The sequence below is a fragment of the Paenibacillus kribbensis genome (assembly GCF_002240415.1).
GTDB lineage: Bacteria > Bacillota > Bacilli > Paenibacillales > Paenibacillaceae > Paenibacillus > Paenibacillus kribbensis.
Genome location: NZ_CP020028.1, coordinates 2480931 through 2538601, shown reverse-complemented (window position 1 = coordinate 2538601; position 57671 = coordinate 2480931). Strand labels below are relative to the sequence as shown.

Sequence of the window (57671 nt, the reverse complement as noted above, 5' to 3'; positions counted from 1 at the left end):
CTTGCTAAAACTTAATTGGGCACAACAGTGGGCATAAAAAAAGATGACTCCTGATGAAATTCAGAAGTCATCTGACGACGACTAAAAAAAGTTATTATTATAATTTTATATAAATTATAGCTATGAAATGTATCAAATTTCCTCACGAACACTAAGTTGGCCTGTACCCGGTTCATTCAGCACAATTCGCGCTTTGACGGTCGATCCATCTTTACGCTTAAAAGACAACAACTGCGTCTGTCCCTTCGTCAACAGAGACTTGAGCATGGTTTCCGTAATCTGCTTGCCAGCATATTCCTTCCAGACAACAAAGCCGCAGCCCTGCTTGTAGTGGCTGCACCCGTACCCCTTGCGGCCTTCAATAATGCTTCCACCGCAATTAGAGCGTGGGCAGTTGCCCAGAGCTTCCCGTCGGCTCGCTGAAGCGCCTGACGGCACGCTGGAGGAGCCGCGCGCTGATCCTGCGGCTGAAGAAGCTGCCGCGTCCGAGGCACGCTCCAGCGTTGCGCTTCCAGCGCTGCTACCGCGCCCTGCTGGAACGCGCGTCCCTTTGGCAGCGGTGCGTCCACTCGCGCCTGCACCGCTAGTGCTTCCCTTGCCACCCGCACGCTTGCCCCTCGCTTCCTCGCCAAAAGCATTGGCCGGAGCCGGTGGCTGCTGCCTCACCTTGTCAATGATGGACAACGTAAATCTTTTAACATTGTCCATAAACTTCTCCTGGGCTGCCTCCCCCTTGGAAATTTGATGCAGACGGCGTTCCCATTGTCCCGTCATCTCCGGAGAAGCCAACAAATCGACGCCTGCATGACGGATCAGCTCAATGGCCATTTTCCCCTTATCCGTAATGAGAATCTTTTTACCCTTCATTTCAATGTAGCCGACATTCTTCAACCGTTCAATGGTGGCCGCACGTGTCGCAGGCGTACCTAATCCAGCATCCTTCATGACCTCGCGTAATTCCTCATTCTCCATCTGCTTGCCCGCGCTTTCCATCGCTTTCAGCAATGTGCCCTCTGTGTAGCTTTTAGGCGGCTGAGTCGCCTTTTCTTTCATTTCGGCACGAATACAATCCACCTGACGACCTGCGTCGATTTCAAACTTCTTGTCCGTCCACTCATCCGTCTCCTCTTCTTCCTCTTTCTTGGCTGCTTTGCTCTTTTTACCTTTATCCTGGTCAGCCTTGCTCAAAACCACTTTCCATCCTAAGGAAAGAAGCTCCTTGATACTTGTTTTAAATAGATGCTTGTCCACCTGTGTCATCACGGTATGCATTTTATATTCAGCGGGAGGGAAAAAATGGGACAAAAACCTGCGAATAATCAGATCATATATATTTTGCTCCTCCTTGCTAAGCGTTCCCGGTCTTTTTAACGTTGGCAAAATAGCATGGTGATCCTCAACACGAGACGGATTGCAGACCGATTTATTCTGTTTATGGACCAAATTAGGGTTTGCTTGTTGTACCAGCTCAGCATAAGGGCCTGTGCCCAACATACGCAGCGCCTTGTGCATCCCGTCTATATTTTGTTCTGTTACATAATTGGAGTTGGTACGCGGATAAGAAATAACTTTATGCCGCTCATAAAGAGCCTGTGCCACATCCAATGTCTTTTTGGCCGAATAACCGTACTTGGCATTTGCCTCGCGTTGCAGCAGCGTCAAGTCGTACAGTTTAAAAGGATACTCCTTCGTCTGCTTCGTATCATATTTGGTAATGCTACCCGCTTTGCCGCGAACCGCTGCAGCGATCTCCTCAGCTTCTTCGGGTTTGGTCAGTCGATCCCCCTGCCATGTACCTTTGTACTTGATTTGATCTTGCTTAAACTCAGCCCATACATCATAAAAGGTTTGAGACTGAAATGCTTCAATTTCCTTCTCCCGATCATGGATCAATGCCAGCACAGGCGTTTGCACCCGCCCTACCGACAGCAGCGTGTTATGTCGTGTTGTGAAAGCTCTGGAGGCGTTCATACCGATCAGCCAGTCCGCTTCACTTCGTGCCCGCGCAGCCTGAGTCAGAAATTCAAACTCTGAAGCATCTCGCAGCCGTTCAAAACCTGTCGCAATACTTTCTGCTGTCAAATCTGAGATCCATAGCCGCTTGACTGGCTGACGCAGCTTCAGCTGCTGTTGAATCAACGCAAAAATATACTGCCCTTCCCGCCCGGCATCACATGCATTGACAATGGCATTGCAGCGTTTGGCCAGCTCACCAATCATTTTCAGCTGATCCTTTGTTTTGGGATTCGGTACAATTTTGAACTGCTCAGGGATAATGGGCAGGTCCTGAATATTCCATCGTTTGTACTTGGCATCGTATGCATCCGGCTCAGCCAGGCCCAGCAAATGACCGATTGCCCAGGTTACAATGTATTTCTCCCCTTCCAAATAAGTGCGGTTATTTTTAGCACGCGGCTCCATAACAGCAGCAATCGTCCGCCCCATATCCGGTTTTTCAGCAATAATCAACGTTTTCATTCATATTCCATTCCTTCCTGACGGCCTTCTGTTTTCCTTCTACGAATCATACATATAGATGTACAGGAAACACAGGTAGCATGGCCTCATGCAAAAGGAGCTTTCTCCCGGGCGAAAGCTCCTTTGTAAATTCATTTAGTCTAACGCTTCAACAATATACGTGTATTATACCATAGATATCATTGTTCTCTCAGGCTATGATTTTGTGAAGCTTGAAAAGGATATGTAAAAAACCTCCTAAAAGTTGCACAATAAGACGGCATGAGTCATATTCAAGTTAATTTATCTAACATAAAAATTAAATGTTTTCTTTTTATCGTAAAATAATTTCATAATTCAATAAAAAAGCTACACTTTTCTTCGGATTTTATGTTATGATCACTGTAGATAATAAATAAACATTCAGATTATTTAATTTATGCGTCAACTTTAATCACATTATAATGACAGCACAATAGCAGAATAGTAACAACTCTTTACATACCATGAAATCACATTCGACTCAGAAAAATTTCGTAAACTTAAATCACATATTATTCTCTTTTGTGTCCTGCTATCCACTAGCCTGTAAACACAACAAAGCCCCATCCGAAGATGGAGCTTTGACTCGATCCGTAATGATAAAGCTAGGTTTACACCAAAACGGTAGCACCCATGAGGTATTTATCAACCTCGCGCGCGGCTTCCCGACCTTCATTGATAGCCCACACGACAAGACTTTGTCCGCGGCGCATATCACCCGCAGCAAAAACCTTTTCCACATTCGTAACATACTTCCCATAGCGTGCTTTAACATTGGAGCGACGGTCCGTTTCCAAACCGATTTCCTCTACGATCGTTTGTTCAGGTCCATCAAATCCAATCGCAATAAGTGCAATCTGTGCCGGGAATATGCGCTCTGTACCCGGAATCGGCTGATAGATTTTACGCCCTGTTTCATCAACAATACGTTGAATTTGGATAGTATGCAGCTCTTTCAAATTCCCGTTCTCGTCACCTACAAATTTAGTCGTCATGATGGAGAACTCACGCGGATCTTCCCCGAACAACGCCTTTGCTTCCTCCTGTGCATAATCAAGAGAGTACACATTTGGAAATTGTGGCCAAGGGTTGGCAATCGGGTCACGTTCCAAAGGAGCTTTAGCATGCGTACCAAATTGAGTGACGCTCCGACATCCATGACGCAGAGAGGTAGCTACACAATCCGAACCCGTATCACCGCCGCCGATTACAATAACATCCTTATCTTTGGAGGACAAATAGTTTCCATCTTCAAGATTGGAATCCAGATAGCTCTTGATGGTGCCATTCAAATAATCCATCGCATAATGAACACCATTCAAATCGCTGCCTTCAATGTTGAATTCTCTCGGCTTCGTAGATCCACCGCATAGTACAACTGCATCATACTCAGCTATTAACTGCTCAGTAGGGATATCCTTGCCGATTTCCGTATTAGTGATGAATTGGATACCTTCAGCCTCCAGCAAATCTACACGGCGCTGTACAACTTTCTTATCCAGCTTCATGGAAGGGATTCCGTACATCAGCAATCCACCCACACGATCCGCACGCTCATACACAGTCACGCTGTGCCCTGCTTTATTAAGCTGAGCAGCAGCAGCCAATCCTGCCGGACCCGAGCCGACAATAGCCACTCGTTTGCCTGTACGCTTTTCTGGCGGATTAGGGACAACCCAGCCTTCCTCAAAACCTTTTTCGATTATAGCTTCCTCAATTGTCTTAATGGTAACAGACTGTCCGATCAGACCGACTGTACAGGAGCCTTCGCATGGCGCAGGACAGACACGGCCTGTAAATTCCGGGAAATTATTCGTTTTGTGCAGCCGATCTAGCGCTTCCTTCCATAAACCACGATATACGAGATTGTTCCATTCCGGAATAAGATTATGAACCGGGCAGCCTAAAGTTGCTCCCATCATATCCATCCCTGTATGACAATAAGGAGTTCCGCAGTCCATACAACGTGCCCCTTGGGTACGCAGCTCTTCTTCAGACATATGCTTATGGAATTCTTCCCAATCCTTAATACGCTCTGCCGGGTCCCGGTCTGTAGGAAGCTGTCGTGTGTATTCCATAAATCCAGTTGGTGTAGACATGTTACGTTCCCCCATCTCTTCGCTTATGAACCCCGTCCATCCATTCAGAATTTGAGTCAAATTCGAATTTGTCTGTTTGTATCATGAAAGGGTCTGTTCTCGTTGAATTTGATTTATTGTATCACAATACAGCGCAAAAGTAATGAAAACTTATGCAACTTTCTGCATCAACAGCCAAAAGGATTTTTTATATGGTTCATTAATTTTTCAAATCGGTGAGGTCAAATGGTTCCCATTCTTATTTTGTTCTCTCATAAACAACAAAACGGTAGTTGTACGGGTTTCTTTCATCCTTAATACCAGGAATCTCACTGACTATATGCCAGCCATTCCAATCCAGCTCAGGAAAAGTGGTGTCCCCTTCAAAAATCTCCTCAATTCGGGTCACGATCAGTCGACCGGCATGTGGCCAAAACAGTGAATAAATCTCCGCTCCTCCGATGACCATCAGTTCCTGTTCTGTAGCCAATTGGAGTCCCTCTTCGAGAGAATGAACCACTTCCGCCCCTTCTGCCCGGTAGTTCTGATCTCGGGTCAAAACCACGTTTCGTCGGTTTGGCAGGCTTTTTCCTCCAAAGGACTCCCACGTCTTGCGCCCCATCAATACAGTCTTGCCCATCGTTTGCTCCTTGAAAAAGGCCATGTCTCTTGGGAGACGCCAAGGGAGCTGGTTATCACGGCCGATCACACCATTTTGTGCCATAGCCCATATCATCGAAATACTTATGCTGTCCACCTCCTTTACTTTCAAATCCCCTCTAATCAGATGGCGACAGGCGCCTTGATCCTTGGGTGGTATTCGTAATTCTCAAAAACAAAATCCTCGTAAGTATAATCAAAAATGGAATCCGGTTTGCGCATAATTTTCAACTGAGGCAGCGGATAAGGCTCACGTTCCAGTTGGGTATGCACTTGTTGCATATGATTTGAATAAATATGCACATCACCGCCTGACCAAATAAATTCTCCCGGCTCCAAGTTGCATTGCTGTGCAACCATATGCGTTAACAATGCATAACTTGCGATGTTGAACGGCAGCCCAAGAAAGGTATCTACTGAACGCATGGTCAGCATGCAGGAAAGCTTGCCTCCAGCTACGTAGAACTGAAATACAAAATGACATGGCGGCAGCTTCATCGATTCGATTTGAGCCACATTCCAGGCACTGACGATATGCCGGCGTGAATCTGGATTGTTTTTAATCGACTCAATGACATTGGCAATCTGGTCGATATGTTGCCCGTCTGTCGTTTCCCACGAGCGCCATTGCGATCCGTATACGGGGCCCAGATTGCCCTGCTCATCCGCCCATTCATCCCAAATGGTAACTCCGTTTTCCTTGAGATAAGAAATATTGGTATCCCCACGCAAAAACCACAACAGCTCGTGGATAACCGATTTTAAATGTACTCTTTTGGTGGTTACCAGGGGAAAGCCCTTGGCCAGATCAAAGCGAAGCTGTCTTCCGAAAACAGATAGTGTTCCCGTCCCTGTGCGGTCCTCTTTTTTTACTCCATTCTCTAATATATCCTCCAGCAATTCCAAATAGTTGCGCACTTCTTTTCTCTCCTTTAAACATGAATTAAGATCTAGCAGCCCTAGAATCTAATCTTGAAAAAATTCGCTCTACACCACAGCTATATTTAGTTTATCATGTACGATACTTCATTGACCATGTACTGTTTGAATTTTCATGGTAGTTCTGAAAATTCCTAAAACATGGAAAAAAGAGGCGAAGAACGCAGATATTGCGCTCCTTGCCTCTCTTGAAGATATATGAAAATCAAAAACGAGATGATGAAATGGAATTAGCGACGTGGTGCCAATGCGTGGATCGGATGACCCAGCACGACTTCAGCTGCCTCCATAACGATTTCGCCCAATGTAGGGTGAGCGTGAATAGTCAGGGAGATGTCTTCGAGTGTAGCACCCATTTCAATCGCCAGACCCAACTCAGCAATCAGGTTGGAAGCTTCCAGACCTACGATTTGCGTACCCAGTACCAGACCGGTATCTGCGTCAGCTACGATTTTCACAAAGCCTTCAGCAGCGTTCAGGGAAACGGCACGGCCGTTTGCTCCATAAGAGAACTTGCCAACTTTGACATTGTGGCCTTTTTCTTTGGCTTGTGCCTCTGTGTAGCCTACGCTGGAGCATTCTGGATCTGTGAAAACGACAGCCGGCATACATTTGTAGTCTACTACGGACGGCTCGCCTGCGATCGCTTCAGCAGCCACTTTACCTTCATAAGAAGCTTTGTGAGCCAGAGCAAGACCAGCAACGATATCGCCGATGGCAAAGATATGAGGAATGCTGGTGCGTCCTTGATGGTCAACTTTCACCATTCCGCGCTCATCCAGTTCTACACCGATCAGATCCAGACCCAGTTCGCCGTCTGTGTTTGGACGACGTCCAACGGTTACAAGCAGGTAATCAGCAGTTACTTCTTTGCTTTCGCCGTTAACGGAGAATTTCACGGTTACGTCTTTATCTGTTTGTTCCGCACTTTCCGCTTTAGCACCAGTGAAAATTTCAATGCCTGTTTTCTTCATGCTCTTAGCAACGATGGAAGTCATATCTTTGTCAAAGCCAGGAAGAACAGTATCCATACCTTCAATGATGGTAACTTTGGAACCGAATTTGGAGTACATTTGTCCAAGCTCTGCACCAATGTATCCGCCGCCGATCACGATCAGGCTTTTCGGAATTTCAGGCAGGTTCAATGCTTCAGTAGAAGACAGAATGCGTCCGCCAAATGGGAATGGCTTCAGTTCAATTGGACGGGAACCTGTTGCGATAATGGCATTTTTAAAACGGTAGCGTGGTGATTCATGTTCATTGAATACACGTGCTTCGTTTTCGTTGATGAACATGCACTCACCATTGAAAACTTCAACTTTGTTGCCTTTGAGCAAGCCGCTTACGCCGCCTGTCATTTTTTTAACAACACCGTTTTTGAATTCTTGTGTTTTAGCGAAGTCTACTTTTACATTCTCAGCCGTAATACCGAAAGACTCGCCATGTTTAGCTGCTTCGTATTGGTGAGCTGCAGAGATCAAAGCTTTGGATGGAATACATCCACGGTTCAGACAGACACCGCCCAGCTCAGATTTGTCAACGATCAATACGCTTTGTCCCAATTGTGCGGCACGGATGGCAGCTACATAGCCGCCAGGACCCGCACCGATAACCAATGTGTCAATATCCAGAGAAGCGTCTCCTACTACCATTGATTACACCTCCATAACAAGCAACTCAGGGTTAGCGAGCAGCTGTTTGATATAGTTCATGAAGTTTTGAGCAGTTGCACCGTCAATAATACGATGGTCAAAGCTGAGAGAAAGAGCCATTACTGGAGCAGCAACAATTTCACCGTTTTTCACAACTGCTTTTTCGCTGATACGACCAGTTCCCAAAATCGCAACTTCAGGGAAGTTGATGATTGGCGTAAAGAACATACCGCCTGCAGAACCGATGTTAGTGATGGAAATTGTGCTTCCTCTCATTTCGTTGGCAGCCAATTTCCCATCACGACCGCGTACAGCCAGATCACGAATGGAATCAGCGATCATCCAGATACTCTTACGATCAGCATCTTTGATAACAGGAACGATCAAGCCGTTGTCTGTATCTGTAGCGATACCGATGTTGTAGTATTTTTTGTAGACGATTTCGTTCGCTTCTTCGTCGATCGAGGCATTCAGAGCCGGGAATTGACGGGAAGCAGCAACCAGAGCTTTAACGATGAATGGCAGGTATGTTACTTTTGTGCCTTTCTTCTCAGCAATTGGTTTCATACGAGTACGGAAAGCAACCAGTTCGGTTACATCCACTTCGTCCATAATCGTAACGTGTGGAGCCGTGTAAGCCGATTTAACCATGGCATTGGAAATAGCTTTGCGGATACCTTTAAATGGTACACGCTCTTCCTCAGCACGCGGATCTGCTGCTGGTGCGGATGGCGCTGCAGCTTTCGCTTCTTTTTTAGCTGGCTCTTGTGCTTTTGCAGCTTCTTTCACTGCCGGTGCAGCCGCTTGGCCTCCACCATTTTTGAAAGCTTCTACATCTTCTTTAGTGATTTTACCATTTTTGCCGGAGCCACTCACTTGAGCGATGTTTACACCTTGCTCACGAGCAAATTTGCGCACACTAGGTGTAGCCAACACATCTTTGTTCGATGCAGCTGGAGTTGCAGCCGGTTTTGTGGCAGTTCCACCTTGTGTAGCATTCTGTTCTTGCTTAGCAGCAACTGGTGCATCTTCTTGTTCAGGAAGCTCACCCTCTGCAGCAATAACTGCCACGACTTGACCTACCTTGAAGATGTCACCGTCTTTGGCGAATACTTCTTGAACTGTACCATTGACTGGGCAAGGAACTTCAACCACTGCCTTGTCGTTTTGTACTTCCATGATGATATCTTCATCCGTTACTTTATCGCCGGGCTTGATGTGCATCTTGATGATTTCGCCTTCGTGAAGACCTTCACCCAGCTCTGGGAATTTATATTCAAATCTAGCTGCGCCTGCAGCTCCTCCTTGTGCAGGTGCAGCAGCACTTGGCTCAGGGCTAGCAGCAGCTGGTGCTTCCGGTGCATCTTCTTGTTCAGGAAGTTCACCTTCTGCATCAATGACAGCTACAACTTGGCCTACGTTGAAGATGTCACCGTCTTTGGCAAATACTTCTTGAACCGTACCATTGACCGGACATGGAACTTCAACTACAGCCTTGTCGTTCTGTACTTCCATGATGATATCTTCATCAGTTACTTTATCGCCGGGCTTGATGTGCATCTTGATGATTTCGCCTTCATGAAGACCTTCACCCAGCTCCGGAAATTTATATTCAAATTTTGCCACGTTTAAAACCTCCCAAATTTACGGTGTGCTTTAATTAAAATTCCAATACTTTATTAACCGCATCAATGATACGTGTTGGCGTTGGCAACCAAGTATCTTCAATTTGAGCAAAAGGATAAACGGTATCTGGACCAGCTACACGCAGAACTGGTGCTTCCAGATGCAGAATTGCTTTTTCGTTAATTTGTGCAATCACTTCAGCAGCTACGCCGGCGCTCTTTTGCGCTTCCTGAACAACGATAGCACGATTGGTTTTTTGAATAGAAGCAACGATGGTATCAATGTCAATCGGGCTAATCGTACGCAAGTCAATGATTTCCACCTTGATGCCTTTTGTTTTTTCCAGCTCATCAGCAGCTTTAATCGAAGTGTGTACCATCATACCGTAAGTAATGATCGTCACATCGGAGCCTTCACGAACCACGTTGGCTTTGCCCAGCTCAACAACGTAATCATTCTCAGGAACTTCAGCGCGGAACGCATGGTACAAGTTCAAATGCTCCATGAAAAATACTGGATCGTTATCGCGGATAGACGCGATCATAAGACCTTTTGCATCATAAGGATTGGAAGGAACAACAACCTTGATACCAGGTGTTTGAGTCAAAAGACCTTCCAGGGAATCGGTATGCAGCTCGGCTGCCTTAACACCGCCACCAAATGGTGTACGGAATACGATTGGAGAATTATAACGTCCACCGGAACGGTAACGCATACGGGATGCCTGAATTGCCATTTGGTCGAGTGCTTCAAAAATAAAGCCTACGAACTGGATTTCAGCTACAGGGCGGAAGCCTTGGATACCCAGACCGACAGCAAGACCCCCGATTGCGGATTCCGCCAGCGGAGTATCGAATACACGCTCTTCGCCAAACTCTTTTTGCAAACCTTCCGTTGCACGGAAAACGCCGCCTACATGACCTACGTCTTCACCGAAAAGCAGGACGTTAGGGTCGCGTTTCAACTCTACGCGCAGTGCGTCACGAATAGCTTCTTTCATGTTCATTTGTGCCATTGCTTCATTTCCTCCTTAAACATTACAGATCAGTTTCAGTTCAGGTCCAATTGAAAAACAGACCGGATCGGGATACCGCCCGGTCTCTTTCGTACTCAATTATTTAAAATCAGCTTTTTGTTCTTCCAGATGCTTAGGCGTTTTTTCGAACATGCTGTCGATCAGGCCAGGAATGGTCATTTTTTCTGTTTTCTCGGCTTTTTTGATCTCTTCGTTCACTTTCGCTTTAGCTTCTTCTTTTACGCGAGCTGTATCTTCTTCAGTCCACAGACCTTTTTTCTCAAGATATTTCGCAAAGCGGGCAATTGGATCTTTTTCGTTCCATTCGCCTTCTTCTTCTTTGGTACGATATTTCGTTGCATCGTCAGAAAGGGAGTGCGGACGGAAACGGTATGTTACCGCTTCAATCAGTGTAGCACCTTCGCCATTGCGACCACGTTCTGCAGCTTCCTGAACAGCCTTGATTACTGCAAGCACGTCCATACCGTCAATTTTCACGCCTTTAATACCAGCAGCAACTGCTTTGTGAGCGATTGAAAGAGCAGCGGTTTGCTTCGCAAATGGAGTTGTGATGGCGTAACCATTATTTTGCACAAAGAAAATAACTGGCAACTTGTATACACCAGCATAGTTCAGACCTTCGTAGAAGTCACCTTCGGAAGAACCGCCGTCACCTGTATATGTAATGACGACTTGTTTTTGTTTTTTCAGTTTGTAGCCCATTGCAATACCCATAGCGTGCAGAATTTGCGCGCCGATGATGATTTGCGGCATCAATACGTTAACACCGTCCGGTATTTGACCGCCGTGTTGATGACCACGGGAATACAAGAAAGCTTGGTATAAAGGCAGGCCATGCCAAACGAGTTGCGGAATATCGCGGTAGCCTGGAGCAATAAAATCTTCTTTTTGGAGCGCAAATTCACTACCAACCATGGTTGCTTCTTGTCCGGATACCGGAGCGTAGAAGCCGAGACGTCCTTGACGGCCCAAGTTAACAGCACGGTCATCCCAAGTACGTGTAAATACCATACGATACATAATTTCTTTCAATTGATCATCTGTAAGTTTAGGCAATTTATCTTTATTGATAATTTCACCATCCGGAGAAAGCACGGACAGAGCCTCAACTTCCTCTGTGTACACTTCATAAGGAACCTTGCTCATTTTCTTCACCTCAACAAAAAAATTTGAATATCAAGTTCCGCTGTTATAGGATTATTATACACCTGTTATATTGCTGGCGTCAAAGATTTAGTTATTTTTTTTGAGTTCACCGCATTTTTGTGTATGTAACAGGATACCAATATTACTACAACAGATTAGTACATGATTGGAATTTAAATCATCTTTTAAGCATCTTTTAAGCATTTTTTAAGCATCTTTTTTAAGCATCTATTGCAATCAGGGTAATCTTAACTTATTGTGATCCCGAATGCAAAATAATACACCAAGAAAGGTGACGAAAAATGACGGATTCCCGGTATTTAAAACGAACTATCCTTAAAGACAAAGTAGAAAGCCGCCTTCTTGGCGAAACCAGAACACTCCGCATTTACTTGCCTCCCGGCTATAATGAAATATTGAGCTACCCGGTCGTATACTGTCAGGATGGAGAGGAATTTTTCAATTTTGGCCGCATTGCAACTCATGCCAACCGCCTCATCCTGGATGAAGGCGTCGAGCCCTTCATCATTGTCGGCGTCGAAGTGAACACCAAAATCAGAACCCAGGAATACGCTCCCTTTGGCGATCGTTTTAAGGCGTATACCACCTGTTTTGCAGAAGAGATTATTCCCTATGTAGAACAAAAGTATCCTATAAGAAGTGATGCATCGTCCCGCATTTTGGCAGGGGACTCACTCGGAGGCAGTGTTTCTCTGCATTTGGCCTTGTTGTATCCACAACTGTTCAACCGCATTATCAGCTTGTCTGGCGCTTACTTTGAGGCTTCGCAGGAAATCATCGCCCGTGAGAAGGATCTGTCCCGGCTGCGGGTGTGGATGATAGTCGGCCTTCAGGAGGATGCATTTAAGAGCGATACCGGCATTCATAACTTTGTAGAGCTTAATCGTCAATGCGCAGATTTGCTGCGCGAACGCAACGCCGAGGTTTCCTATCGTGAAAAGGATGGCAAACATTTGTGGGGCTTTTGGCAAAACGAGCTGCCTGACGCACTCATGTACTTTTTGGATCGCGCCTAAGTGTACTTTTTCCAAACTAAACAATCGTTGAGGATTGGGCATTGATCGACCAGATCAGATCGTCATGCTCTTTCCTCTTTTTCATAAAATGATTACGCTTTCAAAATTATATAAGGAAAAACGGCAAACATTGCCGTCTTCTGTCGTTCACATTATAGCTTTTCTTCTATGATTTTGTCCAGCAAGGCCTCGCACCCCGCATCCATTAGTCGATAGGTTTCTTCGAAATTTCCGGTGAAATACGGGTCAGGCACTTCTCTTAGCTGTTCTTTGGGAAGCAGGTCCATGAATTTTAGAATGTCAGCGTCCGCCCCACCTGCAAGCTTACGCATATTTCGTTCATTGGAATCATCCATGCACACAATATAATCAAACGCTTCAAAATCACGGGCCTCTATTTGCCGCGCCTTTAAGCCCTGCTCGCTAATCCCGTGCAGCTTGAGCTGCTTTAGCGTTCCCTTATGCGGGGGATTCCCAATATGCCAGTCGCCTGTTCCAGCCGAATCTGCCTGAATTTGCGTGCTTAGTCCCCGTTCCTGCACCTTGTGTCTTAGTACCGCTTCTCCCATAGGGGAACGGCAGATATTGCCCAGACACACAAATAAAACATTAATCATGTTGTTCTCCTTCCTATGCACGTACATTACTTTTTTCTGTTTTATTGTAGCTGTGTCCTCCAAAATTGTGCAAGCCATATTTAACACGTTATACTTAAAAGCTGATGGTACAAAATAGAGCGTATGACAGAAAGAAAGGATGTTGGATATGACGAAGAAGCGCGCCATTGTATTTTCCGGCGGTCGTCTAAGCGAAGTAGATTTACAACAAATACAACCTGAAGATTTTATTATAGGTGCGGATAAGGGTGCTCTTTTTCTGATTGAACATGGCATTACACCACATATATCTGTAGGTGATTTTGATTCGATAACACCACAGGAAAAAGAACGGGTTGAATCAGCAAGTAAACGTATGCTTGCGTGTGATCCAGTGCTAAAGGATCTGACAGATACAGAGCTTGCCCTGGAGATCGCTATAGACGAACAGGCAGATCATGTGCTAATGCTCGGCGTGACCGGCACCAGAATGGACCACACACTGGCTAATGTTCAAATATTGGTACGCGCGATGCAGCATCATATCAACTGCGCAATTATGGACGCACATAATTATATTGAGCTCACTGGGTCTACGCTGGAGATCAAGCCTATGGGTTATACATATACATCGCTGCTTCCTATGACTGCCGAAGTAACAGGGATAAATCTGGAAGGATTTATGTACCCATTGCATAATGCCACGCTCAAGATGGGACAATCACGTGCTGTCAGCAATAAGCTAACCGCTTCAAAAGGTACGATTTCCATCGAAAGCGGACTACTACTTGTTATTCAGAGCAAAGATTAGTTATGACATTATTGTAACCTTTAAAAAAGTTGTTTTAATGCTCAAAACCCTTGATTACAAGCATTTTTTCGATTTTCAGAATTCGTAAAACGCTTTTATTTTTTACAAATTGTAATTTTTAATCGTTTTTTAATAATTGCTATGCAAGCCTTGTCCCTCAAGCATTTGGGCGTGATTTTCCAACTATTAGGCGGCTCCAAAGCTGTTATACTCAACGCTGTCAGTAAGTTAGCAACTCAGCAAAATATTGCAGAAATCATTTTTTGGAGGTACTTACATCATGAACATGCATAAAATCATAAAAAAGGTAATTATCACGGGAGTCGCAGCTACGATCGGTTTTGGAACTTTTGCCATTGAGGGAACAAATATGGCACAAGCTGCCACTGCTACGACTTCGACAGGCCAAAAAATAATTAACTATGGTGAAAAATATATGGGAACTCCTTATAAGTTCGGAGCTTCTACAAGCACCACTAACTATTTTGACTGCTCATCTTTTATGAAACATATTTTCAAAAAGTACGGAGTGGATTTGCCGCGCACTTCTGTGCAGCAATCTAAAGTCGGACGTGCTGTATCCAAGTCCAATTTGAAAAAAGGGGATTTGGTCTTCTTCTCAAGTGGAAGTCGTGCTACAGGCAGCAACATTACCCACGTAGCAGTCTATATGGGCGGCGGTAAGATTCTGCACACTTACGGTGGACCTGGTGTTACCATCTCCGATCTGAACTCTGGCAACTGGAAAAGAACATACATCAAAGCACGTCGCGTGCTGTAGTATCAAACTCGTTTAAAATATGCAAGCCGGGACGAAAAGTTCCCGGCTTTTTTATATGCCGCTATGCTATTCTACTGCAGGTGGTGTTCATGGTGTTCTGAGAGAATAGCCAATGCCCCGCACCGTGCGAATCATTTTGAATTTTTGTCCCTTATCTATCTTCACTCTCAAATGCCTGATATACACATCTACTACGTTCGTATCTACGATATAATCATGTTTCCAAACGTCCTTCAGAATTTGCTGCCTGCTGCAGGCCTTATTGAGATGTATAGCCAGATGAAGCAAAAGATCGAATTCCTTCGGAGTCAATTCCAGCTTTTGTCCCCCTCTACTCACCATCCTGCTTGCATGGTCTATATGTAAATCACCTGCCTCGATTGCCCTTGCTACATCCTGTGCGGTGTCAAAAATTCGTAATAAATTAGCCACTCTTGCGAGAAACACTCTATGAGAAAAAGGGTGTACCGTCACATCGTGTGCTCCCTGCTCAAAACAGGAAACAATATGGTTCTCATCGTCTGATGAGGTCAATACGAATAATGGTACATAAGGATGGTTTTGTTTCGCAATACGAATCATGCCTCGTGCATCCGCTTGCTTGTCATCGATGTTCAGAAGCAGCATATTCACAGGATGATCGGCTACATAGGGGCTTCCCTCCGTCATATTTTGGACATGAGCCACCTGATAGCCTGCCTGCTCCAACAGATGTACATATGCAGGAGACGCTTCATTTCCATCCACAAATAAAATTAACGGGGTCATCTTTTCACCCACCTGGTTTGGACATCGCATTACAATATGGATATGAACAATTTGTTTGTAAGTCATTAAAACATATGTATATTTATTGTAACAAAAAAGCAGAAAATCATTCCTGAAAGAATGGTTTTCTGCTTTTTATAGCTAACCCAAATAACGGTGATATAGACTTTTGGCTTCTGCCACGTCCTTTGTCCCGTGAATCAACGCTCGTCCATCTGCAAAAACGACCAAGCGATACACGCCGATGCTAAAGGAAACCAGAAATGGATTTCGCTCTACTTTCCCCTCTGCCACAGAAGCAAGTCTATCTGCTGTTTCCTTAAGATTCAGCTGTACCGGTTTGGCAGGTCTAATCTGAATGGTATCCCGACCGCACAACACATCTGTTTTCTGCCGATTTGAGGCTGACAAATAGGGATACGTAGGTTGATTGCCGCAGGAAGGACAATCCGCTTTTTTCAAACTGTCTACGGCTATCGCTGTATACTCGTTTCGCCATAGATCAAACGAAAGCAGCTTCCCTCGCAGTTCTTTCGGATAACCGCCAAGAAGCTTAAAGGCTTCTGCAGTCTGATTGGCCGTAACCATTTGTACTGCCTGTGGTATAATCCCGGCGGTATCACAGGTCTCGCCTCCAAACGGAACGGTTCCCAGCAGACAGTGAAGACAAGCCGTTTGTCCAGGCAAAATGGTATATGTCACACCGTAGCTTCCCACACACGCCCCATAAATCCACGGTATGCGATGCTTAAGTGCCATGTCGTTCATAAGCAGACGGGTGTCGAAATTATCGGTTGCATCCATTATCAGGTCAACTCCCTGGATCAGCTCTTCCAGTTCTTCTACCCCGACATCCAGTACATGTGCGTGTATGACCGTTTCCGAGTTAATGGCTTCTAATCGTCGCTGGGCAGCCACTGCTTTGGGGTATCTCTCCGCGGCGTCGCTCTCCTGAAAAAGCTGCTGACGCTGCAAGTTGCTCCATTCCACGTAATCCCGGTCTACGATACTCACCGTCCCTACCCCTGCACGGACAAGCGTTTCCGCAATACCTGTACCAAGCGCTCCGACGCCTACGATCAGTACATGAGAAGAAGCCAGCCGGCGTTGCCCTTCTGATCCAAAGGGGGCGAATCTTTCCTGTCTGGAATAGCGGTCACTTGCTTGTACTCCTGCACCGGATTTTTCAGTTTCCATCATGCCTGAACCATACCTTCTGTTGGGCTGCTTGCTGAAGCATACCGTTGTACGGGAATCAGCCCCGCCTCAAAACCATATCTGCCCGCACGAACAGCCAGCTTCATGGCCTCTGCCATTTTCACAGGGTCCTTTGCTCCCGAGACGGCTGTGTTCAACAAAACAGCATCTGCTCCCAACTGCATCGCCATTGCCGCGTCACCGGGCGAGCGAATACCTGCATCGACAATGACCGGGATCTCTGCTTGTTCAATAATTAACTCCAATGCAAACGGATTGAGCAGACCGCGTCCTGTACCAATCGGTGAAGCTCCAGGCATAATGGCATGCACGCCAAGCTCTTGCAGCCTCTTGGCCAGAATGACATCATCCGATATGTAGGGCAGCACGATAAAGCCTTCGTCCAGCAGCTTTTCGCTTGCTTTCAGCGTTTCAAAGGGATCAGGCAACAACGTCTTGCCATCGCCAATGACCTCCACCTTAATCATATCGCACAGACCTGAGGCTCTTGCCAGTTTTGCAATTCGAACAGCCTCCTCCGCTGTCGTCGCTCCTGCCGTATTGGGAAGAAGTGTATACTTGCTCAAATCCAGCGTATCCAGAAAATGTTGCTTATCCCGTTCCTCCAAATTTAATCTTCGCACGGCAAAGGTCAATATTTCGCTTTCAGCAGCCTCAACAGCTTGGGATTGGATACTCAGGTCAGAAAATTTCCCTGTTCCCAGCAACAGCCTTGATGTAAAAGATGCTTTTCCAATAGTTAACATAATCAACCGCCTCCCACAAAATGTACAATTTCCAGGTTGTCTCCGTCCTTTAGTACCGCTTCCTCATGTTCCTCACGGGTCAATATGTGACGATTCAGCTCCACCACAACGGTTTTCACCTTTAAATCAAGTTCATGCAGCAATTGTTCCACATGAGTGATCCGGTTAGAAAAGTTCATGCTCTGCCCGTTAATCGTCAGCTTCATAAGCTTTCCTCCTTGATACGTGCAGAAGAAATTTTGCTTATTCCAAGTTCAGCCGCATCAGCCCCTTTAAGCAGAGCAGCCATCGCACGTCCGGTAGCATCACTCAACAGGACACCGTTGCGATAATGCCCGACTGCAGCATATACCCCTTCCACACCGGGAACAGCCCCTATGAAAGGACGTCCCGCTGCCGCCTGCGGCCGCAAGCCTGCCCAAGTGCGTACAAAAGAAGCTTCGCGTACGCGCGGCAACCATGCAGAAGCACGTGCCAGTAGCCCCTCCAAACCTGCAACAGTCACTTCTGTGTCATCGTGATGCGGAAGGCTCGTAGCCCCTATCCAAAGCTCGTTCTTCTGCTTCGGCACAAGGTAAACATCATCGGCATAAATGGTATATTCCAAAGGGTGATCCTTCAAGGAGACGGCAACTGCTTCACCCTTGACCGGATAAAGCGGGTAATAAAAGCCCACTTGCTCTAGCAAATTCATGCTCTCCAAGCCTCCGGCAATAATGACCTGGTTGCAGGAAACAAAGCCGCTATCTGTCACTACACCGCAAACCCGGCCATTCTGTACGACCAACTGCTCTGCATGGGTACCGGACCCTATTGTTGCACCCAACACTGTAGCTGCTCCCGTATAAGCACGGCACAGCTGTACGGGGAAGAGTTGTGTCTCCTTCGATCGATATATAGCTCCAATCGCTTGACGATCTATGCCCGGAATCCGTCTGGCCAATTCCCCGGCATCCCACCACTCAGGCTGATTATCCTCGCGCGTATTAGCAGCTTTCCAGCGTTTTTCACCCTCAGCTTCCGAACGGAAAGGAGTTACAAAACCTTCTGTACGAAATTCTACTGAAACACCAGACAACCGCTCCAGCTCACGAACTAGCTCAGGGAATGCATCCCGACTTGTGCGAGCAAATTGTTCAAACTCAGGGTCGGCGAACTCTTCACTCTCCGCCGCAAGCATTCCGACCGCTGCCCCCGAGGCTCCCTCACCCGGCATCATTCGCTCCAGCATAATCGTACTGCGCCCTTCCCTGGCCACATGATAAGCAATGGAACTGCCGATCACACCTCCACCTATGACCAAGCATTCAGCATGTCCTATAACTGTAGCCTCTGTGTGTATCTTTAGCATGTGTTATATCTCCTCTCCACTGACCATACTGCTTTCGAATTTCTACTACTCTCGTTCCCTGCTACAGATTGTGGGCTACCTGATCTACCATTTGTCTATATTCCATCACAGCCGCAATTGGCGACTCAGCTTCCCATATGCCGGACATCACTGCAATTCCGCTTGCTCCAGCATGATAAAGCTCTGGAATATGATGCGGTTGTATGCCGCCGAGCGCAATCACAGGAATGTTCGACAAGCTGCATATCCGCTTAAGCTGGGCTGTACCCCGCGGCACAACACCGGGCTTACATTGGGTCTCATATACATGACCATACAGTACATAGTCAGCTCCAGCCCGTTCGGCCATCTGCACCTCCTCCAGGGAATGCACTGACACTCCACAGCGTGTCCCCTTTGGAAGCAGGCTTTTCACATCCCTGACAGGTAAACCACTAGCCGGTAGCTGGACAGCTCCAGCCAAGGTAAGCAAAGCTACATCCACACGGTCATTGACTGCAATTTGCTGCAAAGGAACTCCCTGCCCTACCATGCTGCGGATCAAAGCAAGCAATTCTGAGGCACCCTTCTGCTTCAGGCGTGCGTGCACATAATGAACATACGGATAAATAGCAGCAGCCAGTTGGGGTACATCTGCATGGTAGCCACTTTCCATCGTAATCACGTGTAATTCGATCTCGTTTTCACCTCACATTGAACTAAGAATATGAACTAAAGTTATAAAATAATCGTATAAGCTGAACCTATATCGTTGCAGCTCCATATCGCGAAATAACATACGGAGCCAGCCACAAGTACCAGCAATAATGAAAGGAGAACATATGTGAATCCGTATACGGAAGTTCGACAGGCAAAGCCAAACGAAACGCAAAAAAACCACTTCCCAGAGGAAGTGGTTTCACGAACGTCCAATAATCGAACGGACAATCAAATCCGTATACGTATATCGTCCCACGCACAAACAAAAGTAATGATGCGATTACCTTGCTTGTACGGCGCTCACTTCCCTACGCTGGCATAACCCAGATCAGGTGCAAAGGGTCCGAAATCCATTTATTCCGTCTCAGCCGCATGGGCGGCTCCCCTAGTGTGACTATTATATTGTATCAGCTACAAATAGCTTAGCATATTTTTCTAATTCTGCAACCCCCACTTTTTGTGAAGCATAACAGAACTGAATTTTTTTGATTCTAGTTGACTTTACTTGACCACTCTTCCACATTCCACGTTTTGGTTACCCAGTCCTCGTAAAAATCCGGTTCGTGCGAGACGAGCAATATAGTCCCTTTATATTCCTTCAGGGCACGTTTAAGCTCGTCCTTTGCTTTAACATCCAAGTGATTGGTAGGCTCGTCAAACAGAACCCAGTTGCTTTCCCGCATTAACAATTTGCACAGACGTACTTTAGCCTGCTCACCACCACTAAGCGCAGACAGAGGACGTGTGATATGCTCATTTTTCAATCCGCAACGGGCCAAATGCGCTCTTACTTCATGCTGGTTCAAATGTGGAAACTCATTCCACACATCGTCAATCGGTGTGATTTTGCCCGCTTTTACTTCCTGCTCAAAATAAGCCGGCTGCAAGAAATCGCCTTGATAGGTTTTTCCGCTAATTGGCGGTATTTTTCCCAGAATAGTTTTGAGCAATGTTGATTTACCGACACCGTTGCAGCCTACAATTGCAATTTTTTCGCCACGTTCAATCGTCATGGACATTTTAGGCAACAGGGCATGAGTATAGCCAATTTCAAAATCAATTCCCTCAAAAACCGTTTTCCCGCTCGCACGTGCTTCTTTAAATTGAAAGGTTGGCTTGGCAGCTTCTTCGGGCTTATCAATACGTTCGATCCGATCAAGCTGCTTTTCACGGCTCTTCGCCCGGCCTGATGTGGATGCACGCGCCTTGTTGCGCTGAATAAAGTCTTCCTGTTTCTTAATATATTCCTGTTGCTTCTCATAAGCATCAATATGCTGCGCTTTGTTCAGATCCGCCATCTCAAGGAACTTTTCATAATTTGCTGAATAGCGGGTCATCTTGGCAAATTCAAGGTGATAAATAACATTAACGACCTGGTTCATGAACTCCGTATCATGCGAAATAAGAATAAATGCATAAGGATAATCCTTCAAATAACGTGTAAGCCATTCGATATGCTCAACATCCAAATAGTTGGTTGGCTCATCCAGCAGGAGGACGTTTGGCTTTTCCAACAGCAGCTTGGCCAGAAGCACCTTAGTCCGTTGTCCACCACTAAGCGCGGATACATCCCGATCCAGTCCGATGGCCGAGAGACCCAGCCCGTTCGCCATTTCTTCAACCTTTACATCAATGAGGTAAAAATCCCCCATATCCAGTTGCTCCTGAATTTCACCCATCTGTTCCAGCAGCACTTCCAGCTCTTCGGGAGAAGCATCCCCCATTTTATCCGTAATCTGCATTAATTCCTTTTCCAATTCCAACAAAGGAAGAAATGCGTCCTTCAATACATCACGTACTGTTTTGCCCGGTGTCAGCTTGGTGTGCTGATCCAGATAACCGTAACGTACACGTGGAGTCCATTCCACTTTACCCTCATCCTTAAGCAATTTCCCGGTCAAAATGTTCATGAGTGTCGATTTACCGACACCGTTAGCTCCTACTAAACCTACACGTTCCCCCGCAAGTAATCGAAAGGAAACATTTTTAAATAATGCGCGGTCCCCAAAGTTGTGGGATACATTTTCTACAGTCAATAAACTCATACGCTGTTTTTGGCTCCTTATTGTCATCGGCGATGCCGACTGTCATTATTTCATATATCATTTGTTTTCTTTCAAAGCCTTATTGTAGCACATTCAGCAGCCTTATCGGAACATTGAAAATAACGAATTTTAAGGTTTTTAATGCGGACTTTCCTATAAAAAAAGAAAAACCACTCGTCAGAGTGATTATTGTAAGCCGTTATTACATTTAAACTCGAAGTACCCCGCAGCAGCCGCAGATTTTTCATCTGAAAAACGTTCTCTAGCCTGAAAGGGTGCCGGACAGGAATCTCTGTAAAAATATTTCATTCCGGTATCCGGTTCTAAGCCACCGATAATGGCTTGCTTTCTAACGACTCTTCCACCACCAAATCCATAGTTATTATAAAACCTGTCACCAACCGGAATGCCTTGGATAAACGCCATCAACCCCACATCATCTACCGTGTTATACCACTCTTCTTGCGGAATAGTCGGCAGTGTAAACGTATAGGCTACGCCGTTGCGTGCTGCCTTTTGGTTATGGAGATTAATCAGGCGGGCCAGGTCTTCCTGAACACTATGAACGATGGTGGAACGTTGTACTTGCTCAAACGTTTCGGAATTATTCAGCAACGAAATGCTGGTTTGGCCCTGAAGCTCCTTTTGAAAGCCTTCCACCCACCTGTGATTCTGCGAATCATACGCATGTACATAATTATCCAAAGTGAATCCCACACTATTACCCGCTGAATCAGCATAGGCAAAAGGCCTTTTTTCACTCCATTTGGGACCTATCGCAACTTGTCCATCTTCATCTGTATAGGTTTCTGAGGCAAACGTATAATAACCGTCATAATCCAAAATCACAATGGCAGGTATATAATCCAATAAAGCGCGTTGTGCTACTGTATCCCCATCAATACCTATATTTAGAAAAAGGGTATGCAGGAACGTCTTTAGCGCTTCTTCCTTATCAACACGAAAAAACTTGTCCGATCCGTATCCAGCCTCCCGTTCCTGACGCTCATTTTGGGAGAGTACGACACCTGCATCCTGAACTGCGGTATGGAGAGCCGATGTATATTTCATTTCCAACTGCTGCACTTCACGCTGATTTTGTACCCGCAAATCATTCATTACACCAAAGGGCAAAAACAGCAGGATAAATATAACTGCAAAATCAGTAATCTTCATTCAGAACCATGCCTCCGTAAGAAGCTGTAACTGCCGGCTTTCCGCTATCGCTCCCGCCCAGAAGCCATGATTCGTATAAATCAGCAGGAGTCCGATTTGTGTTATGCAACCGCACTGTAAAATAATCCCCTGCCATCAAGGTATATCGACGTGCCTGGTCTGACTTTGGCTGCTGATTGTCAGGAAAAAGGACAGGCAAGATTTGCGCGTCGTAGTACCCATCATATACCGTTTCATAATTGCCCAGAAAACTATCCGGCTTCGAGGCATCTGCATATTCCGGTACATATTTTTTGTGCATATGCTCCAGATCAACTTCATACGTATTGCCTGTAAGCTCCAGTTCACGCATAAAATCGTTATACATCGTCGGTGTAATGTAGCCCTTGCTTCTTACCATATCTACAAAACGTACCGTTGAATGATAAACATTCAGCCCCGATATATCATCCTGCCGTTCAGCAGCTTGAGCTGCGGGTACGATGTACAAAAGCAATACAGCGAGCAGGGCCCCGAGCAGCTTGGATATTAATTGAACCACTTCAGTCCTCCTCCAATTTCTCAAAGCGTACAGATATGATCTCTCCATGCTGATTACGTTGTGGGTACATGGAATACAAAGAGGAAGCATTTAAAGCCGATACATCAGGCTCAAACGGTTCGGAATACACATCGTACTCCGTCCCGTCGACTTGAACCGAAATTCCATCCTGTAAATTCATGCGGATCGCCTGAATAACCTGAGTCCCTTGAATCCGTTCCGGCATGCCCGGCTCCGCAATACGGGATATCCGCCCCTCGGAACGCTCCTCCTGCTGTGATCTTAATTCCAGTGCCATACTCATCTGACTGGACAAGTCTGCTGCTGCCGTACATGCGGTTATGAACAAAATAAGTGATACACCAAGCCGCAGCATGCTCGAAGCGTGATCAGACATGCACCCATCTCCCTACTCATTATGATCTCCACTGTAGCGTTTAGGATTGGGTAAATAGCAAGCCGCGTACAACATTCGATTTGTCTTTGACGATTTCGGCCTTGAATTTACCGCTTGGATTGACGTATTCGTTTTCTTTCTCATTCAGCGTATTCGCTATTTTTCCCGTCTTATCACTTCCACCGTTCACTGCACCATACTGTTCACTGTCCAGGCTAATGTTCAAAGCATTACCGTACCACTGCCCTGCCATATTTTTGCCGGTTTTAATCTGAATACCGAATTGGTCCTTGCCCTGAAACTTGCGTAGCGCATTGGTTACCTGAGATCCGCTAATCGTTGTACCGTCATATACTGTAAAAGAGGCTTGAGACAATTCCGTCTGAATATCAGCAAAATTATTTTGTGCCGTTTTGGTCGCCTCCTGAGCTGAAATAAACAGAATGACTACAATTGTAATGAGGGCGATAGTCAAAAATATACCGGCGGCTACCTTTAAGGCAGTTGATGCGTTATTCATTATTTTTCTCTCCTTAGTTTGTTATATCGTATGGGTAATCATAGAGCTTACTTACTGAATTTTTTGTATCTGCTCATAATAGCTATCCATTTGAACAAAGCTCATGCCGATCAATGGAATCACCGAATATAAAAAGATAAGACTGTACATTGGAGCAAAACCAATCATCCTACCCCAGATGGCCTTGCTGTCTATCATTTTTTCATACTCCTGTTTTCTTTGTTCAAAATAGTAGGACATATGAGAATCCAAATCGTCAAAGGCCTCGCGAATCGTAATTTTGCCCAAAGACAAATGGAGCTTGTCCACCAGACGTTGAAATTCCGGCAAAGGAGCTTCTTCTTTCAACAAATCTAGAGCTGTCTCGGGTCCGTGTTCATAATGAAGCAAGCATTTTTGCAATGGCCTCTTGAAAATAACCGAAAAACGATTCAACCACTCCAATATTTCCTCGACAGACATTCGTTCCATGACCCGCAAAATAGAAATGACCGTTTGAAACTGATATACCTCATGCCTCATATCCAACCGACGCATTTTTCGTTGCAAATATAACAAAAGCATAGGCATTTGGTAGGCTGCATATCCCACAACCAAACCGATCAGCACTTCCCACCACTTGATGTATTCCTCATTCCACGCTTCCAGCTTTTGAAGGATACGGCGCGTATTTTTAGATAGCTGATCTGCATTTACTGTGCCACCTGCATTATGCTCCAGAGCTGCATACGTCTGCTCATATGTGCTTTCCGCTCTCATGTTAAGTAGGTACATGATTTTGCGGTCAACCTCACTCTGCTTCAAAGCTTCTTTTTCCTCTGTGGGATTTAAACGTCCAAACATTTGACCCAATTGAACAGGAGCATAAAGAATATGTGTTTTCTCAGCTTCATGTAAAATAAATACCGTACTGATGCTCAGCACCAATCCTGTAATGAAAAGAGCAATCCTCCGTATGTACAGCCATTCCAGTTTAATCTCCGCGCCGCTCTCCTTTAGCAGGCGGGTTATCTGGAAATAAGAAGATGCCTGCGGCCGCGGAATTAATGCATCTACTACATTATGAATGATGGGGTAACGGTATAGCCTTTGCTCCCAGACATAACGGCCCCGACCCGCACGATAACCTGTTTCGTTGGTCTGTTGCAGCTTTTGTAACAGAAAGTAAGATAAGATAATTAGAATATAAACGGTTAATTTTGTAATATATCCCAATTTCCCCTGATAAAAATCATCCATGGACGGAAAACTGGATCTCGCCCATTTTTCAATCGGTATCGTAAAAAAAACGGGGGCCAGTGCAATCACGTTCAAACTCTTGAGCAGATAGTCCAGTTTATTTCTCCGCAGTACCTCCAACTGGATTTCGCGCGCAAGACTGCCAAGTCCCTTCAAATAGATGGAGCCGCCCTCCTCATTCCGGTCACCAAACTCCATCACCATATATGAGATACCAGCAAAGGCTTTTAAAAATCGGTTAGGAGCAGATTCATAGTATCTTTCCAATGCTTCATGCGGATCGACATCTGTTAGTGCTTCATGAATGAGTCGTGCGTGTCTTCCAGCCTCGGCCCCGGCCAAATCGGCCGCTTCTGAAATAGCTTCCTCTACCATGCCATGCTGGTGATAATGATGGCGCACATTGGCGAACAGTTCGATCATCTGTGCAAGCAGTCTTTTTTCCATCCGGCTAATGGCCACATCCAAAAGGAGGCTGTTGATTACCACACCGCATAAAAGGGCCAATACAGCAAACTCTAATCCGGGTTTCATCATTAACAGCACGATGCCGCTGCAAATAAATGCCCCCCAGATGAACAGTGTCATCTTCATAGTCTGTAGGCGTAGCTTGTACTCATCGTAGGCATGCAAACCGGATAGACGCTTGCGTACGCTCTTGATGTACTCGGATAGGATAGGCATTCCCATGCCCAGCGTGTATAGCTTGTGCAATAAGGCTTGTATCTCCCGTTGCAGTACCGCTTTTCCCTTCCGCCCTTCCCGCACAGAATGAATTCGTCCAATGCGGACTGCACGATTATTGCGTTTGTTCAGCCACCACAAAGCTGTATATAGAAGTACAAAGCCCCCACCTGAAATGAGTAAAATCCACAATAACATCTCTTTAAGACTCATATTTTTCCTCCCAATAACGGGTCAAAAAACGGCGGAAATCACTGGCGTCCTTGGCATTCATCTGCTCACACATTTCCTTTGCGCTTTTGGCGGTTAGCGGTTCCATTGGCATATAACACCCATTCCGGTATTCCATTACATGCCGATAGCTATAATTCGCCGAAGCATTGGAGCCAGTATCTATGTGATCCGGGTCATGCGGCACACATTCTGTAATTCGTTCAATATAACGGCGCCCTTCCGCATCACGCTTAAGATGCACATCAAAGTTAATGACATGAACTACCTGCTCCTCAGCAATGCCTTCATGTTGAAATACTCCAGTTTTGAGCAATGAATTACGAAGTGAGAATACAAGATCACGAAATGTTTTGGCATGATGAGTAAAAATGGTGAACAGACTTGCAACCTGCGACATCTGGATCATCCAAGCAGCCACTTCATCACTCGCTACTTCGCCAAGGATATTGACGGTTCCATCCGTCTTTTTCTGTAAATCAAGCCCTTGTTGCCCTGAAATATGGTCAGTTTCCCGAAAGGTAAGAATGTTACGGCGACTGTAGATGCTACGCAAATGCAACTCAAAGGCCATTTCCTGTACACGAAGCGTATACGAAGCATAGATATGCTTAACCATCGCCATCAATAGCGTCGTCTTACCTGAACCCTGTGCGCCTGTAATTGCAGTAATCCGGCTGCCTTTCATTAAGTAAGAAAGAAGCTGGATCGGAAAATCAGCATTTTCACCCTTAACTAACTGCTCCAGCGATGCGCTTTGGATATCAAATTTACGGACAAAGAAAGCCCACGATTCAGAGAACGGAGGTCTGACTACCACAACCCGTGACCCATCCTTCATTTCGTTTACCTTATAACCATTGGCTTCGGAAAGCTGTCCCGGGTAATTATATTTATAAATATTTTGGCACACCCGTTTAAGCTCACGCTCTGAACCAAAGGAAAGAAACGAAAGATGAATCGTTTTTCCTTTATAAAAAATCCACACGCTCTCATAACCATTTGCAGTAGGTTCAAATGCTTGTTCTAATGTATACCGATCCAAAGGCCAGTCCGCCGATGCAGGAGCCCCACATTTTGGCATGCCACTAACGCCCCCGCTTACACCGTCAATCCGCTGATCACGTATATCATCAATGACGGAAAAGCCTTTATAATGCTGATAAATCCGCTGCACAATAATATCCACCTTCTCTAAAAAGGAAAGGGGGCGGTGTTCACAGTCATAGATATAACGGATATCCTCTCCCGTGACGAGATAGCTTCCATCCTCTTCATGTGGCTGTGAATATCTCATTTCGGCCAAGTCATAAGTATCCAGTAAACGCGACAAGGCATCAGCGCCGTACTTTTGCTGGTATTGGTAAAAGAAAATTTCGAATTGATCCTGTATACTTAATGACTCAGGTCTGGAAAATGGCATAACGGAATCTACGATTTTTTCGTTCAAGCCATAGCCGTTAATCAGCAGTTCAGCCATCAGATTTTTAACAAAACGTTTATCGCCACTACTGCCATTGGCGCAGTCCTTTAACGCTCTGCGCAGCTCCGCTCTTTGATGGATACGCCTTCTGTATTCCTCTTCATGCAACCCGACATCCGCCATTTGGCTATGACTTAGTTCATGAAGTGCATTTTTGATATACTCCATCAGAATTTCCAATGTAGCCTCTTCATTCTCTTTGCCGACCCGCGAGGTTGAATGACGCGAGTGAATATTTCCTCGATATTTAACGATAATCAATACGATGCCCAGCAGTATAATGCAAGCAAGTATCAATCCATTGATCAATTGAGCGGACAGCATCAAGCGCCCCTTTCCAAAGCCTTGAGCCGAAGATCGGATTCTGCCGCCTCCAGAATAGCTTTACTGATCTGCCGTATGCTCTGCTCCCATCCGATAGGTGTAAAAAGCCTGCGATGCGGCTCTTTCCCACTTCGCACACCACGCTGTACATGGCCTATCACATCCCTGCGGTTCCACGCGTCCATAAATTCAGTACTGTAAGGAACCGTATGTAAAGCTCCCTTGTAGCCATATCTCCTGCGGATATTCGCTACACTTGCTTGAGAATGCACATCATATTTCCCGAGCACCATTAATAACGGCAATGCCGAGTAAGTGGATAGCGGAGATACAGATTCAAAAAAAGCATCCAGCTCTCGCATATTCTGAGTCAGCGACAGAACAGCCAGCTTGGCTCCCGCACATGCTTCATGTTGTACAGATCCCCACCCTGCTCCACTTCCTGCATCAACCAGCGTCAAATCATAATATTGCCCCGCCGTGTCCATGACTGTCCGTACAAGTCCAGGGGATAACAGTGGTGGAACAGCTCCAAAGCTGGAGGTTCCCTCAAGCACATCCAGAGTCTGTTCCAGTACAGGTGTCGTATAATTACAAATATTTTCTCTAGACAATGTTCCACGCAGTACTAACCGTGCGACAGCATCCCAACCCCCTTCCTGAAGCCGCAAATTTGGATCATCCATACGATGCTCCTGTATAGGGAATCCTGATTCAATTCCCGTATGTCTACGTCCCAGATGGGTCAATAGTAATCTTCCTCTATATAGATTGCCTATGGTAACTGCTATTGCCGCCGCCAATGAGCTACTTCCACTCGCTCCCTTAATTGGGCTCCAAAATAAAACAGTGCTCATGCTCTCCTCCTTTCCGCACGCTTTAGCGCACGTCGGCTCTCTTTAAATTCCCAGCCCATCCATTCTCCAATACAACGACACAATTCTTTCTTATACATTCTGGATAGCGGTTTTAGTTGAAGCTGCTGTTTATGCTCATTTTCCAGCTTCAGGGCAAGATGTCCCTCATCCCATGGCAATACATACGGCTCTTGCTGCCAGAAGGCAGGAAAACCGTTCATGTATTCCCACAAGTACGGCTCCTCTACACCACAATCCACGGCTTGTAAAAATAATTTGTCAAATGCAAGATCTTTGGGAAATCCAGGCTGGCCGAACAGACGCTCTAGCCACATCCGTCCGTTGTGCATCTGCATTCGGCTATAATCACTGACCCAAATTCGCTGTTCCGCCCTTTTCCAAGCAGATATGGGGCAAAAATCCGCTGACTCCACGTCCAAAATTACAATGTCATAAGCCTTCTCTGCCTTTAGATCAGCCATCATACCAATGTTAAGATCTTCCCATGCTGTAAAACCAGTCGCCACATCAAAACCATTAAACTGTATAATGGGAAGTGGTTTATCGAGCATCCCGATGCTATATCGATACTGTTTCCGCAGCGTAGCATCCACAAGCAGCACCTGTTGGCCGGAAGCAGCTAATATGCTGCTGATGTATAACAAGGTATCGCTTTTGTCACAAAGTCCGGCAAATATCCAAGTTTTCATGCTTCCGTTCCTTTTCTTTTATTTATTTGGCATACGGATCAGAGCTTCCACCCTGCGTCAAAATTTCCGCCTGTTCTTTATGATCCTGCCCGATTCCATATCCATTCCCTATACCCTTACTCCCGTCAGATGCATCTCCTACAGTTGTATCCGTATGCTGAGCTGCAATTTCCTCACTCAGACTTCTTTCTATTGGTGTCGAAATGACATTGTTTGATGAATTAATCGCATTTTCAAGAGAATTCCGCAACTGCTTGGACAGCTTTTGTTCCGCCACGCGTAGCACATTCGGATCACTATTCATGAGTGCTAACACTTGGGCATTAGGCGGATAAGTTGGGATCGCCTTCGGCTGAAACTCAGGATCGACATATGTCAGCGCATAGATGGATGCTTTATGCAGATAGGCATCAACAATTGCGCTTGAAAACGATAATATTTCCTGCTCATTCATAGTGACCCAGACGACGGGGCCTTCCAGCCTGGAAATTTTCTTTTTGGACAATAGAATATAATCCTGGCCCGTTGGAAATTGAATGCGGATATCCACTTCATCTCCCTGCTTCAGGCTGCTGGGCAGTACTACCACCTTTAGCTCACGGTTGCGTAAATCTTTAGGTGCGGGCTCATCAACAGTTACCATTGCAGACGTAAGCACAGACCCTTTTTTCAATTCAATCTTGGCTGTAGTGCCGGAAGCTTCATTTTTATCTGTCACCAAATTTGCCGGAGCCTGAGAACCAGGGACCGTAACTCCCTTCAAATCATTAACTGTAATCTGTTCACCCGGTGATATGTCACGAATAACAGCCCAGCCTTTTTTCGCAGTGCGTTGCTCTTGTTCATACACTTTCCATTTTAGTTCTGCGTCTACTTCGGCCTGTTTCCTGACCTCATTCATTTGATGGGTATTAACGATAAGGTAGCCTACAAAAATAATGCTAACTATACCCGCGCCAATACAACCGGCGTATAGCTTTTGCTTACTGCTCTTTCTTAGCTTGGACACACAGCTTCTCCCCTGCCTTTTTGATATATATCTTTGATTTAGCGCTGGCGTTTTAGAAATCCGAAGCGTTTTTTCCGGGTATCCGGAATGGCACCGCGAAACAGCTCGTCCAGCACCTGATCCATCTCACCATCTCGCTCGAATGGGTCAGAATGGAATGGTAGAGCAAATACTTTCTCATGATCCAGTTCCTTACGCAGCCTGCGAACTGCCTCCAAGGGCGCCAACGGCAAGCAGTAATTCCATTTATGCTGCGGATGGCGCTGAAGCGATCGGGCCAGCCCGATTATCTCTTGAGCTCTCCATTCCGCTCCTGAACCAACGACAAGCGGGTAATCGGCTCTCAAAAATTCCTCCAGCCGCTCATTATCCTGTCCACTCCCCAAATCCAGAACGATAAATCTATAGGAACCGCCTAGTAAAGAGATAACGTCCGCACGAGATGTCTGCTGCCAATAATGTACTCCGTCCACCTCAAAACGCCGACTCGAACTCGTTCGTCCAGCAGGCGCACCCTCTACCACTGCTTGAAGTCGGGCAAACGCTTTGGCTGTGCTATGCAGCTCAACCAAAGCTACGGAGCAACTTCTTCGGGCCAGGTAGTGGCTCACCGCAATTGCCGTATGTGTAGCACCGGAGCCGGAAGACACACCGAGCACAGCTACTACCCTTGTACCTGCGTATTCCAATAAAGTATTTGAAGGTTCACTAACTGATGCTCCATGTTGAGCAGGCTGAAACTCTGCACTTCGTCGCAGTTCTTCAATGACCTCTCCAGCAGATTGAAAGCGTTCCTCAGGATGCTGCCGCAGCAGCTTTCGAATCACTGGAATCAAATGGCGGGGTAATTCCCCGCGAATATATCTTTCTACTCCTGAAGTCCACTCGCTATATTTTCCACCCGTACAGAGATATAACAGCAACGCTCCCAAACTGTATAAGTCTGAGCGAGCATCCGTCTGGCCTGCTCCATATTGCTCCGGGGCTGCAAAGCCCACGGTTCCCAGCTTTACCGTATCCTGATTCAGTTCTGGCTTATAGCTCCGCGCGATCCCAAAATCAATCAGCTTAAATTCCATTTCCGGGGTCAGCATAATATTCGTCGGTTTCAGATCACGGTAAATGACTGGTGTCTGACGGGTATGCAAATAATCCAACACATCCAGCACCTGCAAAGCAAATGGAATGATTTCCCTCTGTGGAATATGACCTTGGTAGCCCTTCATATAGGCTTCCAGCGTCATGCCTTCAATGTAATCCATAACCAGATATACCGCACCAGATGGCGGATGCTCGAAGAAATCAACAATTCTCGGTAGGCGTGGATGGCTTAATGAAATCAGCATTTCCGCTTCCGTCCGTATAAGCTTCATCATTTGCGGCTCGGCAACCGACTCCTTCACCGCCCATTGCTTGCCTGGCAGCTTCAAATCCTCTGCCATGAATACACGGCTCATTCCTCCTGTACCCAACGTGCGAACAATTCGGTAACGTTCACCGACTATAGAACCGTATTCCAATCGTGATGGCTTCTGCATCATCCTTCCACCTCCCTTCTATAAGCAAACAACGCAAAAAAGGGAAAGCCGCCGCAAAACAAAATCTCCATGTCACCATGAAAATGATCTGCGGGATGCTTTCCCTTTATTAAAACGTGATTATTATTTTTTTAAGGAACAATTTGGGTCTATTATATAGCAGACCTGTACTCATTGTAAAGTATTATTTTCCATACTTAATCATATACAGGGTAATCTCATCACGGTTATGGAATAGCTGCTTAGCCCGCTGAATCTGCATGCCAGACTGCTCGAATGAAGCCATCACATCATGAATGAGCGCCAAAGGCTTTTTATGCATTAGCTTGACCGTTACGATAGCAGTACCCCCGCTCCGCAAACTATACAGTAAATCAGTTACGAGCCTTGCCATCTGCTTCGGACTCCAGCTCATATCACAAACCAGCAGATCAAACGTATTCTCTTTAAATTTGACTTCACTCGCATTTTTGCGTAAAAAAGTCAGATTGGCATACTTCATCAGCGACGGCTCCATCTTGGCCGGATCAACCGCTGTTACCTTAAGCCCTCGCTCCAGTAAGAAGGAAGTCCACCCACCCGGTGCTGCCCCGATATCCAGTCCTTGATGAAAGGCACCAAAATCAATGCCAAACGTCGCTTCCGCTTCCAAAAGCTTGAATTTGGCACGAGAAATTTGTCCCTCCTCCTTCTGAAAACGAACCGCGCCTCCGCTCCAATCTGAAAGATTGTCCTGAGGGTGTGATACGCCTGCATACCACGTATCCGTATCCGCAAAAACGGATACAATAACGTCGGCTCCTTGTACCGTTTGCTCCATAGGTAGATCACTTAATTGTTCACTTAAAGCCTGCTTGAGCGCGCCTGCGCTTTCAGTCCAGCTGCTGTTAGCTCCTTTGCGCACTTGCAAAGAAACACGTTGATCCATCAACTCCCGGCGATTACGGATAAATGCAACCAGATGCTCCAGCACCTGGGCCAAGTTTGTTCCTTCCTCCTGAAAATGTACAGGAAACAAGTGTCGCAAAAACATCGGCGGCTGACCTGTAATCGTCCCTACAGCCTCACTGGCTCCCGCAGGTAATGTAGCCAGAAAAATTTCTCCAGGCAATAGTACTGTACTTTTCACTGAGCCAAATAATCTTCTAAGCTCCTCTTGAGCGTAGGGTGCAAAGCCATGATTAGCCGTACAAATAAATCTTGACGATGACAAGGCGGCCACACCCTGTTCATCTGTACGCATGTATTGTTCCTCCAAAGTAACATTACCCTCCATTGCACACCCGAATCCAGGGACGTTCTCCATCCCAATCCAGCTCAACTGGAACTTCATACGTGTGCATAATCAATTCTTTCGTTAAAACTCCTTTTTTGGGTCCCGCTGCTGCAACCTTGCCGTCACGGATCAACGCCACATGCGTAAAGAGAGGGACAATCTCCTCAATGTGATGCGTTACGTAAACCACTGACAAATCCCGTTGACGGAGCCGATCAATCTCAACCAGCATTTTTTCCCGTTCAAATAAATCCAGTCCGGCACAAGGCTCGTCCATAATCAACAAACGAGGCTCCGCCATCAGTGAACGAGCCAGCATGACCTTTTTACGCTCTCCTTGAGATAATGTCCCCAGTGGGTGATTCATCAGAGCGCCTAAATTCATCCCCTCCAACAAGGATACGGCTTTTTCCTTTGCCTCTGTCGGAATCTCTTGATAAAAACGCAAAAAAGCATATGCACCGGTCGCGACTACTTCCCATACCGGATCTTTTAACGCTAGCTTTTCCAGCAATGTCTGGCTAATATAACCAATCTGCTTGCGAACTTCCCGCACGTCACATTGGCCATAGGTTTGTCCAAGCACCTCGACCGTGCCACGACTGGGAAACATGTATCCTGTCATCATTTCCAGCAATGTTGTTTTACCAGAACCGTTGCGCCCCAGAATCGCCCAATGCTCGCCTTCCCGTATATCGAGACTTACATCGTCCAAAATCTTATTTTCTTCCCGCTGCAATGTGATGTTCTTTATGGATATCATTCCATCACGCTCCTTATCCTGTTCAGCAAGTGTTCCACAGATTCCATTTTGTAGATGATTTCAGGAATTTCATTTTCGCCGTTGTATATAAGAAGCGCGGGTACACTGGAAATTCGATAATCCTGCACCAGTTCGGGAATATAGTTTATGTTGCTTTGCAACACTGCTCCTTCGGAAAGCAAATGCTCCGCCACCTCCAGCATTCGGCGGGCAGCCGCGCAGGTTCCGCACATGGGAGTGTACACAAACAAAGCCAGCTTGCATCCCTCCCATATGGCACGACGTGCCTCTTTTTGTCCTATCTCTCTCATCGTTCCGACTCTTTTCTGATCTCACGCATACGTTCTTCGGGTATCGGACCATTATGCACGGTGACTCCTTCTGGCTTGTTGGCATAGAGCAGCTCATACATGGCACGCCGTCCCTCCGGACTGGAGGAATGCAGGTAAATCATCAACTTCTCCTCCTTTTCCCCTAAAAAGAAGCTTCAAAAGCCTCAAAGATATCCATGATCCGTTAGACTGATTTACTGCCAGCTTTGAACCAATTGAATATCTTCCCGATGTGTCCCATCATCTCCCGTTTCACTTTCAAGGACGACAGGGATACCTCTTACAGGCCTCTGCTCTGTCATCCAACGCATTCCCTCTAAACCGATACAACCTTGCCCGACGCGGGCATGTCTATCTTTTTTAGATCCATACGGATATTTGGAATCGTTCAAATGAACTCCGCACAGGGCTGACCAATAGCCGAGACGCTCCCCTTTTTCAATCAAAGCCTCGTCCTTTTCACCGTTCCACAAACCTGCTGCATAGGCATGACAGGTGTCCAGACTAAAGCCGATACTGTCGGAATTTTGGCACAACTGGCGGATTTGCACCATTTCCTCCAGCGTGGTTCCCATCGGTCCGTGATCCCCTGCCTGATTTTCAATCAGTATTTTGGCATTTCCCTGCCAGCCTTCCAGCACATCATCAAGACAGCCAATGATATTTCGGTAGCCCTCCAGTGGGTCAGACGAATGCATATGCCCGAAGTGAACGACAATCCCCCTCGAGCCGCAAGCTTCTGCAATGTCCAGATCGTTCCGCAATGAGGCAACCGTCAGCTCATAAAGCTCCTGACCACGCGCACGACCAAGAGCCGGATTCACAGGATAAGGCGAATGGGCAATAGATTGAAGCTGGTGCTTTGAACAATAAGCTTTACAAGCAGCAGCATCCGTAGCACTCCATTCCTTTAACCTGAGACTGCGAGGATTTTTCGGAAAATATTGAAAAGAATATCCCCCTTGCTCTTGTGCACGCATAGCAGCTTTGGAAAAGCCGCCACGCGTACTCACATGGGCGCCGATGAGCAATTTAGGCATCATGCTGCTGTACCGGGCAATAAAATGCTTTTTTCCCCGCCAGCTCAACCCTAACAATTTTCCCGCCACTTGGGGATTCTTCACCCTCACGGTCATATACCCGACACTGATGATCGAAGCCACCCGTTAATGTGTCTCCCTCCATCAGCGGCATTTCTATATAACCGCCTTCCGCAGTAGCTTCACGCAGCACGGATTGAGTAGCATGATACAGCTTTTCCACTTTTTCCGGTGACTGTACGATGTTTTGTACTTTGGAACCCGGTGTAAATCCGGCGATATAAGCAATTTCATCCGAATAACAGTTGCCAATCCCCGAAAAAATCTGTTGATTCACCAGCGTTGTTTTCAAAATCCCTCGCCGTCCCTTTAGACGCGCTGTGAACTTTTCCAACGTCATTCGATGGTCCAACGGATCGGGTCCGAGGTCTGATAATGCCTCCTCTGTTTCTTTAGCTGTCAGCAAGTGCAGGTAGCCTAAGCGCAGCCCAATAAAATAAAGCTTCACACCGCTAAAATCCAATTCAATCTGAACCGTACGGTTCGGGCGCTGCTCCTCCGTTCCCAGATATAGCAGTCCTCCCAGCATCAGGTGCAGCACAAGCCGCCCACCCGTGTTTAAATGAAAAATCAAATGCTTGCCTCGACGCTCTAAATATACAACAGTCGCTCCCAGCAAATGCTTTTCAAACGTGTCCACGTCAGTATTAATGGATTTTTCACGGTTAACCGTCACTCCAGTAATCGGAATGTCCAAAATTTGTTTTGACAATAGCGTTCTGTAGTTTTCCATTTCAGGAAGTTCCGGCATATCAACATCTTTCCTTTCGTAGCTACATAGCTTTTAATTCTCATCATTTATTAAATGTACGTTGGTTATCATTTCAACTCTTCCTTGATCCAGTCCTGCAGTTCATCCAGATTTTCAAATATCAGGTCAGGCTTTACGCCAACGGCGCGCATATGTTCTTCCATATTCGCCTGGGTCGTCACACCCGACAGAATCAGAGCTGTTTTACAACCTGCCGCTGCACCTGCTGCAATATCAGTAAGCATATTATCGCCCACAACCAGAGCTTCATCCGCTCTAATATTCAAGCGATCCAGCGCATAGTTCATCAACACGCTCGAAGGCTTGCCGATAACCACTGGCTTTACCTGTGAAGCTGCTTCAATCGCAGCGCCAATCGTTCCTGCACCTGGCGTTAACCCATCATGTGAGGGCAATTGTAGATCCGGATTGGTCAAAATAAAAGTCGCTCCCTCCCGAATCCAGCGCATGGCAGCGGCCAGTGTTTCATATGTAAATTGACGATCTATCCCCTGCACCACATAATCCGGCTGCTCCTGAACAAGCTGCAACCCGGCCTCTGTGAGCGCCTGGCGTAATCCGGTTTCGCCAATACAATATACACGTGCTCCCGGGCTCTGCTGTGCAACATATTGTGCAGCAGCCAACGCCGAAGTATATACTTCATGGCTGACTGCTTCAATTCCCATACCAACCAAATGCTCTGCCACCAATTCGGGTGTGCGTGAAGCATTGTTTGTGACATACGCATATGGTATCCGATCTGTACGTAATTGGGATATGAACAGGTCCGCACCCTTGATCATCCGGTTTCCATGATAAAGTGTACCATCCAGATCAATCAGTAACGATTTTATCGTAATCCCCTCCCCCACTTCAAATCAATTCATGATAACGTCGCAAAATGATAATTCATCCTATGAAGGATGTCCCCCCACTTATTTAACCACCTTAATCATTTAGGTCATAAAATAAGTTGACATCTCTATTTCATCTTATCTATCTTAAGTCAAACATGCTAATGAAGTCTATGAATTGCCGATAAACCGTCCAAAATAGTGCCATTCCTCGCTAAAAGCCGTTGCTTTCACATGAAATAAGCTTACATCAGCGTCGAAATCCATCGAAGAGACCGTGTCTTCAAAGGAATTTCCCTGTATTTCCTCACTTGCTCAAAGAAATAAAGTCCTTCAAATTCGATATATAGAAAATCAAATATAACACGCCTCCATATGTGGTATCACAAATTCACTCCACCCCAACAAGTGGCTGCTCTCATCTCTTGTCGCATCCTGCGCTTTCCCGGAAAATAATTACGGGTGAAAAACAAAAGCACCGGAGCAAGCTCCGGCACCCCCACATGCATATCTACACTTCAAGCGTTAATTAGCCGATATCGGGTACTGGTAACAGCACATGCTGCTCTGCAAGCAATGAATTGGGAAATATGCTTTTTGCTTCTTCCAGCAATGGCTCAAGCTGTTCCTGATCTTTATATCGGGAACTAAAATGCGTCAGTATTAACTGCCCCGCATTTGCGGCTTTTGCAGCTTCCGCTGCCTGAAGCGCTGTACTGTGATGATATTCGTATGCTGTATCCGCCAGCTCATGCAGAAAAGTCGCTTCATGAACGACAACTGTTGCATCTTGAGCCAGCACTACAGTATTGGGACAAGGTCGTGTATCACCAAGAATGGTGATGATGCGCCCCTTTTTCGGTGAGCCCAAGACATCCTGAGGATGAAGTATGACGCCACCCTCCACCTCCACGCTTTCTCCACGCTTTAATTTACCGTAAATCGGACCGGGCTTGATTCCGTATCGCTCCAGCAGCTCCTGGTTAAGCTTGCCGGGCTTATCCATCTCTACAATTCGATAGCCAAAGCTATCGATCCGATGATCCAGCAGAGCTGACTCCACCCGAAATTGGCCATCATCAAACAACACCCCGCCCGTATGTTCCACAATGTGCAGCTGGTAATTGATCCGGGATTGGCTGATTCCTAAAGAAAGTTCAATGTACTGCTTAAGCCCTGGCGGCCCATATACTGTTAGTGGAGCCGTACCTCCCTGGTACGCCCTGCTCGACAGCAGGCCCGGCAGACCAAAAAGATGATCTCCATGCAAATGGGTGATAAATATCTTTTCAAGCCTGCTCAGTTTAAGCGGCGAACGCAGTATCTCATGTTGAGTGCCTTCACCGCAATCGAACAACCACATGCTTCTTCGTTCTTCCAGCAATCGAAGAGCAATGGACGTTACATTCCGCTGAATCGTAGGCACCCCTGCATTCGTACCGAGAAAATAAAATTCCATAAGTTAACCTTCTTCCTACTGACCAGCAAAAAACCTCCGAAGCTCGGAGGGTCTTTGCTATCCTATCTGATAGAGGTGTTAAACCTTTTCGACGTTAAAATACTGCGCCTGAGGGTGGCTGAACACCATGGCTGATACAGAAGCCTCCGGTTCCATCATAAACCCTTCTGTCAGCTCAACGCCAATGTCCTCAGGTTTTAGCAGCTGGAACAACGGTCCCTGATCCTCCAGATCCGGACATGCCGGATAACCAAAGGATACCCGAATGCCCTGATATCTGGCTCCATGCCGCTGCTTCATCGTCATATCGGCAGGATCCGGGAAGCCCCAGCTGTCTCTGATAATATGATGAAGCCGCTCCGCCAGACCTTCTGCCACTTCGAGCGCTACCGCTTGAAGCGCATGAGAGCGCAAGTAATCTCCTTGTTCTCTCCACTGGGTAGAGAGCTGCTGTATTCCATGACCGGCAGTCACAACCATAAAACCTACATAATCCATAACTCCAGATTCTACAGATTTCAGGAAGTCGGCCAAGCACAGGTATGGCTCCACTTGCTGACGTGGAAACGTAAATGTGTGCAATACCTTGCTCACATCAGACGGGTCATAGATCAGGATTTGATCTCCTTGCGATTGCGCCGGGAAGAAGCGATACATGGCATGTGCCTGAATAATTCCGTCTGTAACAGCTTCAAACATGATGCTGTCCACCGTATCCTTGAGCTGGGTCGCCTTGGGATCGCCCTCTGCCAGCAGCTTCTCGACGTTTCCTTTCAAGCCTAGATGATGCCCCATCAGCATCTGCATATTTACATAAGGCAATATATAGTTTAACGGATAGTTGCGCAGAACATGGCGATCCGTATCCGGTGGAATATAGACAGGCAAATCCTGAGCAATTTTAGAGCGTACAGCCCGAGTAAGCTTAGGAAGCTGCTTGGTTTCCACGACTGTTGCGGCTTCTGCCTCTCGTTCAGCCTCCATTTCCTCCGCCATTTTTTTGCGGGATTCAGGGTCCATCAGCTTATTGGCAATGTCCAAACCATCCATAGCATCCTTCGCATAAGCAACCAGACCATCATACTCAGGACGGATGCGGTTTTTAGTAAATTTGCGCGTTAAAGCAGCTCCGCCAACCATGATAGGAATATCAATATTCGCATTTTTCAAATCCTGGGCGGTTAGTACCATTTGTTGGGCCGATTTCACAAGCAAGCCGGATAAGCCAATCAAATCGGCCTTTTCTTCACGGTAAGCTTCAATAATGCGTTCTGGTGGTACTTTTATACCCAGATTCACGATTTGGTAACCATTGTTGGACAGAATAATCTCCACCAAATTTTTACCAATATCATGCACATCACCTTTAACCGTAGCCAACAAAATCTTGCCTTTTACCGAGGATTCATTTTTCTCCATGAACGGTTCCAAATAGGCAACCGACGCCTTCATTACTTCAGCGCTTTGCAGCACCTCCGCAACGATCAACTCGTTGTTGTTGAACAGGCGCCCTACCTCTTCCATCCCTTTCATGAGCGGACCGTTAATAATCTCCAACGAGGAATATTTGGCGAGTGCCTGCTCCAGGTCGGGAATCAGTCCTTCCTTGCTTCCCTCCACTACATAAGAAGCCAAGCGTTCTTCGAGCGAAAGATTGGATACCTTTTCTTTTTTCTCTACTTTCTTGTTACGGAAAGCTGCCACAAAAGCAGATAAAGTATCGTCATTCGTTTTATAAATCAGGTCTTCGGCAAGCTTCCGCTCATGCTCAGGAATCGATGCATAACGTTCAAGCTTTTCCGTGTTTACAATCGCATAGTCCAGACCTGCCTTGGTGCATTCATACAAATAGACAGAATTGAGCACTTCACGGCCCGCTTCCGGCAAACCAAAGGATACGTTACTGATGCCCAGGATGGTATGGACCCCGGGAAGCGCTTCTTTAATAATGCGAATGCCCTCAATCGTCTCCTTTGCTGAGCCAATGTATTGCTCATCACCTGTACCTACTGGAAATACGAGCGTATCAAAAATGAGATCCTCCGCCGCCAGACCGTAACGGTTCACCAGCAGATCATAAGAACGCTTGGCTACCTCCAGCTTATCCTCACGCGAAATAGCCTGACCGCGTTCATCAATCGTGCCGACTACAACAGCCGCGCCGTACTTATGAATAAGCGGAGCCATTTTCTCAAATTTCTCTTCACCATCCTCCAAATTAATGGAGTTAATAATTGCTTTGCCTTGCGAATATTGCAGCGCTTTATCTACGACTTTAATATCCGTGGTATCTATCACCAGAGGCACTTTTACCTTGTTCACAACCAGCTTCAAAAATGCTTCCATGTCCGTCATTTCATCGCGGTCCGGGTCCTGCACACAAATATCAATGACATGTGCCCCACTTTTTACCTGAGCGCGTGCAATTTCAGATGCCTCTTCATATTTGCCTTCCACGATCAAACGCTTGAATTTGCGGGAGCCCAGAACATTCGTTCGCTCACCGACCATATAAGGACGATTGTCCTGTTCAATATATACAGGCTCAATGCCGGATACTGCTGGAGGATGATGACCTGCCAGCGGACGCGGCTCAAATTGTGCCATTTGTTCACTCATAACCCGAATATGTTCAGGTGTGGTACCGCAGCATCCCCCTGCAATGTTGAGCCAACCTTTTTCAGCGAATGCGGCCATTTTACGAGCCAATGATTCAGGTGATTCATGGTATTGACCATTTTCATCAGGCAAGCCCGCATTTGGATAACAGCTAATCGCTGCTGAGGACATCTCGGAAAGAGAGCGAATATGATCCCGCATAAACTCTGGACCTGTAGCACAATTCAGACCAATCGATACCGGATGCAAGTGTTCCAGTGATATGCAAAAGGATTCGATATTTTGCCCTGCCAACGTCGTGCCCATAGGCTCAATGGTACCCGAAATCATTAGCGGAAGTTCAATCCCCGTCTGCTCAAAAGCCTGGCGAATTCCGATGCTTCCCGCTTTGACGTTAAGTGTATCCTGTGACGTTTCCAATAGCAGTGCATCCACGCCGCCTTCAATCAGCGCCAAGGCCTGCTCCTGATAGCTCTCAATCAGTTCCGCAAACGTAACTCCGCCTGTTACAGACAAGGTTTTCGTCGTCGGCCCCATCGCTCCTACAACAAAACGGGGCTTGTCCGCAGTGTTGAATTTATCCACCGCGTTACGCGCCAGCTTGGCCGCAGCCAGATTAATCTCACGTGCACGTTCTGGTATATCATAATCCGCCAAAACGACAGATGTAGCTCCAAATGTGTTCGTTTCAATCAGGTCTGCCCCGGCCTCCAAGTATGCTTCATGGATGCCTTGAATGACGTCCGGTCTCGTTAAGACCAGCATCTCATTGCAGCCCTCCAGCTCTTCCCCACCGAAATCGTCGGGGGAAAGATCCTCCTGCTGAATCATGGTCCCCATGGCTCCGTCAAGAAGTAGTATTCTTCGTTGTAACGCTTCCTGCAAGCTAATTTTGTCCAAAATCTCTTCACCCCCGCAAAACGTTAAATCCTAGTTTAGCAGAAACCGTATCATTTAGATAGATTGAAGTAAAAACATACGTTTTATACAGCTTACTCTTTTATAATAACTACTCCTGTAATCCATTTTATAATTTACTGTGTTAGAAAGACAGGCTTCAATCCGTATTTTTTAGCTAGAGTCATTCAGCATAAAATGTTGTAAACCTGTATTGTGCAACGATTCAAGACATGATATCCTGTATACAATATTAAACCAAGTGGAAAAGAGGGATAAACCCATGGCTGAAATTTTAATTCGCAATACCAATGAACGAATTAGCGGTGAGGAACAAGTCCGTGAATTTTTGGAAAGTCACGAAGTCCTGTATGAACATTGGGACGTTTCCAAATTGTCCGGGGAGCTGCAAGAAAATTTTATACTAACAGATGAGCAAAAAGCCGCTGTTCTCCAAACCTTTGAACCTGAAATCAAGGATTTGGCCGCGCGTCGCGGATATAAAATATGGGACGTTATCACCTTATCTGAAGCAACACCAAATCTGGACGAGCTGCTAGCCAAATTTGAACAAATTCACACCCATACCGAGGATGAAATCCGTGCCATCGTTGGCGGCAAAGGTATTTTCATCATTAAAGGTCCTGAAGAGATTGGCTACTTCAATGTAGAGCTTTCACCGGGTGACGTTATTTCTGTACCTGAAAATATCCCTCATTTCTTCACCTTAATGGAAAATCAGAAGATCGTCGCAGTCCGCTTGTTCATTGAAGAGAATGGCTGGATTGCCGAACCTTTTGAAGATCCGTCATTTATTAAAGCTTAATGTGAGCTTATCCTATTGTAGATAAAACAACTCCCTCTACTCAAAGCACACTGAGCGGAGGGAGTTTTTAATACTCGTTTCTATGGAAAAAGCTCTTTATTTATTACTTTAACGATTGAATAATTCCGTCCAATTCAGACAGATGCTTGATTTCAAACTTTGGCTTGATCTCTGTCGTATTGGTTTTGGCGTTTCGGTTCAACCACACGGAGTGCACACCAGCTGCCAAAGCCCCTTGAATATCAGTTGTCAGCTTATCCCCTACCATTAAAGCATGTTCAGGCTCGATACCAAGAAGCCCTAAAGCATGCTGGAATATAGACGGATCAGGCTTTCCTTTACCAAACGAACCTGAAATGACAACATGATCAAAAAAAGGCGCTAATTGAGGTACGCCATCCAGTTTTTCCTGTTGTAGGTCAGGGGAGCCGTTTGTCAACAATAACAGCTTGTAATGTCCTTTCAAATGCTCCAGAATTTCAAATGTTTCTTCATATACATGGGGACGTGCGCGTCTTTCGGCAGCAAATTGGGTAGCCAGCTTTTGTGCCAGCTCCTCATTATCTATTCCTAGCTGCTGAAGGCCTCTACGCCATGACTCGTTGCGATAAACAGGAGCCAGTTGTTCCAACTGACGGAACTCAGGCTGCTCACCTGCCGAAAAGTTCGCCCATAACCCTTCAAACGGATTAATGCCGATCATCTGAGTAAAACTAAAGGTCTCATAAGACTCATACAAAGTGCGTGCTTCCTTGCGGACTGCTTCCTCCAGAGTCTTCGGATCAACGCCTGCTTCCCGGGAACCTGTCTGGCATGCTGCGTCAAACGCCTCTTCCACACTACGTTCATCCCACAAAAGCGTATCATCAAGATCAAACATTACCGCCTGAATCGCCATCTGAATTATCCACTCTCTTTCCACGTTATATGTAACACCTGTTGTGCATAGTTACGTCTCACAAGCATTCCGATATGATGTGCCGACATTAAGCAAGTGGCCGCAACGTGTTATATGAAATAACAGCATGCGGCCTTACATACAGAGCTACAGGTGATATCTGTTATTTCTTCTCAACCTGCACCTGATTGGATAACGCAAACTTCTCAAGTCGCTCTGCAATGGCATCCGTGTCATAGCGACCCAATGTTTTTGTTAAAATAAAGTTGCCGCCCTTACCTTTTCTTTCAATCGTTACGTAGCCCTTTTCAATCTTAATGGCTTTCATATCCTCTACCGTCATAGGACGTTCTCTGCCGCCTTTTAGCATATACAGCGTATTCTTCCCGACCTTCAAATAAGGACGACGGATAAAAAAGATAACAGCCAGCATCAAGTACAAGCCGAATACAAGCCAATCCATTCCTCTCATACCGGTCTTGGTCAGAAAGTAACTCATCAGCATGTATAATACGGCAAGGCCAGCCAGCATGATAGGCACAGTAATATTACGGCCGCGGAAAATATCCATTGCAGAACCCGTACCGCTAATGGTTTGCATGCCTTGTTTTTTGCGCGTTTTGTTTAAATGCGCTGTGTTTTTGCGTACTTTTCTTTCAAATGATCGGGCCATCTGTCAATTCCCTTCCCATATATATTGCATCAAAACGTTTGCTTGAAAGCTAATCTATATAGATACCGCGAAAGATACCTAAAAACAAAAGTCAAATTATGCAGGTCAAGCCGCCCTGGCGACATTAATGCTTAAGCCCGCCATTACCCTTTGGCGTATCATCGTCCACAAATTCAATCGTTTCAAGCTGTTGCCGAAAATTACGGCGAATGTTACCTAAATAAATTTCCCGAAGATTGGCACGCTCTGTAGTTTCTTCTTCCGTTAATCCCTCGGATTTTGCTTTGCGCGCTAATTCATTGATGCGCTGTACCAAGCTGTCTATATCCAAATTATGTCCCCTCCATAAAAGCAAAGATATAATACACTTTGACATGTAGAAAAGAGCTTGTCAAGGTTCCCACATCACGCCCCTAACAAGCCCTAACGGTGTATAGATCAGAAGTACGGAAGCTTGAGCACCTGACCTGCCTGCACTCCCCGATCTTCCAGCCCGTTAATCCGTACAATTCCTTCTATATATACTCGTGTATCCATTCGTTCCGGTTTATGTTTGATTGCAATCTGCCACAATGTGTCCCCAGGCTGTACTGTCAGCTTGGTTACCTCTACCTTCGGAACTGAAGGTGCTGCGAAAACTGTCAAAACGCCTGCACCTGCAATCCAAACAACAATAACTAGAATGAGAAGCTTAAGTAAGAGAGTATTGGTAATCATCTGTGCAATCAATTGTGAAAATCCTTTGCTCCCTTTCTTTTGATTCTCCTGCATCTTTTCTAAATTCATCGGAAAAATACTTTGATATGTGCTATATCTCATCATTGGCTGCGTCCTCCAAACGTTTGTTCTTATGTTTTTTCACAATATAACACGAACGTTTGTTTTGTTCAATAGACAACAGAACAAAAGTTCGCAAATATTTTTAGAGATTATTTAGAACTTATGTTTGTGCGAACGGAGGTTCTATGCTATAATTTTCCCAAACGTTACTAAATGGGGTTGATACGGTATGTCTAAGATTTCGAGCCGCCAGCAGGCCATTCTTGAATTTATCCGCAATGAAGTGCGTCTAAAGGGCTATCCCCCTTCTGTACGCGAAATAGGCGAGGCTGTCGGATTAGCCTCCAGCTCTACGGTTCACGGTCATTTGGACCGTTTAGAGAAAAAAGGACTCATCCGTCGCGATCCAACGAAACCACGGGCCATTGAGTTACTTGGCCAAGACGAGGCGGATAATAGCAATTTGATTAATTACTCCATTAGTCGTGTTCCCGTTGTCGGTAAAGTAACTGCCGGTCTTCCTATTACGGCGACAGAAAATATCGAAGATTACTTTCCTCTTCCCCAACATTTTGTTGGTGAGGATAAAATATTCATGTTATCTGTTGTAGGCGAAAGCATGATTGAAGCTGGTATTGCTAACGGTGACTATGTAATTGTACGTCAGCAACAAACTGCTGATAACGGTGATATTGTTGTAGCCATGACAGATGAAGATGAAGCAACGGTTAAAACCTTCTACAAAGAAAAAGATCATATCCGGCTTCAACCAGAGAACCCAGCCTTTGAACCGCTTCGCCTGAAGCATGTCAGCATTTTGGGCAAGGTTGTAGGACTCTTCCGGGACTTCCACTGATTTATCACTTTTTCTTCCCCGTTATTTTATCCACTACCTCAAAAACCGGCTGCCTAGGGCAAGCCGGTTTTTGATTGATTTTATGTTCATCTATGTAACTAATAACTATTCTTTCCTTTTCAGCAGCTATGGCTTAAACCATTTTATCAGCTATAAAAAACCTCCCTCTTTCAAAGGATCTTTCACTCATTTTATACCTATACGTTTTTTTATAAATTCTTAGAATCATAGGTATTCGCTTCTTTTTGCTTTCAATAGATTTATGCTTATACATTACTAGCACTATTGACATATGTATAAAGCAGACCTAAGCAAAGGAGACATGCCAGATGATCAGAAGTAAAGTCAAAACATATAAGCAGCGCATCGGAAAAAACCAATATCTGATCGTTAAAGTCTTTCAGGCTACAGCTGCTAAAGCAAAGAGCGGTAATGCCTTGGCTACCAATGCATTGAATATCAAAATTTCCAAGCGCAAGCGTAAAGATGAAGACGAGTAAGTTCAACCATACCTTCATTATATTTGAAGGGAGGTGATATGATGAGCAGAAGAAACAGAAGAAGAAGATTAAACATCCGTTCCAATCAAAGAGCCAACGCGCGTGCAGTAGGTAACGCGCTGGCTATTAACCTGTTTAACGTAAATGATGGACGACGCAGACGTTAATAGCCGTTGTCAGCAAAAAGCGGGAAGGATTCTTCCTGCTTTTTTTGTTCACACGTCCACTTTGCCACAGACTCCTCATGCTACTGCTAAAATGTATCGTCCTTCTTCGAAAAAATCCCTCAACGCTCAGAGCGCTAAGAGATTTCACATTTTAGTATGGTATCATATTGATCGAGAGCCCATTTCCACTTCCTTCTAAAAAGGAGCTCAAGACAGTCCAAATAATTAGTTCTTTTCTTTTTTCTTCAACTCTGCTGGTACTGGCTTAGCTCCAAATATTGTTTTTTCTTTTTTGGTTGATTCATCAGCGTATTTACCCAATTTTACATTCAATAATCTTGCCAATTTCATATCCATTTACGTTCACCTCCTCTCCATAAAGGCAGAATGCTGAAAGATTGTACAACACAGGATAGGGATATTATGGATGATTGTACGAAAAAATTCAACATGCAAATAAAAATACATATTAGTTTATAATATTTGTGATTCTCAGTCTTATTAATATAAATAAAATGATTCGGTGCATAAGCAATAAATATCAGCAATGAGCAAACATTAGTAATTAAAATTACCGACAAACTCAGGGGAATAAAAGGAATGATGGTGCATACTATCGTTGTAAAAAAAACACAGAAATTGAGGTTGGAAAAATGAATTCCTCCCGAGAATCTTCTAATTAGCATCAGGCTCCCAAGAGCCAATAATGCTCCGAAAAAATGTCCTGTAAACCATCCTATAATGGAAACAAAAATTATCGTTGAGATTTCAGTAAGTTTTATTGCAAGCGCATATTCCATCACCTCTAAACTTGTTGGACCATCAGGATCAGATCTCTTTATTTCTGCCGCGATGCGCCTGGATAGCGCTTCTAGCATCCTCATAATCCCCTTTCTCTGAAAAGAAATAAGATATACCGAATGTTAATAAAGAAATGGAAAGAAGACCTATTGCAATAGAATTGTAGAGCATGTATAAAGTTATAGAAATAGTTATAGCAGATATTATCGCACCAAAAATCAACATTTTATTTAAGGAGGAAGAGTAGCTTTTCCCTCTCAGGAAATCATGCGGAGGTTGTACGATAAATGAAAATCCAAAATTATATTTGCTCATTAAAAATGAAATTAAAAAAACAACAACAATAGAAAACAATTGTATAAAGTAAATGGAGAGTCCATCAGTATCTTGTATTACCTCAGGCTGGGCTATTCCAAAGAAATTTGCAAATAAAAATACTATGAGTTGCAAGTTTATATATGCCGTCAACCCAGCTCCAGTTGAGAAGGCTGCCAAATGTGTTTTTATTCCCAACCCAAACCTAAAAAATATAATCATAAAAATATATTGTAGTGGCAAATCTAACTTTGGCATCCCAACAACTACTCGCATCAAATAGGAGAACAAAGCTATAACTACTGCATAAATAAGTATTCTTTTCCGATATTCCCACAGAGGTAGCATATAAAGCTTCAGGACCAAAGTAACAGATGCTATGGCATCAAACACACCGAGTAGGATATACAATAAAGCAGATAACAAATGAAACACCGTCCTTGAATTAGGCTTCTACTATTGTATATTTAATTTTCGGCGTATGGCAATGCAATTAACCGTACAATTGGAAATATTTATGATATATGTAAGGTAAATATTTTCTATAGATGCAGATATAATATCCTCCAGCTTAATCCAACTAAAATCCTCTTCCCAACGTAACAGCTTTACTTCGCATCTAGTGGTGTTGATTACTATTATGTTGCCACACAGTTCCTCATGCATCATCAAATGAATCATAACTCGTTCCCCTGTCATGCTGACCTTTCTTTTGTTCGATTTGCTCGCTTGCTGCTTCTGGATAGATTATCGGTTGAATGGATGATTCGCATCTATCATATGACTACACTTGAGTATGAATCAATTCAAACTACATAATCTGGTTAATCAGCAGGCCTGTTTTGGCAAAATTTGATTCAAGTAATTGGAAAATCAGTTATAGAGGCTGATTATAGTAATGGTAAGGAGAAAATTAATTATAGAGTAGCCGAAGGCAGCGAGGATATTAGCGGAGTTTATAATAATTATAGTCAAGTTTCCAAGAAAGATATAAATGGTATTCAAGTCACATTACAAGGCGAAAACTTGGTAAATCAAGCGATGTGGACGAGATATTCGAATAAATAATAATAAGGACTCCTATCGGTCACAAACCGCTAGAGTCCTTATTAGATCTACTCTAAATTTGAACTGCTTACGGAAGAAATAAGTTCCGTTAATCTTAATTGATGTGGCATTATCCAACAGTTCTTTACACAAATTAAACCCAAATTGATTTAGTGATTATAACCAACAGAATAAAGAGCACCAAAATTGCTGCTGTAGAAGTCCATACACCGCCGCCGCCTTCATAAGCACCCATGCCTTTAACCTCCTTTATTTGTTGATACTCTAATATATGAACAAATACATTCTATGACAGGGCATGTGGGTAAACAAAAAATACCCTACCAGCCGAAGCCGATAAGGTATTCACTCGTTTTCTAACAGTTTTATCATCCTTAGTCATTCCAGTGCTAATTCGAACAATCCCCGTTACTGACAATCCCGCTAGGTCTACAAAACCCAATAAACGCAACAACTATTATGGCAGGAATTGCCATGCATACGGTAAGAACTTAGTTAACCAAAGAGCAGCGAATAGTGTGGCTATGCTCACGAAATTAAATCCAACATGCTTTAGTAATTATGACCAACAGGATAAAGAGCACCAAAATTGCACTCGTCGATGTGAAAGCACCACAATGTTTGACCTTATGCTCATGTCCACATTCACTCACATAAACTCCTCCTTTTTTTTAGATACTGTACACAGTATGTGTTATTAAAGAATTTGACAGGGCTAAACGGCAATTTGCAAAAATGACGGTGGAGTCCAAGAATCTTTATAAAAGAATTAATTTCAAGATGATGACCAGCAAAATGAACAGTGCCAAGATCGTAACTATCGATGTCCAAACTTTCCCGTCAGCTTCTCCGCCACCTTTTTCTATTCTCCTCACACGTAACGCCTCCTTTGTTTACTCTACAAGCTATGCGAGGTATTGCTTAGGAAATGGACTTCAAGGTAAACAAAAAAACACCCCACCAGCTTGAGCCAGCAGGGTGCTACCGATGCTTTCCAATTTATGCGGTAAGTATTATCCGTAAAAATTCAACTTGTATAGTGTTCCGCATTTGGCGTTGTTGAAACGGTATGCATAAAATCACACCTTATTTCATCAGTTCTTCCGGTGGTTCTGGATTATAAACGAACGCTAAGCTGGCTACACTTACAGAAAACATGGCAAGAGCGGCCAAACTTGTTGCAAACGTTGAATAAATGTATTTCTTCACATTCTCACCTCCTTATAAGAGTAATGCTTTGAATCAAGAAACTTATCGCTAGTATAGACGAGGCGAATACCAAGTTTGTTCCGACCAGTAATACAGCGATGGTTTTTAAGAGCGGGTAATAACGTTTAGGAATACGCGACTGCTTTTCAATCCCTGACGGAGCATAGATTAAAATCAGGATTATACTTAATATCGTTGCACCAATGCTCAATTTGTAGCTAAGAGTAAAAAATGATAGTGCGGTACATACGATAGATGTAACAAGTACGCATCCAATACCTGTTTTTAGATGTATCCCGCCTGTAATTTGTCTAAGTATTGCGAACATGACTAACATTAAAGAGGCTTCTTTAACCTTGCCTGTAAGCAACGCCGCACCCATGGTCAAACAGACAATAAAAGCAACATTCAGAACTATGGATAATGAATGCTTTAACACAGCTACCGACGCCGGATGATCAGGGATTGTAGATTTTATATGAGTTGCCATTCTCAAAGCCAAAGTCTCAATCATCCTCAAGTTCTTCCCTTTCTTTTTTGAGCGCATAATATAAAAATAAACCAGCGGCCATAGAGACATATAGTATCATCAGAAACAGATCATTATAATAAAACATGAATGTTGATGCCATGAGCGATCCTACTATAAAAACAATAACTAGTACATGTTCCCACTTTAAACGCAAACGCTCAAAATCCGCGATGAAGCCAATTTTAAATTTTAACAATACAAATGATATCGCAAAAACCGAAGCGCTCGTAATGGCTTGCAGCAAAGACCCTTCAGCGCTATTTTGTAGATCAGCAGTGTCTACGCCCCCAAAAAACAACCCTATCATTATTGCTTGAACAAGCGTGTACAAAAACGTCCCTGTGATAGAGATAATCGCAGCCCACAGTATAGGCACCCTGACAACTGTCGTTATAAGTAATATGTACAACAATGTGCTTATAGCAGGAGCCAAATAGGATAAAGACATTTCCTCTCTTAAAATGTAACTTTGAAGATTCATAACAAGACCTATGAACAAAGCCGGCAACACATACTTTACAGCTTTTAACCTAAAAATAGAAAGCATAAGCGTTAATGCAGCCATTGTTTCTACAGTTGAAAACAGCAAGAACCTAATAGGCTCCCACATAACACATATCCCCTTCATGTAATTGGTAACAAACACACCTTAATACTACATTTTCTGCCAATTCGAGGCAATCCATTTACCAATATAAATGGAATATTTTATGTATTATGTGAGGTATTTTTTTACGATGCCGATATAATATCCTCCAACTTAACCCCCTATAATCATCTTTCCCGCGAGACAGCTTTACTTCACGTCTAGCAGTGTTGATTACTGTTACAATGCCACGTAGCTGGGGAGTCAGCAAATATTTATGATTTTGAAGTCTATGGAACTTTAGCGACTGGTCCGATTAACTTAACTGCAAATGCTCAGCAAAATAATATTTTACTTAGTTGGAACACCATTGAAGGGGCAGAGAGTTATACTCTCCAAAGATCTTTGGTATCCGGCGGTCCATACGATAAAATCACTAGCAATGTTACTAATGCAACGTATACTGACATCAATATTAGGTTAGACACAACATATTACTATAGAGTAACGGCTATTTCTAACGGCAATGAGGCTCAGGCATCAAATGAGGTTTCCGCGATTGTCCATAGTAGTTCTAATCCTAGTGAACCAGAACCCAAAGGGAATCGCGCCATCCTTACTATCACTTTAACAACTGGTTTGGAAAAAGAATATGATCTCTCAATGGAGGAAGTGGATGCCTTCATGAATTGGTACGATGCAAAAGATGCCGGTACCGGCCCCTCCAAATATGCGATTGATAAACACAATAACAACAAAGGACCATTCAGCAGCCGTAAAGACTATGTGATCTTCAATAAAATACTCACGTTTGAAGGCGAGTATTCAACTAAATAAACAAGAAAGGACTCCTTATCGGCTACAAACCAGCGGAGTCCTTTTTCACATCTACTCTAAATTCAAACTGATTACGTAAGAAATACGATCCATTGATCTTTACGGACTGAGAAGTGTACTTCTCCACTGGTCCGCCATAGTCCACAACCTCTATCAAATCATCACTTAACGGCTGTACTGCATACACTCCTACCCGACTTAATGCAGCTGAAAATAGTTCGATATCCGATTTTAACACTATATATGTATGGTTCATGCTGATCACGATCCCAGCCTTCTAATATGACGATATGTTGAGTTTCATATAGTTAATATGGGACATGGAAAACTATTTATTAGGTAATAGTTTCTTTTTCCTGTTAATAGATTCATGCTGATACATCGCTATCGCCACTGGCATATAAATAAAGTATACCTTAGCAGAGGGGGTATGCAGATGATTCGAACTAGAGTAAAAACGTTCAAACACCGTGTCGGTAAAAACAAATTTCTGGTCGTTAAAATCTTTCAAGCTGCAGCTGCTAAAGCAAGGAGCGGTAATGCCTTGGCAACCAATGCACTGAACATCAAAATATCCAAACGCAAAAAGCACCACTAAGACCATCCGTACCTTCATTTCCTATGAAGGGAGGTGATTTCTATGAGTAGAAGACATTCCAAACACCATGTGAAAAGAAAAAGCTTATCGATCTGGTCAAAACAAAAAGCGTTCGCGCGTGCACAAGGCAATGCGCTGGCTGCCAATTTGTTCAACGTAAATGTCAAAAAGAAAAAACATTAATAATGTTTTCAGTGGGGCAAAGGCATTGCTCCATTTCAAATCTTTTAGCAATAATTTCACGAAAAGAGCCTAAAAATATTCCCCAGCCGACCATGTAAGGTTGGCTGGGCTTTTTGTTATTCGAGTATTTCGTTTTTTCGAATAAAATATCCCAATAACTGCAGCTACTATTATGACGGAATCCGCCATGTAATTGGTAAGAACTTAGCTAACAAAAGAACAGCGAATACTGTGACCGTTGCGAAATAGCCTAGTGTTCATTAGATCAATTTTTTACCATCCTTAAAAAGGAGCCAAGTGAAGCGGTATTATTCAACAGTTCTTTTCACAAAATTAAACCCAACATGCTTTAGTGATGATAACCAACAGGATAAAGAGCACCAAAATTGCCGCTGTAGAAGTCCACATACCGCCGCCATATGCACCTGTGCCTGCACCTTCATATGCACCCATGTCTCTAACCTCCTTTACTTGTGGTACATTTTAATATATGTATAAATACGTTCTATGACAGGGCATATTGGTAGACAAAACAAAGGCTCGTACCGGATAACCCGGTAGAGCCTAAGAATCTTTATAAATGGATTAATTTCAAGATGATTACCAACAAAATAAACAGTGCCAAGATAGCAACTATCGATTTCCAAACTTCCCCGACATTTTCTCCACAATCTCTTTCCTTTCCCTTCACACGTAGGCCTCCTTTGCTTACTCCACAGGCTATGCAAGGTACTGTTTAGAGAGTGGACTTCTAGGTAAACAAAAAAACATCCCATCGTCTGAAGCCAGTAGAGTGTCAAGACCCCATTTTATAGACACTGAAAAAAGACCCTAGGCTATAAGCTGCTTCCGATACTCTTTCGGAGGCAGCTTATTTAACTTTCGTTGTGGTCGATTTTGGTTGTAAAATCAAATATATTCTTCTATTCTTCTTTGTGCCTCAGCGAGACATGCTGATTCGGGCGCCAACCTTTGGCAGCATATCATGGTACGTATGGGACGTGCACTGGAATCCCTGGTCGCTGTAAACGATGAGGCCAGTCACGTCTTTTTGCTGTTGTTTTAGCAGATTTTTCGCCACACGACCTTCCGTAAAAGAAGCATAGTTGCAGCGACGCTTTAGGCGAATTTGTGAGCGGAGCCTCTACCTTGGTTTCAAACGTATACTCATTAAACTTTGTTCCTTTTTTCGCTGGGATAAAAAATGCACCCCCTAGATTTCATCGGATAAACCAGGGGGTTATTCCAATGTCTATTCTAAGGGGTGCACTTCACGCGCCAAGCTTTGCAGCCAGACCCGATACAGCTTCCTTAACTGCCGCTTGTCTTGCCTCTTCACTCGGCTGTGTTTCGGTAGTCAACACTGTCTTTGTCTTGGGCTTATATTCCAAATATACCTTTTCAATAGCTGCCCTAAGCTCCACGACCGACACTGTAATACCTTGCTCGGTAAGCCGTAGTGTGGCATACTGTAAAGCCTCCTGAAGCTTACGTTCTCCTCCGGCCTGCTTAAAAGCTGTTTGAGCAAAAGCGAAAGCCTCTCCAGCAATTTTATGAATTACTTCACGTTGTGCTGCCGTGGTACGAGCATCCAGCCAGGCATTCACTTTTACCTTCACTGTATTCAGTCCAGCTAAAATAATGGTTGTCAGTACACCTATAGCTGCTGTAGCAATGGTACTTACGTATGGTTGTACATTTTCAATAATAGTTTGAGTTTGCATGATTATTTATCCCCTTTCGTTTTCAAATCAGCAATTTTTGATTTTGAATCCCAAGACACTACAGCTCCGTATGCCTCAGCAATCGGGCGCAGCTGCACGTATGCCTTTCCGTCCACTAACTGAACAGCTTGAAGCTTACTGCCGTTTAAATATGCCTCTTTATGTGTGTTATCCCACTTGAAACCCAATCCCAAGCCGTTCGCTAACTCGCGCAGCGGAACGTAGGTCTTTCCGCCAAACAGTAGCGTCTTACCCGCATTCTCTCCGTTAATCTGGAATGATCCATCCGTAACAGTCGCATGCTCTTCTTTGGATACGGAAGGATTCATATTGAACCATGTCCGTAATTCGTCTACCGTGCCGTCAAACTCATTCAGGTCCACATTTCCTTTAATTCCATTCACCTTGCCGCTATCGCTGTATTGCCATAAATCCCAGCGCTTCCATGTCGTGGTATCATTGGGCACACGCGTGCTATAGCGTGCGATCCACAGCTTATAGCTACCCAGCGGAGCTTTGAAATGGGCAGCAAAGGCGTTGCCCGTATATACCATCGGCTTGCGGCCGCTTACCTGTTCAAACTCCGTTAAAAATGCGAGTGCAACCTCGTGAATCGCGGCTGAGCTAAGTCCACCCGGATTGTTTTCATAATCCATCACCGCTGGTAAATCCAGCGTTTTTGCGCCGCCCACCTGATCCAGCACCTCAGCGAAATGCCTTGCTTCCGCTTTTGCTGTGTTGACACTGGTCGCATCTACAAAATGGTAAGCTCCCAGCAGAATCCCGGCTGCTCTCGCACCTTTTGCATTCGTAATGAATGTTGGATCGACGTAGCGCTGTCCTTGGCTCGCTTTAATAAAGGCAAACGATATGCCGTCTTCCTTCGCTGCCTTCCAATCAATCTTTCCCTGATAACGGGATACATCTATCCCTTGCGCGTTACCTTTTTTTCTTGCTTGCATTTTCTCCGTCCCCTTCCTTCTCACCACTTTTACTTTTTAGAACCTCTACAGCCTGCCGGATAATTGATGGGACAGGAGCACCAATCCTACCGCCGTTTTCAACTATCGACAGCAATTCATTGGCCAAATAAAAGTAGCTGACCGCATCCCGGAATAGATGCGAATCGCCTAAGACTCCATCTATTAGGTGGGATACTGCTACCATTGCAAAAATAAACACTTTTTGTGCGATACCAATAAGACCGATCTTACTTTTTAAACCAGGTCCGGTGCCCTTCTTACCTTCTACACCAGCTGCAATTAATCCAGTCACATAATCAATTATTGTAAATGTAAGAAGTGCAGCCAGAGCAAATGACCATCCTCCAAAAAGATACGTTATCGCGCTCCCACCAAAGGCAGCGCTAAATTTATAAATCTCCGACTTGTCCACTTGCCTCCCCCGTTTCTTTTTACTCAATATAAGGCGAAAAGCCATAAAAATAGCGCACTCAGAAGAGCGCGTTCAGGAAACTTTTCCTGAGCTATCATCGTTTAGCCTCTGATTTTTTTCTTCTTGGAACTGTATCTCTGCTAATGCATTTCCCACCGTGTATCCAGGGCGTTAAGAATCTCCTTACGCTTATGCGGCTGCGAAGCAATTACAGCTCCTTGAGACGCAAAATAAGCCCCTGAGTTATCAGAGGCTTTCCTACTTATATCTTAAATTGGTACTGTTGCTATAACGCTGCGGATTTTAAAGGGAAATATTTCTCAGTGAATAAAAAGTTGTAGACAGGCCATACGATTAGTTAATGGGCAGGATAGTTCTGGGGAAAGTAAAGATGAATGACAGAAAGAATGAAGCGGGACAATCCAAAAGGATTACCCCGCCCCAGCCTAACGGATTATTCCAAAACGTAGGAAATAGTCATTTCAACAGATTTATAAGAAAGGCTACCGAACCATCTATCTCCGGTAGAACTTGCAATGTTTGTTCCAAAGACCTGTGCTGTCCATGTACCACGTGCTTCCTGATCTAGAAAACTTGCTCTCTCAGTCATTCCACTGGGCTTCCATGCGATAGTAGCAGATTTGCCGCTAGGAGAGGATACATTCAAATTAGAAAAAACAACCGTCCCCAGCAGATTTCTATTGTTGTTGTTGATAATTCCTCTTCCTGGGTCAATCTCAATCGACTTTACCTTGGCATTAAGAGGCAATGACGTAAACCGGAAGCTAACCTGATCGGAAAAACCGCTTTTGCCGGGGGCTAATGCCAACCCTAGGCTTTTGCTGGCGCTCACTGTTCTACTGCTGCTGGAAGCATTGGGAGCGGCACTTAACTGTGCATCCACTGTCTGTCTATAGACAGTTTCACCAGCCGCATTGGTGGATACCTTAACATTCGGCTCCGCTGCAAATGCAGTCATGGACATTGCGGCGCTCATGGATACCGCCAGTAACATTGCACCTAAACGTTTTTTCATGCTCATACTCTTTTACCTCCAAAAAATATTATTAAGGTGGTATGAATTGCTATCCGAGCATAAAGACCTATTTTCAAAATGAGTGACGTTTTCTAGTAGAATAGCAATAACCCCTTGTTAATATTATCGGTAAACAGTTAGAAGAAGTCAATTGTTTCCAATGATTTTTTGGTAGAAATGGATTCTTTTTGTAAAATTTCACACTGCATCAGGCTGGTTTAAAAGTAAAAAGAAAG

The 57671-nt window shown here is 44.8% G+C and carries 63 protein-coding genes, 2 pseudogenes and 1 riboswitch; of the genes and pseudogenes, 10 read left to right on the top strand and 55 right to left on the bottom strand.

Features of this window, described 5'->3' with window-relative positions:
* Nucleotides 1-132 precede the first annotated feature (132 nt).
* The 8 genes from B4V02_RS11525 to pdhA form a co-directional block, all read right to left on the bottom strand.
* Entirely contained in the window at nt 133-2478 is a 2346-nt protein-coding gene (locus B4V02_RS11525; RefSeq protein WP_094154862.1) for a type IA DNA topoisomerase, read from the bottom strand.
* Nucleotides 2479-3110: 632 nt separating this feature from the next.
* The gene (locus B4V02_RS11520) at nt 3111-4598 is read right to left on the bottom strand and encodes a glutamate synthase subunit beta (protein WP_094154861.1); all 1488 of its coding nucleotides are present in this window, start codon (nt 4596-4598) and stop codon (nt 3111-3113) included.
* Nucleotides 4599-4836: 238 nt separating this feature from the next.
* Entirely contained in the window at nt 4837-5325 is a 489-nt protein-coding gene (locus tag B4V02_RS11515; protein ID WP_094156990.1) for a dihydrofolate reductase, read from the bottom strand.
* Between the two features lie 35 nt (nt 5326-5360).
* Nucleotides 5361-6155 carry a thymidylate synthase gene (thyA, locus tag B4V02_RS11510; RefSeq protein WP_094154860.1) on the bottom strand — a complete coding sequence of 265 codons (795 nt, stop codon included), beginning with the start codon at nt 6153-6155 and terminating at the stop codon, nt 5361-5363.
* Nucleotides 6156-6406: 251 nt separating this feature from the next.
* Entirely contained in the window at nt 6407-7828 is a 1422-nt protein-coding gene (gene lpdA / locus B4V02_RS11505) for a dihydrolipoyl dehydrogenase (protein ID WP_068499905.1), read from the bottom strand.
* Nucleotides 7829-7831: 3 nt separating this feature from the next.
* Entirely contained in the window at nt 7832-9454 is a 1623-nt protein-coding gene (locus B4V02_RS11500) for a 2-oxo acid dehydrogenase subunit E2 (protein ID WP_094154859.1), read from the bottom strand.
* A gap of 34 nt (nt 9455-9488) precedes the next feature.
* On the bottom strand, nt 9489-10469 hold the full coding sequence (locus B4V02_RS11495; protein WP_007430628.1) for an alpha-ketoacid dehydrogenase subunit beta: 981 nt from the start codon (nt 10467-10469) through the stop codon (nt 9489-9491).
* A gap of 99 nt (nt 10470-10568) precedes the next feature.
* Nucleotides 10569-11636, bottom strand: coding sequence for a pyruvate dehydrogenase (acetyl-transferring) E1 component subunit alpha (gene pdhA, locus B4V02_RS11490; protein WP_094154858.1), 1068 nt, complete (start codon nt 11634-11636; stop codon nt 10569-10571).
* Nucleotides 11637-11938: 302 nt separating this feature from the next.
* On the opposite strand from pdhA, the gene B4V02_RS11485 reads away from it, so the two are divergent.
* Nucleotides 11939-12673: an alpha/beta hydrolase gene (locus B4V02_RS11485; protein WP_094154857.1), complete on the top strand. Its 735-nt coding sequence runs from the start codon at nt 11939-11941 to the stop codon at nt 12671-12673.
* A 152-nt stretch (nt 12674-12825) separates the two neighbouring features.
* Here B4V02_RS11485 and B4V02_RS11480 read toward each other — a convergent pair whose 3' ends face one another.
* The gene (locus tag B4V02_RS11480; RefSeq protein WP_094154856.1) at nt 12826-13290 is read right to left on the bottom strand and encodes a low molecular weight protein-tyrosine-phosphatase; all 465 of its coding nucleotides are present in this window, start codon (nt 13288-13290) and stop codon (nt 12826-12828) included.
* 148 nt (nt 13291-13438) lie between these two features.
* Between B4V02_RS11480 and B4V02_RS11475 the strand changes: the two genes are divergently transcribed.
* Nucleotides 13439-14080, top strand: a complete 642-nt coding sequence (locus B4V02_RS11475; protein WP_094154855.1) for a thiamine diphosphokinase — start codon at nt 13439-13441, stop codon at nt 14078-14080.
* Nucleotides 14081-14360: 280 nt separating this feature from the next.
* Entirely contained in the window at nt 14361-14861 is a 501-nt protein-coding gene (locus B4V02_RS11470) for a C40 family peptidase (protein WP_094154854.1), read from the top strand.
* Nucleotides 14862-14948: 87 nt separating this feature from the next.
* Here B4V02_RS11470 and B4V02_RS11465 read toward each other — a convergent pair whose 3' ends face one another.
* The 26 genes from B4V02_RS11465 to metH form a co-directional block, all read right to left on the bottom strand.
* A complete protein-coding gene (locus B4V02_RS11465) occupies nt 14949-15629 on the bottom strand; it encodes a response regulator transcription factor (RefSeq protein WP_094154853.1) in 681 nt (226 codons plus the stop codon).
* Between the two features lie 141 nt (nt 15630-15770).
* Nucleotides 15771-16829 carry a ThiF family adenylyltransferase gene (locus B4V02_RS11460; RefSeq protein ID WP_094154852.1) on the bottom strand — a complete coding sequence of 353 codons (1059 nt, stop codon included), beginning with the start codon at nt 16827-16829 and terminating at the stop codon, nt 15771-15773.
* The gene (locus tag B4V02_RS11455; RefSeq protein WP_007430636.1) at nt 16826-17593 is read right to left on the bottom strand and encodes a thiazole synthase; all 768 of its coding nucleotides are present in this window, start codon (nt 17591-17593) and stop codon (nt 16826-16828) included. The genes B4V02_RS11460 and B4V02_RS11455 overlap by 4 nt, the downstream gene beginning before the upstream one ends.
* A 2-nt stretch (nt 17594-17595) precedes the next feature.
* Complete coding sequence (gene thiS, locus B4V02_RS11450; protein WP_007430637.1) at nt 17596-17799, bottom strand: sulfur carrier protein ThiS; 204 nt, start codon at nt 17797-17799, stop codon at nt 17596-17598.
* Nucleotides 17796-18944 (bottom strand): glycine oxidase ThiO, encoded by a 1149-nt coding sequence (gene thiO / locus B4V02_RS11445; RefSeq protein WP_094154851.1) that lies wholly within the window; start codon nt 18942-18944, stop codon nt 17796-17798. The genes thiS and thiO overlap by 4 nt, the downstream gene beginning before the upstream one ends.
* Nucleotides 18945-19005: 61 nt before the next feature.
* Nucleotides 19006-19599, bottom strand: coding sequence for a thiamine phosphate synthase (locus B4V02_RS11440; RefSeq protein WP_094154850.1), 594 nt, complete (start codon nt 19597-19599; stop codon nt 19006-19008).
* 332 nt (nt 19600-19931) lie between these two features.
* Nucleotides 19932-20040: riboswitch (TPP riboswitch) on the bottom strand.
* A gap of 94 nt (nt 20041-20134) precedes the next feature.
* The gene (locus B4V02_RS11435; protein WP_007430640.1) at nt 20135-21688 is read right to left on the bottom strand and encodes an ABC-F family ATP-binding cassette domain-containing protein; all 1554 of its coding nucleotides are present in this window, start codon (nt 21686-21688) and stop codon (nt 20135-20137) included.
* A gap of 186 nt (nt 21689-21874) precedes the next feature.
* Complete coding sequence (locus B4V02_RS11430) at nt 21875-22864, bottom strand: hypothetical protein (protein ID WP_094154849.1); 990 nt, start codon at nt 22862-22864, stop codon at nt 21875-21877.
* Nucleotides 22851-23405, bottom strand: a complete 555-nt coding sequence (locus B4V02_RS11425) for a hypothetical protein (protein WP_094154848.1) — start codon at nt 23403-23405, stop codon at nt 22851-22853. Before B4V02_RS11425 ends, B4V02_RS11430 begins: the two co-directional genes overlap by 14 nt.
* Nucleotide 23406: 1 nt before the next feature.
* Nucleotides 23407-23802, bottom strand: coding sequence for a hypothetical protein (locus B4V02_RS11420; RefSeq protein ID WP_094154847.1), 396 nt, complete (start codon nt 23800-23802; stop codon nt 23407-23409).
* A gap of 40 nt (nt 23803-23842) precedes the next feature.
* Entirely contained in the window at nt 23843-24322 is a 480-nt protein-coding gene (locus tag B4V02_RS11415) for an ABC transporter permease (RefSeq protein ID WP_094154846.1), read from the bottom strand.
* Nucleotides 24323-24373: 51 nt separating this feature from the next.
* Nucleotides 24374-26458 (bottom strand): hypothetical protein, encoded by a 2085-nt coding sequence (locus B4V02_RS11410; protein WP_094154845.1) that lies wholly within the window; start codon nt 26456-26458, stop codon nt 24374-24376.
* A complete protein-coding gene (locus B4V02_RS11405) occupies nt 26448-28283 on the bottom strand; it encodes an ATPase, T2SS/T4P/T4SS family (RefSeq protein ID WP_094154844.1) in 1836 nt (611 codons plus the stop codon). The genes B4V02_RS11410 and B4V02_RS11405 overlap by 11 nt, the downstream gene beginning before the upstream one ends.
* Complete coding sequence (locus B4V02_RS11400) at nt 28283-29140, bottom strand: hypothetical protein (RefSeq protein ID WP_094154843.1); 858 nt, start codon at nt 29138-29140, stop codon at nt 28283-28285. Before B4V02_RS11400 ends, B4V02_RS11405 begins: the two co-directional genes overlap by 1 nt.
* Complete coding sequence (locus B4V02_RS11395) at nt 29137-29850, bottom strand: hypothetical protein (RefSeq protein WP_094154842.1); 714 nt, start codon at nt 29848-29850, stop codon at nt 29137-29139. Before B4V02_RS11395 ends, B4V02_RS11400 begins: the two co-directional genes overlap by 4 nt.
* 22 nt (nt 29851-29872) lie before the next feature.
* A complete protein-coding gene (locus B4V02_RS11390; RefSeq protein ID WP_094154841.1) occupies nt 29873-30859 on the bottom strand; it encodes an SAF domain-containing protein in 987 nt (328 codons plus the stop codon).
* A gap of 38 nt (nt 30860-30897) precedes the next feature.
* Complete coding sequence (locus B4V02_RS11385; protein WP_094154840.1) at nt 30898-32400, bottom strand: serine/threonine protein kinase; 1503 nt, start codon at nt 32398-32400, stop codon at nt 30898-30900.
* Nucleotides 32401-32581: 181 nt separating this feature from the next.
* Entirely contained in the window at nt 32582-33640 is a 1059-nt protein-coding gene (locus B4V02_RS11380; RefSeq protein WP_094154839.1) for a 23S rRNA (cytidine(2498)-2'-O)-methyltransferase RlmM, read from the bottom strand.
* A gap of 22 nt (nt 33641-33662) precedes the next feature.
* Nucleotides 33663-34436, bottom strand: coding sequence for an ABC transporter ATP-binding protein (locus B4V02_RS11375; protein WP_094154838.1), 774 nt, complete (start codon nt 34434-34436; stop codon nt 33663-33665).
* Complete coding sequence (locus B4V02_RS11370; protein ID WP_094154837.1) at nt 34433-34747, bottom strand: thioredoxin family protein; 315 nt, start codon at nt 34745-34747, stop codon at nt 34433-34435. The genes B4V02_RS11375 and B4V02_RS11370 overlap by 4 nt, the downstream gene beginning before the upstream one ends.
* Nucleotides 34744-34890: a hypothetical protein gene (locus tag B4V02_RS11365; protein WP_370629373.1), complete on the bottom strand. Its 147-nt coding sequence runs from the start codon at nt 34888-34890 to the stop codon at nt 34744-34746. The genes B4V02_RS11370 and B4V02_RS11365 overlap by 4 nt, the downstream gene beginning before the upstream one ends.
* Before the next feature lie 72 nt (nt 34891-34962).
* Nucleotides 34963-35811 carry a deoxyribonuclease IV gene (locus B4V02_RS11360; protein ID WP_208618729.1) on the bottom strand — a complete coding sequence of 283 codons (849 nt, stop codon included), beginning with the start codon at nt 35809-35811 and terminating at the stop codon, nt 34963-34965.
* Nucleotides 35801-36619 (bottom strand): Fpg/Nei family DNA glycosylase, encoded by an 819-nt coding sequence (locus B4V02_RS11355; protein WP_007430656.1) that lies wholly within the window; start codon nt 36617-36619, stop codon nt 35801-35803. The genes B4V02_RS11360 and B4V02_RS11355 overlap by 11 nt, the downstream gene beginning before the upstream one ends.
* A 68-nt stretch (nt 36620-36687) precedes the next feature.
* Nucleotides 36688-37494 (bottom strand): TIGR01457 family HAD-type hydrolase, encoded by an 807-nt coding sequence (locus B4V02_RS11350; RefSeq protein WP_094154836.1) that lies wholly within the window; start codon nt 37492-37494, stop codon nt 36688-36690.
* Nucleotides 37495-38005: 511 nt separating this feature from the next.
* Nucleotides 38006-38935: a ribonuclease Z gene (rnz, locus tag B4V02_RS11345; RefSeq protein ID WP_007430658.1), complete on the bottom strand. Its 930-nt coding sequence runs from the start codon at nt 38933-38935 to the stop codon at nt 38006-38008.
* A 78-nt stretch (nt 38936-39013) separates the two neighbouring features.
* Entirely contained in the window at nt 39014-42454 is a 3441-nt protein-coding gene (gene metH / locus B4V02_RS11340) for a methionine synthase (RefSeq protein WP_043891051.1), read from the bottom strand.
* A gap of 280 nt (nt 42455-42734) precedes the next feature.
* Between metH and B4V02_RS11335 the strand changes: the two genes are divergently transcribed.
* Nucleotides 42735-43277: a 1,2-dihydroxy-3-keto-5-methylthiopentene dioxygenase gene (locus tag B4V02_RS11335; RefSeq protein WP_094154835.1), complete on the top strand. Its 543-nt coding sequence runs from the start codon at nt 42735-42737 to the stop codon at nt 43275-43277.
* Nucleotides 43278-43380: 103 nt separating this feature from the next.
* On the opposite strand, the gene B4V02_RS11330 is transcribed toward B4V02_RS11335, so the two are convergent.
* The 4 genes from B4V02_RS11330 to B4V02_RS11315 form a co-directional block, all read right to left on the bottom strand.
* The gene (locus B4V02_RS11330) at nt 43381-44175 is read right to left on the bottom strand and encodes an HAD family hydrolase (protein WP_208618728.1); all 795 of its coding nucleotides are present in this window, start codon (nt 44173-44175) and stop codon (nt 43381-43383) included.
* 163 nt (nt 44176-44338) lie between these two features.
* Nucleotides 44339-44848 (bottom strand): hypothetical protein, encoded by a 510-nt coding sequence (locus B4V02_RS11325; protein ID WP_094154833.1) that lies wholly within the window; start codon nt 44846-44848, stop codon nt 44339-44341.
* A 124-nt stretch (nt 44849-44972) separates the two neighbouring features.
* Nucleotides 44973-45179, bottom strand: a complete 207-nt coding sequence (locus tag B4V02_RS11320; RefSeq protein ID WP_007430663.1) for a DUF896 domain-containing protein — start codon at nt 45177-45179, stop codon at nt 44973-44975.
* A gap of 107 nt (nt 45180-45286) precedes the next feature.
* Entirely contained in the window at nt 45287-45667 is a 381-nt protein-coding gene (locus B4V02_RS11315) for a LysM peptidoglycan-binding domain-containing protein (RefSeq protein WP_094156988.1), read from the bottom strand.
* A 190-nt stretch (nt 45668-45857) separates the two neighbouring features.
* Between B4V02_RS11315 and lexA the strand changes: the two genes are divergently transcribed.
* The 3 genes from lexA (at nt 45858) to B4V02_RS26990 (ending at nt 47151) form a co-directional block, all read left to right on the top strand.
* Nucleotides 45858-46484, top strand: a complete 627-nt coding sequence (gene lexA, locus B4V02_RS11310) for a transcriptional repressor LexA (RefSeq protein ID WP_007430665.1) — start codon at nt 45858-45860, stop codon at nt 46482-46484.
* Between the two features lie 329 nt (nt 46485-46813).
* Nucleotides 46814-46984, top strand: a complete 171-nt coding sequence (locus tag B4V02_RS26135) for a hypothetical protein (RefSeq protein WP_167383756.1) — start codon at nt 46814-46816, stop codon at nt 46982-46984.
* Nucleotides 46985-47022: 38 nt separating this feature from the next.
* Nucleotides 47023-47151, top strand: a complete 129-nt coding sequence (locus B4V02_RS26990) for a hypothetical protein (protein ID WP_279628274.1) — start codon at nt 47023-47025, stop codon at nt 47149-47151.
* A 225-nt stretch (nt 47152-47376) separates the two neighbouring features.
* Here B4V02_RS26990 and B4V02_RS26985 read toward each other — a convergent pair whose 3' ends face one another.
* The 10 genes and pseudogenes from B4V02_RS26985 to B4V02_RS27090 form a co-directional block, all read right to left on the bottom strand.
* The gene (locus B4V02_RS26985) at nt 47377-47508 is read right to left on the bottom strand and encodes a hypothetical protein (protein WP_007430668.1); all 132 of its coding nucleotides are present in this window, start codon (nt 47506-47508) and stop codon (nt 47377-47379) included.
* Nucleotides 47499-47951 carry an accessory gene regulator B family protein gene (locus B4V02_RS27210; RefSeq protein ID WP_425270789.1) on the bottom strand — a complete coding sequence of 151 codons (453 nt, stop codon included), beginning with the start codon at nt 47949-47951 and terminating at the stop codon, nt 47499-47501. Before B4V02_RS27210 ends, B4V02_RS26985 begins: the two co-directional genes overlap by 10 nt.
* 28 nt (nt 47952-47979) lie before the next feature.
* Complete coding sequence (locus tag B4V02_RS11300; RefSeq protein ID WP_043891052.1) at nt 47980-48693, bottom strand: hypothetical protein; 714 nt, start codon at nt 48691-48693, stop codon at nt 47980-47982.
* A gap of 117 nt (nt 48694-48810) precedes the next feature.
* Nucleotides 48811-48927: pseudogene (locus B4V02_RS27095) on the bottom strand (YolD-like family protein); the annotation flags it as partial.
* A 541-nt stretch (nt 48928-49468) separates the two neighbouring features.
* Complete coding sequence (locus B4V02_RS11285) at nt 49469-49570, bottom strand: hypothetical protein (protein ID WP_007430669.1); 102 nt, start codon at nt 49568-49570, stop codon at nt 49469-49471.
* A 523-nt stretch (nt 49571-50093) separates the two neighbouring features.
* Entirely contained in the window at nt 50094-50210 is a 117-nt protein-coding gene (locus B4V02_RS25890; RefSeq protein WP_157739731.1) for a sporulation protein YjcZ, read from the bottom strand.
* Between the two features lie 211 nt (nt 50211-50421).
* Nucleotides 50422-50544: an AgrD family cyclic lactone autoinducer peptide gene (locus B4V02_RS11280; protein ID WP_007430670.1), complete on the bottom strand. Its 123-nt coding sequence runs from the start codon at nt 50542-50544 to the stop codon at nt 50422-50424.
* 4 nt (nt 50545-50548) lie between these two features.
* Nucleotides 50549-51058, bottom strand: a complete 510-nt coding sequence (locus B4V02_RS11275; protein WP_094154830.1) for an accessory gene regulator ArgB-like protein — start codon at nt 51056-51058, stop codon at nt 50549-50551.
* Nucleotides 51051-51686, bottom strand: coding sequence for a hypothetical protein (locus B4V02_RS11270; protein ID WP_208618717.1), 636 nt, complete (start codon nt 51684-51686; stop codon nt 51051-51053). Before B4V02_RS11270 ends, B4V02_RS11275 begins: the two co-directional genes overlap by 8 nt.
* Nucleotides 51687-51808: 122 nt before the next feature.
* Nucleotides 51809-51921: pseudogene (locus B4V02_RS27090) on the bottom strand (YolD-like family protein); the annotation flags it as partial.
* A 146-nt stretch (nt 51922-52067) separates the two neighbouring features.
* Here B4V02_RS27090 and B4V02_RS11265 point away from each other — a divergent pair.
* Nucleotides 52068-52499, top strand: a complete 432-nt coding sequence (locus tag B4V02_RS11265; protein WP_094154828.1) for a hypothetical protein — start codon at nt 52068-52070, stop codon at nt 52497-52499.
* Between the two features lie 22 nt (nt 52500-52521).
* Here the strand turns inward: B4V02_RS11265 and B4V02_RS11260 are convergent, their stop codons facing one another.
* Nucleotides 52522-52755, bottom strand: a complete 234-nt coding sequence (locus B4V02_RS11260; RefSeq protein ID WP_094156987.1) for a hypothetical protein — start codon at nt 52753-52755, stop codon at nt 52522-52524.
* 180 nt (nt 52756-52935) lie between these two features.
* Here B4V02_RS11260 and B4V02_RS26125 point away from each other — a divergent pair, with 180 nt between their 5' ends.
* Together B4V02_RS26125 and B4V02_RS26120 are read left to right on the top strand one after the other, a co-directional pair.
* Complete coding sequence (locus B4V02_RS26125; RefSeq protein WP_007430673.1) at nt 52936-53097, top strand: hypothetical protein; 162 nt, start codon at nt 52936-52938, stop codon at nt 53095-53097.
* Nucleotides 53098-53139: 42 nt separating this feature from the next.
* Nucleotides 53140-53280, top strand: coding sequence for a hypothetical protein (locus B4V02_RS26120; RefSeq protein WP_167383755.1), 141 nt, complete (start codon nt 53140-53142; stop codon nt 53278-53280).
* 333 nt (nt 53281-53613) lie between these two features.
* Here B4V02_RS26120 and B4V02_RS11255 read toward each other — a convergent pair whose 3' ends face one another.
* From B4V02_RS11255 to B4V02_RS11235, 5 genes are all read right to left on the bottom strand, one after another.
* Nucleotides 53614-53733 (bottom strand): hypothetical protein, encoded by a 120-nt coding sequence (locus B4V02_RS11255; protein ID WP_007430675.1) that lies wholly within the window; start codon nt 53731-53733, stop codon nt 53614-53616.
* 818 nt (nt 53734-54551) lie between these two features.
* Nucleotides 54552-55004, bottom strand: coding sequence for a phage holin, LLH family (locus B4V02_RS11250; protein WP_244188497.1), 453 nt, complete (start codon nt 55002-55004; stop codon nt 54552-54554).
* Nucleotides 55005-55006: 2 nt separating this feature from the next.
* On the bottom strand, nt 55007-55966 hold the full coding sequence (locus tag B4V02_RS11245) for a GH25 family lysozyme (RefSeq protein WP_094154827.1): 960 nt from the start codon (nt 55964-55966) through the stop codon (nt 55007-55009).
* Entirely contained in the window at nt 55944-56444 is a 501-nt protein-coding gene (locus tag B4V02_RS11240; protein ID WP_425270784.1) for a phage holin family protein, read from the bottom strand. The genes B4V02_RS11245 and B4V02_RS11240 overlap by 23 nt, the downstream gene beginning before the upstream one ends.
* A 409-nt stretch (nt 56445-56853) precedes the next feature.
* On the bottom strand, nt 56854-57441 hold the full coding sequence (locus tag B4V02_RS11235) for a hypothetical protein (RefSeq protein WP_094154825.1): 588 nt from the start codon (nt 57439-57441) through the stop codon (nt 56854-56856).
* Nucleotides 57442-57671: the final 230 nt, after the last annotated feature.

What these genes read in the sequence shown, in the direction of transcription:
- B4V02_RS11525 (WP_094154862.1), bottom strand. Translation starts at nt 2,478, where the DNA reads ATGAAAACGTTGATTATTGCTGAAAAACCGGATATGGGGCGGACGATT.
- B4V02_RS11520 (WP_094154861.1), bottom strand. Translation starts at nt 4,598, where the DNA reads ATGTCTACACCAACTGGATTTATGGAATACACACGACAGCTTCCTACA.
- lpdA (WP_068499905.1), bottom strand. Translation starts at nt 7,828, where the DNA reads ATGGTAGTAGGAGACGCTTCTCTGGATATTGACACATTGGTTATCGGT.
- B4V02_RS11495 (WP_007430628.1), bottom strand. Translation starts at nt 10,469, where the DNA reads ATGGCACAAATGAACATGAAAGAAGCTATTCGTGACGCACTGCGCGTA.
- pdhA (WP_094154858.1), bottom strand. Translation starts at nt 11,636, where the DNA reads ATGAGCAAGGTTCCTTATGAAGTGTACACAGAGGAAGTTGAGGCTCTG.
- B4V02_RS11485 (WP_094154857.1), top strand. Translation starts at nt 11,939, where the DNA reads ATGACGGATTCCCGGTATTTAAAACGAACTATCCTTAAAGACAAAGTA.
- B4V02_RS11480 (WP_094154856.1), bottom strand. Translation starts at nt 13,290, where the DNA reads ATGATTAATGTTTTATTTGTGTGTCTGGGCAATATCTGCCGTTCCCCT.
- B4V02_RS11475 (WP_094154855.1), top strand. Translation starts at nt 13,439, where the DNA reads ATGACGAAGAAGCGCGCCATTGTATTTTCCGGCGGTCGTCTAAGCGAA.
- B4V02_RS11470 (WP_094154854.1), top strand. Translation starts at nt 14,361, where the DNA reads ATGAACATGCATAAAATCATAAAAAAGGTAATTATCACGGGAGTCGCA.
- B4V02_RS11465 (WP_094154853.1), bottom strand. Translation starts at nt 15,629, where the DNA reads ATGACCCCGTTAATTTTATTTGTGGATGGAAATGAAGCGTCTCCTGCA.
- B4V02_RS11460 (WP_094154852.1), bottom strand. Translation starts at nt 16,829, where the DNA reads ATGATGGAAACTGAAAAATCCGGTGCAGGAGTACAAGCAAGTGACCGC.
- B4V02_RS11455 (WP_007430636.1), bottom strand. Translation starts at nt 17,593, where the DNA reads ATGTTAACTATTGGAAAAGCATCTTTTACATCAAGGCTGTTGCTGGGA.
- thiS (WP_007430637.1), bottom strand. Translation starts at nt 17,799, where the DNA reads ATGAAGCTGACGATTAACGGGCAGAGCATGAACTTTTCTAACCGGATC.
- thiO (WP_094154851.1), bottom strand. Translation starts at nt 18,944, where the DNA reads ATGCTAAAGATACACACAGAGGCTACAGTTATAGGACATGCTGAATGC.
- B4V02_RS11440 (WP_094154850.1), bottom strand. Translation starts at nt 19,599, where the DNA reads ATGGAAAGTGGCTACCATGCAGATGTACCCCAACTGGCTGCTGCTATT.
- B4V02_RS11435 (WP_007430640.1), bottom strand. Translation starts at nt 21,688, where the DNA reads ATGAGTTTATTGACTGTAGAAAATGTATCCCACAACTTTGGGGACCGC.
- B4V02_RS11430 (WP_094154849.1), bottom strand. Translation starts at nt 22,864, where the DNA reads ATGAAGATTACTGATTTTGCAGTTATATTTATCCTGCTGTTTTTGCCC.
- B4V02_RS11420 (WP_094154847.1), bottom strand. Translation starts at nt 23,802, where the DNA reads ATGTCTGATCACGCTTCGAGCATGCTGCGGCTTGGTGTATCACTTATT.
- B4V02_RS11415 (WP_094154846.1), bottom strand. Translation starts at nt 24,322, where the DNA reads ATGAATAACGCATCAACTGCCTTAAAGGTAGCCGCCGGTATATTTTTG.
- B4V02_RS11410 (WP_094154845.1), bottom strand. Translation starts at nt 26,458, where the DNA reads ATGAGTCTTAAAGAGATGTTATTGTGGATTTTACTCATTTCAGGTGGG.
- B4V02_RS11405 (WP_094154844.1), bottom strand. Translation starts at nt 28,283, where the DNA reads ATGCTGTCCGCTCAATTGATCAATGGATTGATACTTGCTTGCATTATA.
- B4V02_RS11400 (WP_094154843.1), bottom strand. Translation starts at nt 29,140, where the DNA reads ATGAGCACTGTTTTATTTTGGAGCCCAATTAAGGGAGCGAGTGGAAGT.
- B4V02_RS11395 (WP_094154842.1), bottom strand. Translation starts at nt 29,850, where the DNA reads ATGAAAACTTGGATATTTGCCGGACTTTGTGACAAAAGCGATACCTTG.
- B4V02_RS11385 (WP_094154840.1), bottom strand. Translation starts at nt 32,400, where the DNA reads ATGATGCAGAAGCCATCACGATTGGAATACGGTTCTATAGTCGGTGAA.
- B4V02_RS11380 (WP_094154839.1), bottom strand. Translation starts at nt 33,640, where the DNA reads ATGCGTACAGATGAACAGGGTGTGGCCGCCTTGTCATCGTCAAGATTT.
- B4V02_RS11375 (WP_094154838.1), bottom strand. Translation starts at nt 34,436, where the DNA reads ATGATATCCATAAAGAACATCACATTGCAGCGGGAAGAAAATAAGATT.
- B4V02_RS11370 (WP_094154837.1), bottom strand. Translation starts at nt 34,747, where the DNA reads ATGAGAGAGATAGGACAAAAAGAGGCACGTCGTGCCATATGGGAGGGA.
- B4V02_RS11365 (WP_370629373.1), bottom strand. Translation starts at nt 34,890, where the DNA reads ATGATTTACCTGCATTCCTCCAGTCCGGAGGGACGGCGTGCCATGTAT.
- B4V02_RS11360 (WP_208618729.1), bottom strand. Translation starts at nt 35,811, where the DNA reads ATGATGCCTAAATTGCTCATCGGCGCCCATGTGAGTACGCGTGGCGGC.
- B4V02_RS11355 (WP_007430656.1), bottom strand. Translation starts at nt 36,619, where the DNA reads ATGCCGGAACTTCCTGAAATGGAAAACTACAGAACGCTATTGTCAAAA.
- rnz (WP_007430658.1), bottom strand. Translation starts at nt 38,935, where the DNA reads ATGGAATTTTATTTTCTCGGTACGAATGCAGGGGTGCCTACGATTCAG.
- B4V02_RS11335 (WP_094154835.1), top strand. Translation starts at nt 42,735, where the DNA reads ATGGCTGAAATTTTAATTCGCAATACCAATGAACGAATTAGCGGTGAG.
- B4V02_RS11330 (WP_208618728.1), bottom strand. Translation starts at nt 44,175, where the DNA reads ATGGCGATTCAGGCGGTAATGTTTGATCTTGATGATACGCTTTTGTGG.
- B4V02_RS11325 (WP_094154833.1), bottom strand. Translation starts at nt 44,848, where the DNA reads ATGGCCCGATCATTTGAAAGAAAAGTACGCAAAAACACAGCGCATTTA.
- B4V02_RS11315 (WP_094156988.1), bottom strand. Translation starts at nt 45,667, where the DNA reads ATGAGATATAGCACATATCAAAGTATTTTTCCGATGAATTTAGAAAAG.
- lexA (WP_007430665.1), top strand. Translation starts at nt 45,858, where the DNA reads ATGTCTAAGATTTCGAGCCGCCAGCAGGCCATTCTTGAATTTATCCGC.
- B4V02_RS26135 (WP_167383756.1), top strand. Translation starts at nt 46,814, where the DNA reads ATGATCAGAAGTAAAGTCAAAACATATAAGCAGCGCATCGGAAAAAAC.
- B4V02_RS26990 (WP_279628274.1), top strand. Translation starts at nt 47,023, where the DNA reads ATGATGAGCAGAAGAAACAGAAGAAGAAGATTAAACATCCGTTCCAAT.
- B4V02_RS26985 (WP_007430668.1), bottom strand. Translation starts at nt 47,508, where the DNA reads ATGGATATGAAATTGGCAAGATTATTGAATGTAAAATTGGGTAAATAC.
- B4V02_RS27210 (WP_425270789.1), bottom strand. Translation starts at nt 47,951, where the DNA reads ATGGAATATGCGCTTGCAATAAAACTTACTGAAATCTCAACGATAATT.
- B4V02_RS11285 (WP_007430669.1), bottom strand. Translation starts at nt 49,570, where the DNA reads ATGGGTGCTTATGAAGGCGGCGGCGGTGTATGGACTTCTACAGCAGCA.
- B4V02_RS11275 (WP_094154830.1), bottom strand. Translation starts at nt 51,058, where the DNA reads ATGATTGAGACTTTGGCTTTGAGAATGGCAACTCATATAAAATCTACA.
- B4V02_RS11270 (WP_208618717.1), bottom strand. Translation starts at nt 51,686, where the DNA reads ATGTGGGAGCCTATTAGGTTCTTGCTGTTTTCAACTGTAGAAACAATG.
- B4V02_RS11260 (WP_094156987.1), bottom strand. Translation starts at nt 52,755, where the DNA reads ATGAACCATACATATATAGTGTTAAAATCGGATATCGAACTATTTTCA.
- B4V02_RS26125 (WP_007430673.1), top strand. Translation starts at nt 52,936, where the DNA reads ATGATTCGAACTAGAGTAAAAACGTTCAAACACCGTGTCGGTAAAAAC.
- B4V02_RS26120 (WP_167383755.1), top strand. Translation starts at nt 53,140, where the DNA reads ATGAGTAGAAGACATTCCAAACACCATGTGAAAAGAAAAAGCTTATCG.
- B4V02_RS11255 (WP_007430675.1), bottom strand. Translation starts at nt 53,733, where the DNA reads ATGGGTGCATATGAAGGTGCAGGCACAGGTGCATATGGCGGCGGTATG.
- B4V02_RS11250 (WP_244188497.1), bottom strand. Translation starts at nt 55,004, where the DNA reads ATGCAAACTCAAACTATTATTGAAAATGTACAACCATACGTAAGTACC.
- B4V02_RS11245 (WP_094154827.1), bottom strand. Translation starts at nt 55,966, where the DNA reads ATGCAAGCAAGAAAAAAAGGTAACGCGCAAGGGATAGATGTATCCCGT.
- B4V02_RS11240 (WP_425270784.1), bottom strand. Translation starts at nt 56,444, where the DNA reads ATGGCTTTTCGCCTTATATTGAGTAAAAAGAAACGGGGGAGGCAAGTG.
- B4V02_RS11235 (WP_094154825.1), bottom strand. Translation starts at nt 57,441, where the DNA reads ATGAGCATGAAAAAACGTTTAGGTGCAATGTTACTGGCGGTATCCATG.